56 protein-coding genes and 3 tRNA genes (1 of these 59 only partly in view) are annotated in these 57,132 nt (G+C 51.7%); 19 read left to right on the top strand and 40 right to left on the bottom strand.

What is annotated here, in order from left to right; translation table 11 throughout:
- Positions 1-92: 92 nt before the first annotated feature.
- The 10 genes from BUA40_RS11490 to BUA40_RS11535 all read right to left on the bottom strand — a co-directional run bounded on the left by BUA40_RS11490 (position 93) and on the right by BUA40_RS11535 (position 9,159).
- Positions 93-1,379, bottom strand: a complete 1,287-nt coding sequence (locus tag BUA40_RS11490) for a serine/threonine protein kinase (protein ID WP_072801004.1) — start codon at positions 1,377-1,379, stop codon at positions 93-95.
- Positions 1,380-1,477: 98 nt separating this feature from the next.
- Positions 1,478-2,149 carry a hypothetical protein gene (locus BUA40_RS11495; protein ID WP_072801005.1) on the bottom strand — a complete coding sequence of 224 codons (672 nt, stop codon included), beginning with the start codon at positions 2,147-2,149 and terminating at the stop codon, positions 1,478-1,480.
- On the bottom strand, positions 2,139-3,038 hold the full coding sequence (locus BUA40_RS11500) for a hypothetical protein (protein WP_143149791.1): 900 nt from the start codon (positions 3,036-3,038) through the stop codon (positions 2,139-2,141). Before BUA40_RS11500 ends, BUA40_RS11495 begins: the two co-directional genes overlap by 11 nt.
- 70 nt (positions 3,039-3,108) lie before the next feature.
- Positions 3,109-3,513: a 30S ribosomal protein S9 gene (gene rpsI, locus BUA40_RS11505; RefSeq protein WP_072801007.1), complete on the bottom strand. Its 405-nt coding sequence runs from the start codon at positions 3,511-3,513 to the stop codon at positions 3,109-3,111.
- Between the two features lie 17 nt (positions 3,514-3,530).
- Positions 3,531-3,959, bottom strand: coding sequence for a 50S ribosomal protein L13 (rplM, locus tag BUA40_RS11510; protein WP_072801008.1), 429 nt, complete (start codon positions 3,957-3,959; stop codon positions 3,531-3,533).
- A 192-nt stretch (positions 3,960-4,151) separates the two neighbouring features.
- Complete coding sequence (locus BUA40_RS11515) at positions 4,152-4,382, bottom strand: hypothetical protein (RefSeq protein ID WP_072801009.1); 231 nt, start codon at positions 4,380-4,382, stop codon at positions 4,152-4,154.
- On the bottom strand, positions 4,369-5,262 hold the full coding sequence (locus BUA40_RS11520) for a 4-hydroxybenzoate octaprenyltransferase (protein ID WP_072801010.1): 894 nt from the start codon (positions 5,260-5,262) through the stop codon (positions 4,369-4,371). Before BUA40_RS11520 ends, BUA40_RS11515 begins: the two co-directional genes overlap by 14 nt.
- Before the next feature lie 2 nt (positions 5,263-5,264).
- Positions 5,265-5,894, bottom strand: a complete 630-nt coding sequence (locus tag BUA40_RS11525) for a UbiX family flavin prenyltransferase (protein WP_072801011.1) — start codon at positions 5,892-5,894, stop codon at positions 5,265-5,267.
- Positions 5,891-6,571, bottom strand: a complete 681-nt coding sequence (locus BUA40_RS11530) for a ubiquinone/menaquinone biosynthesis methyltransferase (protein WP_072801012.1) — start codon at positions 6,569-6,571, stop codon at positions 5,891-5,893. Before BUA40_RS11530 ends, BUA40_RS11525 begins: the two co-directional genes overlap by 4 nt.
- Positions 6,572-6,642: 71 nt before the next feature.
- Positions 6,643-9,159 carry a CotH kinase family protein gene (locus tag BUA40_RS11535; protein WP_072801013.1) on the bottom strand — a complete coding sequence of 839 codons (2,517 nt, stop codon included), beginning with the start codon at positions 9,157-9,159 and terminating at the stop codon, positions 6,643-6,645.
- A 191-nt stretch (positions 9,160-9,350) separates the two neighbouring features.
- Between BUA40_RS11535 and BUA40_RS11540 the strand changes: the two genes are divergently transcribed.
- A tRNA-Phe gene (locus tag BUA40_RS11540) sits at positions 9,351-9,423 on the top strand.
- A gap of 81 nt (positions 9,424-9,504) precedes the next feature.
- Here BUA40_RS11540 and BUA40_RS11545 read toward each other — a convergent pair.
- Positions 9,505-10,632 (bottom strand): HD domain-containing phosphohydrolase, encoded by a 1,128-nt coding sequence (locus BUA40_RS11545; RefSeq protein ID WP_255369296.1) that lies wholly within the window; start codon positions 10,630-10,632, stop codon positions 9,505-9,507.
- A 94-nt stretch (positions 10,633-10,726) separates the two neighbouring features.
- Here BUA40_RS11545 and BUA40_RS11550 point away from each other — a divergent pair.
- Positions 10,727-10,807, top strand: a tRNA-Ser gene (locus BUA40_RS11550).
- 37 nt (positions 10,808-10,844) lie between these two features.
- Here the strand turns inward: BUA40_RS11550 and BUA40_RS11555 are convergent.
- The 20 genes from BUA40_RS11555 to tyrS form a co-directional block, all read right to left on the bottom strand.
- Positions 10,845-11,555, bottom strand: coding sequence for a ComF family protein (locus BUA40_RS11555; RefSeq protein WP_072801015.1), 711 nt, complete (start codon positions 11,553-11,555; stop codon positions 10,845-10,847).
- A gap of 87 nt (positions 11,556-11,642) precedes the next feature.
- Complete coding sequence (gene rodA, locus BUA40_RS11560; RefSeq protein ID WP_072801016.1) at positions 11,643-12,896, bottom strand: rod shape-determining protein RodA; 1,254 nt, start codon at positions 12,894-12,896, stop codon at positions 11,643-11,645.
- Entirely contained in the window at positions 12,874-14,748 is a 1,875-nt protein-coding gene (gene mrdA / locus BUA40_RS11565; RefSeq protein ID WP_072801017.1) for a penicillin-binding protein 2, read from the bottom strand. The genes rodA and mrdA overlap by 23 nt, the downstream gene beginning before the upstream one ends.
- Positions 14,741-15,232 carry a rod shape-determining protein MreD gene (gene mreD, locus BUA40_RS11570; protein ID WP_072801018.1) on the bottom strand — a complete coding sequence of 164 codons (492 nt, stop codon included), beginning with the start codon at positions 15,230-15,232 and terminating at the stop codon, positions 14,741-14,743. The genes mrdA and mreD overlap by 8 nt, the downstream gene beginning before the upstream one ends.
- Complete coding sequence (gene mreC / locus BUA40_RS11575) at positions 15,225-16,052, bottom strand: rod shape-determining protein MreC (RefSeq protein ID WP_072801019.1); 828 nt, start codon at positions 16,050-16,052, stop codon at positions 15,225-15,227. Before mreC ends, mreD begins: the two co-directional genes overlap by 8 nt.
- Before the next feature lie 14 nt (positions 16,053-16,066).
- Positions 16,067-17,089 (bottom strand): rod shape-determining protein, encoded by a 1,023-nt coding sequence (locus tag BUA40_RS11580; protein WP_072801020.1) that lies wholly within the window; start codon positions 17,087-17,089, stop codon positions 16,067-16,069.
- 51 nt (positions 17,090-17,140) lie between these two features.
- Entirely contained in the window at positions 17,141-17,512 is a 372-nt protein-coding gene (locus BUA40_RS11585; RefSeq protein WP_072801053.1) for a hypothetical protein, read from the bottom strand.
- 80 nt (positions 17,513-17,592) lie between these two features.
- Complete coding sequence (locus tag BUA40_RS11590; RefSeq protein WP_072801021.1) at positions 17,593-18,900, bottom strand: hypothetical protein; 1,308 nt, start codon at positions 18,898-18,900, stop codon at positions 17,593-17,595.
- 166 nt (positions 18,901-19,066) lie between these two features.
- Positions 19,067-20,005 carry an AgmX/PglI C-terminal domain-containing protein gene (locus BUA40_RS11595; RefSeq protein ID WP_072801022.1) on the bottom strand — a complete coding sequence of 313 codons (939 nt, stop codon included), beginning with the start codon at positions 20,003-20,005 and terminating at the stop codon, positions 19,067-19,069.
- A 2-nt stretch (positions 20,006-20,007) separates the two neighbouring features.
- Positions 20,008-20,502, bottom strand: a complete 495-nt coding sequence (locus BUA40_RS11600; RefSeq protein WP_072801023.1) for a biopolymer transporter ExbD — start codon at positions 20,500-20,502, stop codon at positions 20,008-20,010.
- A 2-nt stretch (positions 20,503-20,504) separates the two neighbouring features.
- Positions 20,505-21,392 carry an ExbD/TolR family protein gene (locus tag BUA40_RS11605; protein ID WP_072801024.1) on the bottom strand — a complete coding sequence of 296 codons (888 nt, stop codon included), beginning with the start codon at positions 21,390-21,392 and terminating at the stop codon, positions 20,505-20,507.
- A gap of 39 nt (positions 21,393-21,431) precedes the next feature.
- Positions 21,432-22,052, bottom strand: a complete 621-nt coding sequence (locus BUA40_RS11610) for a MotA/TolQ/ExbB proton channel family protein (protein WP_072801025.1) — start codon at positions 22,050-22,052, stop codon at positions 21,432-21,434.
- 187 nt (positions 22,053-22,239) lie between these two features.
- Entirely contained in the window at positions 22,240-26,133 is a 3,894-nt protein-coding gene (locus BUA40_RS11615; protein ID WP_072801026.1) for a tetratricopeptide repeat protein, read from the bottom strand.
- A 74-nt stretch (positions 26,134-26,207) separates the two neighbouring features.
- Positions 26,208-28,472 carry a tetratricopeptide repeat protein gene (locus BUA40_RS11620; protein WP_255369297.1) on the bottom strand — a complete coding sequence of 755 codons (2,265 nt, stop codon included), beginning with the start codon at positions 28,470-28,472 and terminating at the stop codon, positions 26,208-26,210.
- A gap of 11 nt (positions 28,473-28,483) precedes the next feature.
- Positions 28,484-30,001 (bottom strand): OmpA family protein, encoded by a 1,518-nt coding sequence (locus tag BUA40_RS11625; RefSeq protein WP_255369298.1) that lies wholly within the window; start codon positions 29,999-30,001, stop codon positions 28,484-28,486.
- 195 nt (positions 30,002-30,196) lie between these two features.
- Positions 30,197-30,397 (bottom strand): hypothetical protein, encoded by a 201-nt coding sequence (locus BUA40_RS11630; protein ID WP_072801029.1) that lies wholly within the window; start codon positions 30,395-30,397, stop codon positions 30,197-30,199.
- A 126-nt stretch (positions 30,398-30,523) separates the two neighbouring features.
- Positions 30,524-31,318, bottom strand: a complete 795-nt coding sequence (locus BUA40_RS11635) for a 1,4-dihydroxy-6-naphthoate synthase (protein ID WP_072801030.1) — start codon at positions 31,316-31,318, stop codon at positions 30,524-30,526.
- Between the two features lie 50 nt (positions 31,319-31,368).
- On the bottom strand, positions 31,369-32,055 hold the full coding sequence (locus BUA40_RS11640) for a phosphorylase family protein (protein WP_072801031.1): 687 nt from the start codon (positions 32,053-32,055) through the stop codon (positions 31,369-31,371).
- Positions 32,056-32,058: 3 nt separating this feature from the next.
- Complete coding sequence (locus tag BUA40_RS11645) at positions 32,059-33,015, bottom strand: 1-phosphofructokinase family hexose kinase (RefSeq protein WP_072801032.1); 957 nt, start codon at positions 33,013-33,015, stop codon at positions 32,059-32,061.
- Positions 33,016-33,019: 4 nt separating this feature from the next.
- A complete protein-coding gene (gene tyrS, locus BUA40_RS11650; RefSeq protein WP_072801033.1) occupies positions 33,020-34,237 on the bottom strand; it encodes a tyrosine--tRNA ligase in 1,218 nt (405 codons plus the stop codon).
- 164 nt (positions 34,238-34,401) lie between these two features.
- Between tyrS and BUA40_RS11655 the strand changes: the two genes are divergently transcribed.
- Positions 34,402-35,010 (top strand): outer membrane beta-barrel protein, encoded by a 609-nt coding sequence (locus tag BUA40_RS11655; RefSeq protein WP_072801034.1) that lies wholly within the window; start codon positions 34,402-34,404, stop codon positions 35,008-35,010.
- Between the two features lie 24 nt (positions 35,011-35,034).
- Here the strand turns inward: BUA40_RS11655 and BUA40_RS11660 are convergent, their stop codons facing one another.
- The 3 genes from BUA40_RS11660 to rpsU form a co-directional block, all read right to left on the bottom strand.
- On the bottom strand, positions 35,035-36,564 hold the full coding sequence (locus tag BUA40_RS11660; protein WP_072801054.1) for a sigma-54 interaction domain-containing protein: 1,530 nt from the start codon (positions 36,562-36,564) through the stop codon (positions 35,035-35,037).
- A 113-nt stretch (positions 36,565-36,677) separates the two neighbouring features.
- A complete protein-coding gene (locus BUA40_RS11665; protein WP_072801035.1) occupies positions 36,678-37,148 on the bottom strand; it encodes a GatB/YqeY domain-containing protein in 471 nt (156 codons plus the stop codon).
- Positions 37,149-37,288: 140 nt separating this feature from the next.
- On the bottom strand, positions 37,289-37,498 hold the full coding sequence (rpsU, locus tag BUA40_RS11670) for a 30S ribosomal protein S21 (protein ID WP_014546541.1): 210 nt from the start codon (positions 37,496-37,498) through the stop codon (positions 37,289-37,291).
- A gap of 211 nt (positions 37,499-37,709) precedes the next feature.
- Here rpsU and BUA40_RS14260 point away from each other — a divergent pair, with 211 nt between their 5' ends.
- Entirely contained in the window at positions 37,710-38,486 is a 777-nt protein-coding gene (locus tag BUA40_RS14260) for an SPOR domain-containing protein (protein ID WP_083585385.1), read from the top strand.
- 103 nt (positions 38,487-38,589) lie between these two features.
- Here BUA40_RS14260 and BUA40_RS11685 read toward each other — a convergent pair whose 3' ends face one another.
- On the bottom strand, positions 38,590-39,657 hold the full coding sequence (locus BUA40_RS11685) for a glucokinase (protein ID WP_072801036.1): 1,068 nt from the start codon (positions 39,655-39,657) through the stop codon (positions 38,590-38,592).
- Between the two features lie 2 nt (positions 39,658-39,659).
- Positions 39,660-41,078 carry an FKBP-type peptidyl-prolyl cis-trans isomerase gene (locus BUA40_RS11690; RefSeq protein WP_255369299.1) on the bottom strand — a complete coding sequence of 473 codons (1,419 nt, stop codon included), beginning with the start codon at positions 41,076-41,078 and terminating at the stop codon, positions 39,660-39,662.
- Between the two features lie 72 nt (positions 41,079-41,150).
- Between BUA40_RS11690 and BUA40_RS11695 the strand changes: the two genes are divergently transcribed.
- Both BUA40_RS11695 and BUA40_RS11700 read left to right on the top strand, forming a co-directional pair.
- The gene (locus tag BUA40_RS11695) at positions 41,151-41,714 is read left to right on the top strand and encodes a hypothetical protein (RefSeq protein WP_143149792.1); all 564 of its coding nucleotides are present in this window, start codon (positions 41,151-41,153) and stop codon (positions 41,712-41,714) included.
- On the top strand, positions 41,707-43,884 hold the full coding sequence (locus BUA40_RS11700; protein WP_072801055.1) for a PorV/PorQ family protein: 2,178 nt from the start codon (positions 41,707-41,709) through the stop codon (positions 43,882-43,884). Before BUA40_RS11695 ends, BUA40_RS11700 begins: the two co-directional genes overlap by 8 nt.
- Positions 43,885-43,950: 66 nt before the next feature.
- On the opposite strand, the gene BUA40_RS11705 is transcribed toward BUA40_RS11700, so the two are convergent.
- The 4 genes from BUA40_RS11705 to BUA40_RS11720 are packed head-to-tail and all read right to left on the bottom strand — an operon-like array spanning position 43,951 to position 47,851.
- Positions 43,951-44,841, bottom strand: coding sequence for a flavodoxin (locus BUA40_RS11705; protein ID WP_072801038.1), 891 nt, complete (start codon positions 44,839-44,841; stop codon positions 43,951-43,953).
- A gap of 13 nt (positions 44,842-44,854) precedes the next feature.
- Complete coding sequence (locus BUA40_RS11710) at positions 44,855-47,053, bottom strand: HD domain-containing phosphohydrolase (RefSeq protein ID WP_072801039.1); 2,199 nt, start codon at positions 47,051-47,053, stop codon at positions 44,855-44,857.
- Between the two features lie 60 nt (positions 47,054-47,113).
- Positions 47,114-47,335, bottom strand: coding sequence for a DUF167 domain-containing protein (locus BUA40_RS11715; protein WP_072801040.1), 222 nt, complete (start codon positions 47,333-47,335; stop codon positions 47,114-47,116).
- Between the two features lie 6 nt (positions 47,336-47,341).
- Complete coding sequence (locus BUA40_RS11720) at positions 47,342-47,851, bottom strand: DivIVA domain-containing protein (protein ID WP_072801041.1); 510 nt, start codon at positions 47,849-47,851, stop codon at positions 47,342-47,344.
- A gap of 216 nt (positions 47,852-48,067) precedes the next feature.
- Here BUA40_RS11720 and BUA40_RS11725 point away from each other — a divergent pair, with 216 nt between their 5' ends.
- From BUA40_RS11725 to BUA40_RS11785, 13 genes are all read left to right on the top strand, one after another.
- Positions 48,068-49,102, top strand: a complete 1,035-nt coding sequence (locus BUA40_RS11725) for a GGDEF domain-containing protein (RefSeq protein ID WP_072801042.1) — start codon at positions 48,068-48,070, stop codon at positions 49,100-49,102.
- A gap of 43 nt (positions 49,103-49,145) precedes the next feature.
- Positions 49,146-49,406, top strand: a complete 261-nt coding sequence (gene hisE / locus BUA40_RS11730) for a phosphoribosyl-ATP diphosphatase (protein ID WP_014545870.1) — start codon at positions 49,146-49,148, stop codon at positions 49,404-49,406.
- Positions 49,403-50,242: an ATP phosphoribosyltransferase gene (hisG, locus tag BUA40_RS11735; protein ID WP_072801043.1), complete on the top strand. Its 840-nt coding sequence runs from the start codon at positions 49,403-49,405 to the stop codon at positions 50,240-50,242. The genes hisE and hisG overlap by 4 nt, the downstream gene beginning before the upstream one ends.
- Positions 50,243-50,245: 3 nt before the next feature.
- The gene (locus BUA40_RS11740) at positions 50,246-51,481 is read left to right on the top strand and encodes an EAL and HDOD domain-containing protein (protein WP_072801044.1); all 1,236 of its coding nucleotides are present in this window, start codon (positions 50,246-50,248) and stop codon (positions 51,479-51,481) included.
- Entirely contained in the window at positions 51,471-52,067 is a 597-nt protein-coding gene (gene recR, locus BUA40_RS11745; RefSeq protein WP_072801045.1) for a recombination mediator RecR, read from the top strand. The genes BUA40_RS11740 and recR overlap by 11 nt, the downstream gene beginning before the upstream one ends.
- Positions 52,064-52,747 (top strand): ribosome biogenesis GTP-binding protein YihA/YsxC, encoded by a 684-nt coding sequence (yihA, locus tag BUA40_RS11750; RefSeq protein WP_255369300.1) that lies wholly within the window; start codon positions 52,064-52,066, stop codon positions 52,745-52,747. The genes recR and yihA overlap by 4 nt, the downstream gene beginning before the upstream one ends.
- Positions 52,728-53,606, top strand: coding sequence for an MlaE family ABC transporter permease (locus BUA40_RS11755; RefSeq protein ID WP_072801046.1), 879 nt, complete (start codon positions 52,728-52,730; stop codon positions 53,604-53,606). Before yihA ends, BUA40_RS11755 begins: the two co-directional genes overlap by 20 nt.
- A 20-nt stretch (positions 53,607-53,626) precedes the next feature.
- On the top strand, positions 53,627-54,421 hold the full coding sequence (locus tag BUA40_RS11760; protein WP_255369301.1) for an ABC transporter ATP-binding protein: 795 nt from the start codon (positions 53,627-53,629) through the stop codon (positions 54,419-54,421).
- A 19-nt stretch (positions 54,422-54,440) separates the two neighbouring features.
- Positions 54,441-55,442, top strand: a complete 1,002-nt coding sequence (pyrC, locus tag BUA40_RS11765; protein WP_072801047.1) for a dihydroorotase — start codon at positions 54,441-54,443, stop codon at positions 55,440-55,442.
- 16 nt (positions 55,443-55,458) lie between these two features.
- Positions 55,459-56,223 carry a type I 3-dehydroquinate dehydratase gene (locus BUA40_RS11770; RefSeq protein WP_072801048.1) on the top strand — a complete coding sequence of 255 codons (765 nt, stop codon included), beginning with the start codon at positions 55,459-55,461 and terminating at the stop codon, positions 56,221-56,223.
- Positions 56,224-56,322: 99 nt separating this feature from the next.
- Entirely contained in the window at positions 56,323-56,787 is a 465-nt protein-coding gene (locus tag BUA40_RS11775; protein WP_072801049.1) for a PTS sugar transporter subunit IIA, read from the top strand.
- Positions 56,788-56,833: 46 nt separating this feature from the next.
- Positions 56,834-56,908, top strand: a tRNA-Val gene (locus BUA40_RS11780).
- 105 nt (positions 56,909-57,013) lie between these two features.
- Positions 57,014-57,132, top strand: partial view of a TolC family protein gene (locus BUA40_RS11785; RefSeq protein ID WP_072801050.1) — the beginning only. The gene runs 1,186 nt beyond the window's last position; 119 of the gene's 1,305 nt are visible here — the first part of the coding sequence; the start codon lies at positions 57,014-57,016; the stop codon falls past the right edge of the window.

A 57,132-nucleotide genomic window follows, 5' to 3' on the forward strand; every position in this document is an offset into this window, starting at 1 on the left:
GTCATATTTTAGAAAACCTTGCAATATTTTCACAGGGTAGAAATCAGTTTTTCCCAATAGTTATGCGGGCTGGGCGGGATTTTAAGGGACGACTAATTAATTTCGGCGGTTTCGCCAAGGTTTCCAAACTTGATTTTAAAACCGGTTCGCGCAGGCATACTATCGCCATGGGCAACAGTACGCTGCGTGCCACTCGGAAGCGTTACCGTCCAGAGTTCATCCGAAGTATTCACGAGTCCCACTTCGCCTCCCTTGACAATGGTAGCCCCAACTTCTTTATCGTAATTTGTCGTCCCGATGACAATGCTTTCATAAATTTTTTTATTGGCTAGCAGCGGGACCATAAATTTCCCAGCGCGAAGCACCCTGTACCCCGAGAGCGGAGCATCGCAATAGACGCAACGACAATCCGAATTGTTCGGGTCGGCAAAAACCGTATGGCTGCACTTGGGGCAACGAACAAGATTCGCTTGAACCTGCAGCAAAATATCGCGCCATTCCTTGTCGGACACGCGCTTGGTCCCGTCGAGAATTGCCTCTTTGCTAAACGTCCTACAAAAGGCAGCGCGCAAAATCTTCGGATAAATATTCCAGCGGCGAATCACGTTCTTATGCAAAGCAGGGTCCGGAGCGTTACTGCGATCGACCGGATCCATAATGAATACGGCTTCGTAGCCAAACAGGTGCTTCGCCATTTCGGGGTCGTTGTCGCAAGGGCACGACAGATACCACTTGCCCTCGAACGGACGGTTCATATAAATCAAGATAAACAGGCAAACCGCCAGCGAATGGTAGTCGGTATACTTATTGGGCCTAGACACGCCCTGCACAATCTCGGGCGCCATATACCCCGCCTTGCCCAAAATACCCATTTCAGCCGCATTATTGGGCGCCACGTTATCATTGTCGCAAATCAACACGTCACCCGTCTTGGGGTTAATAAAGAAGTTACCGTCGTTCATATCCTGGTAACTCAGGCCCTCCCTATGCAAGTCCAGGAATGCACGCACCAGCTGCATACACGCATTCAGCTGTGCTTCTACATTGGCAAATTGCGCCGTCACCAAGATAAACTTGCTCATGTCCACGTAGTCCTTAGGGCGCAAGCGCATCAAGTAGCCAAAGCTCCCGTTCTGGAATTCGGTAACTGCCATCGGCCAAATAAAATGGTCATTGGGAGCACCCTTGGCGGCATTATCCGCCAAATTTTGACAAAAAGCCTCACTATTTTTGCAAGTGTACCACTTTAAGGCGTATTCACTGCCGTTATAGTCCACGGCATACACAATTCCCTGACCGCCGCGGCCAAGTTCACGCAAAACGCGGCAAGTTTCTCCGCCGCACAGACGAACGCGATCCCCTTTCTTCAATTCAGACATTCTCAAGCTCCTGAAAGTTCAACACTTTCTTATCGCTTTGAAGTTCAAGAATGTAAAGGAGATTTATAAAAAAAGCCCCTGTACAGGGCTTCTCATTTTTAATTGCGTTTCTGGCCGAACCAGTACGCTAGATAAAATCGGAACCGGAGTTCATTAATATTAGTGTGGTAATATTTCTTGGTTTCTTTATAGAACCCTAAAAATTCGTAACCACTCCTAACTCCAAATTCGATGCAGCCCATCTTAAAGCCCATTATCAACACAGCATCAAGCCATACGTCGTTGCCGTAATCGGGTTCACCCGAAAACACCTTTTCGTCTTCGATTTCAACCGTTTCTTCGAACCAGGGGAACCGAACAGAAGGACCGACACTGATAAAGAACGATTCCGAGAGGAACAAATTCAGGAGAACCGCTATTTCAAAAGCAGATGCCGAAACGGAATCCCTGACTTCGCGGTGCAGGTATTCGTACTCGGAGCCGAATTCAAACAATCCGTCAAAACCGATCTCGGCTCGCAGGGCCGCAAAGGCATCGTTTAGCGGGTACGCCATTTCAAACATCATGGTAAAACCCGTCGCATCTTCGTTGTCGTAGTACCTTTCGGCACCCTTCAAATACGACGGACCAAGCCCAGCCATGATTCCCATACTGAACTTGCGGAAGGCCTTATCCCAGTAAGAATCTGCAGTTCCCTGCACATTTTCACCAGCGAAAGAACAAACCGAAAGCAACAAGGCAAATATGACAGCAGTAAACTTATTTTGCATAATCTACCACCGTAATGCGGAACGAATCGTTGTTTGTTCCGCCATTCAGAACCAACGAATCAGTGCCAGATGAGAAAAATTGATGCGCGAATACAAGGCGCAGAAACGGCACCGTTGCCGTATCCGAATACGCTACACCAAAGGGGGCCGGCTTAGGCTTTAGCGGCTCAAAGTTAATGTCAAGCGCCTTAAACGCAACGAAACCGGAATCAGCCACCCAATAATCATAGGAATATTTAGAATCGGTATAAATTTCCTGGCCTATACCCGACTTGATCGTACTCGCATCATTATTCTCAAGCACCTTGCCAAGATCAACTTCCATCGAGGCCTTGTTCCCAGACCTGTCCTGCACCGTAAACTTGAGCAGACCGTCTTTGTCCGCAAACAGCGTATCGCCAATAGATACGGTCGTGTCGCGTTCAATCCATTCGTCGCCATCGTAATAACCCGACAGCGTATATTCCGTAGGTGCCGGAGCCGCATGCAATTCCATGACCGAGGGCACGTAGGTATTTCCCTTCATATACGGGATATCATTTGGCTTATACGACAACAGAGGCTTGACTTCACCGGAATTTTCATTCTTCACCTGAATCGAAAGAATCGATGCATTCTTAAATCCCGGAATAGAAATGTTCCAAGAGGGACCGTTTTGAGGATTCGTTGGAGGCGAGACAATTTCTTCAGCAATAAAATCACTGAATATGGCACCACACTTCTTTTCTTCGCCATTCACGCTACACACGGGCTTAAACTCTAGGCCGCGGAAATCGGTAAGCATGACTTCATCCGACTTTTCGACAAACCTATAATATGCACCGCCCGAGTAATCGCCACACGAGGCCAGGAGTGCCGCAGCAAGCAATAATAAGACTTTGTTTCTCATCCTGATAGAAATATATATAAAAAAGAAAAGCCCCCGCGAAGCGGGAGCTTTTCGTAAAAGCAATTGCAGATTAGCGCTTGCTGAACTGGAAGTGCTTACGAGCCTTCTTGCGGCCGAACTTCTTACGTTCAACGGCACGAGAGTCGCGAGTCATGAGGCCTTCCTTCTTGAGGGCGGGCTTGACTTCGGCGTCGTTAGCAACCAGGGCGCGGACAATGCCAAGACGGACAGCGCCCATCTGGCCAGCGATACCACCGCCACGAGCGGTGACTTCGACGTCCCATTCTTCCGCATTGCCGAGGATGGCGAACGGAAGGTTAGCAATCATGTTCTGCACTTCAGAATGGAAGTAATCCTTGAAATCACGACCATTGATAGTGCGCTTGCCGGAACCCGGCTTCAGGATCACAGCGGCGATGGCGTTCTTACGACGGCCAGTGCCACGGTAGATCTTCTTGTTCTTTGCGGTAGCGATAGAGGTATCCTCCGTTCTTAAAGTTCTACAACTTCAGGTTTCTGCGCGGCGTGCGGATGTTCAGCACCGGCATAGATTTTGAGCTTCTTGATCATCTTGTGACCGAGAGCGCTGTGCGGGAGCATGCCCCAGATGGCAGCTTCGAGCGGTGCAGTCGGGTGCTTTGCAGACAGGTCGGCAAAGTTGATCCAGCGTTCACCGGCAATGTGACCGGTGTGGTGGAAGTACTGCTTCTGCAGGTTCTTGTTGCCGGTAACAGCAACTTTTTCAGCGTTGATCACAACCACGAAATCGCCAGTGTCGACGTTCGGGGAGAAGATGGCCTTGTGCTTGCCCATCAGGAGTTTTGCAACTTCAGAGGCAACGCGACCCATAGGCTTATCGGCGGCGTCCACAAGCTTCCACTTGTGTTCGACGTTCTTCGGGTTTACCGTAATGGTCTTCATGTAAATCCTTTATTAGTTATTCCGGGGCCGAGTTGCCCCGTGAAATGCTGCGCTAAATTTAGAAGAATTATTCGAGCTTTGCAAGGGTAAAAAATACCGATTTTTCAAAAAACCCGCGTCATTTAGGCACTTTTCATTATATCAATTATAATAATTCTAGTAATTATTATAACAAATCGAAGAAAATTTCGACTATTTACGCTTCGTCTTGTAGAACAAACTGCCCACCAGCGAAACGGCAAGCACCACGATCATCGCGGTAAGACCCATGTCGGCGAGATTTTTGTATTCACCCACATGACCCGATTCGATAAGCATAATAATGATCAACGCAATCACGGCGGCAGTCGCACCCATGCGCTCAAACATCTTGATTTTGTCTTCGATAGAGAACGGCTTTTTAGGGTCATTAGTAAAGGGCATTGACGTCACCTCCCAGGCAAATCCACACGATAAGTCCAATCATCACAAGAACGCTAATGGCAACGTTAGCCAAAAAGAAGTCGCGGTTCATGGCATCCAGATCATCGGACTTGCGGAACAAATGAATGTAGAGGATCGCAGCGGTCATGAGTCCCGTTACTACCCACCAAGGCAGCCCCATTCCCCAGAACACGCCGAACGCCACACAGAGCGCAAGCATCGCCACATGGCTCCAGAAGGCAATCTGCAAAGCGCGCTTGCGGCCAAAGCGGGCCGGCACCGAATGGAGTCCCATGGCGCGGTCAATTTCTTCGTCCTGCGTTGCGTAAATGATATCGAAGCCGCCCATCCAAAGCATCAGAATCACGAGCAAGAAGATCGGGAACACCGCGAACTCGCCGCGGATTGCAATCCAGGCGCCCAAGGGGCTCATGCCAATCGCAAAGCCCAGGAACCAGTGGCAAAGCCAACTGAAGCGTTTCCAATAAGAATAAGAAAGCAGCAAGAGCCATACGGGCAAAGCGAGCAGGCCGGCGAGCGGTTGTAACAGCGCGGCAAACGTAACGAACAGCACCCCGTTAACGGCAAGGAACGCAATGACCGACGCCTTGCTCAGGCGCCCCGCGGGCAAGTGACGTTTCACGGTACGGGGATTCTTGGCATCGATATCGGCGTCGGCAATGCGGTTGAAGCTCATCGCGCTGTTACGGGCGGTGACCATACAGCCCACAATCAATGCAACCATCTTCACCGCCTCCGCGGCACCCATGCCGCGGAAACCGTTCGCCGCCACCCACATGGAACCGATCGCAAAAGGCATCGCGAAAAGCGAATGACTGAAGCGTACCATGTGTCCGAATTCAAGAATCTTTTTCAGCATAGCTATTTCTTTTTCGCTCTCACCTTAGCCAGGTGCTTCACCGAAGGCGTCTTGGACTTCGCCGCCGGAATGCGGATACCCTTCCACGGCTTCACGATATTATCGGCAGTCGTAAGCGCACCCAAGTGAACCAGGATTCTTGCGACCACGGTGTCGACCAATTCCTCAATCGTCTTCGGACGGTCATAAAAATGCGGCGCCGCCGGAATCACGATTCCGCCCATTCGCGTCAGCCGAGTCATATTGTCCAGGTGAATCAAGTTGTAGGGCATTTCGCGCGGCACCACAACTAACGGGCGGCGTTCCTTGAGGCAAACATCAGCCGTTCGAATCAACAAGTTGTCAGAAGTCCCGGCGGTAATGCGGCCAAGGGTTCCCATGGAGCAGGGCACCACCACCATTCCCGCATAATCAGCACTGCCGCTTGCGCATTCAGCAAAGAAGTTCTTCACGTCGGGCTGTTCATCCACGTACTTGAACAAGTCCTCTTGTCCTTCGTAAGCGACCACGCCCCTGCCCGGCGGAGTCACGAGCGCCGTCACATGGTGTCCCAGGCGTTTCAAATGCATGGCAGTGCGTGCGGCATAAATGGCGCCACTTGCACCGGTTACCCCCAAAATATATCGACTCATGTCCGTCTCCTCAGTAATACGCGGTAAGCCACCCCAAAAAAGCAAGGCTTCACATGCACCAGTTCAAAACCGTTTCGTTCCGCCAGAGCCACAAAGTCGGCAACCGGCAAAAAACGAAGCACCGAATTCACCAGGTACTCGTACGCCTCGCGCTTGCTAAAAAAGGCTCCCAGCACCGGAATAAACAGCGGCGCCAGTCTCTTGTAAAAGAACTTGTTGAACGCATTTCTCGGCGAAAAGAATTCGAGCACCTGCAAGTATCCCCCATCTGCAAGTACACGCGCCGATTCCTTCAGGCCACCTTCGGCATCAGGCAAATTGCGCATTCCAAAGCCGTTCAGAATCACGTCAAAAGACGCATCGCCAAACGGCATCTTCATGGCATCCAGCTGCACGGGCACCGCAGTCATCTTCTTACCTGCAGCCCCCTTCAGCATACCAAAAGAAAAATCGCCAAGCACAGCCACATCGGGCTTGCCGTTGAACTTTTCGTAAGTTACCGCAAAGTCGCCCGTTCCCCCGCACAAGTCAAGCAAACGCTTGCCGGGTTTCTGCTTCCTGATTTCGCGGCAGCAGTTGCGGCGCCATAAAATGTCCTGAAAGCAACTCAGCGTATGATTCAGAAAATCATAGCGGTTGGCAATTTCATCGAACATCTTGCGCACGGGGCTTTTCATGACGCCAAATATAAAAAAAAGGAGAGCGGCGACATGCCACTCTCTCCTTTCTAAAAGCCAGCTAGACTCGATTACTTGAATTTTGCCTGGAGCGTAAGGCCTTCTTCAACCGTCGCAACACGAGCCGGTTCAAGCACGCCATCGGACCAGCCATCAAACACTGCTCCCGCTTCGGGGACAGCTGTCAATACGACCACGTTTCCAGCAAAGAGCTTGCCCTTGTAGCTTCCGCCCGGGAGGCTCATACCGTCCATGAGGACAGAGCCCTTGCCTTCCGTAGCAGTAATCGAAACAGAGACTAAGCTACCCACGCCAAATTCTTCCTGAATTTCAGCCAGGAATTTGGGATCGCGTTCTTCAGCCCAGGTGGTAAGTCTTGTACCCTTGACATCAAAACTATGCGGATAGCTGCCTCTTCTTTCCTTATAGGCATCCACATCCATATCCCTAGCGACATCAGAATCGTCAAGCATGCTGGCAAGGAACGCTCTGTTCTTCTCAATGTTCTTTGCATTCAAGTAAGAATTAAGCATGATTGCAGCATGGTTGAGGAACAGTCCCTTGAACGTGGGGTTCTTAATTAATTTCGTGTAAAGCACATGGAAGCAATGAGCCTTGTCTCCGGTGAACTTGTCAATGCTACTGGTGTAGCAAGAGCCGTTAGAACGTCCGCCCTGCTTGACCCAATCAAACATGTTTTCGTGACTGCCAAAGCCTTCGACGCCCCATTCCCAATCAAAGCCATGGTCAAGGTCATAGATCATGAACTTCCAAAGCGGGGATTCCGGAGACTTCCAGACACGCACGTTGTTGTTCGGCCAGTCACCGTTATGGATATACATCTCGGCAAGCATGTAGTTTGCAAAGTTGCCCATATCCATCTGACCCGCCATATACACGTAGGCATCGTTATCGGTGGCAAAATCATGTGCAGCGGCATATTCCAGCATGGCGATATATTCATCAGGAGTACCGTTACTTGCTTCGACCTTCACACCCAAATGCTTGAGGAACGTTACCGACGAGGCATCAATTCCGTAATTCGTTTCTACATAATTCTTGTTGAAACGTTCGCGCATGTCATGAATGCCGTAGTACTTACCGTTGTAGAACACCACCACCTGGTTACTACGCTGGTAATCGACACCGCTACCTTCGAGAATAGCGCCACCCACGGCATCAGCAAAGTAGTCGCTCACAAAGCGGTTACCGTTGTTACGCAAGTTAAAGCCCTTGTACTTGTCGTTCACGCCCTTGCGGGTTTCGAACAAAGGATACTTCAGCCAGGTTCCGCCATACTCTTCACGCATCACGACGGCGACCGACTTCTTGCGTTCCATACGGCTCCAGCCGCCCATCAAGGAAATTCCAGCCTCGGCATCCCAAGCCTTTTCCTTACCGACTTTATTGCCCCTTTCAAAATATTCCACATGGGCAGGGAGTTCGCCGGAATCGTTCGGATGGCATTCGTTAGGTGCATACATCTGGTCGCAATCCATATCCGGTTTGCCACCATTCGTCTTCTTGTAGTACTTTTCAAAGAAGCTCGGATCCACGCTCACGGCCACCACCGGCATATTCACCGATTCACCGACAAAGTAGGTGTTCGTCACGATTTCTGTAGTCAAGAGGCCTTCTTGGAAGGCGGCGCAGCGAAGCACAGTCGTCGATTCAATCTTCATATCCGATTTGAATTCCGAAGAGTTCTTCGTCGGAGCAGAGCCATCCTTCGTGCAGCGAACAGTCATTCCTTCCGGAAGATTCTTCGGAGCATTCAAAGTTACAGGTTCGGTATAGAAACCGCCCTTAGAGCCGGTAAAGGTAAACTTGGGAGCGACACCGTCGTAGGCAGTAGACTTGATGTTCGCTTCTTCGGGAGTCGGCTTGTCAAAGAACTTCCAGGCGCCACCGTCCACAATACCGTAGCTAAGGCCAGTACCGATTGTCGGATACTTGACCGAATCGCGGATTCCGTAATACTGGTCAACCAAGTAAACCGTTCCGCTGTCCTTGTTCAGCTTCCAGTTGGTATGGGTACGCGGATGCAGGTTAGTGCCAGCATCGGGCGGCGCCGCATTCACATCGTTCTTGTCGCAGAACACGATACGGAAAGACTTGGCAGCAATCAGTTCATCGCCAAAAACCCACTTCTTCGGCTTGTCCAGACTTTCGACAAGCGAATAACCCTTGAGGTTTGCAGAAACATCGCCTGCATTGTAAATTTCAATCCAACCCGGATCGTCGCCATTTTCATCGAGCCAATCCAAGTTCACCGGGGAAATTTCGGTAATGATCAGGGCAGAGTTACCGACCCAATGGGGAGTCGTATCGGCAGGGACATACGTGGTGTCATAAACCGTAACCGTATCGCCAGAGATCGGGTCAATCTGTCTTACGGGTTCCAATGTCTGGGGAATCGTGTCGATCTTCAGAACCGTATCGCCATCCGGGGTTACGACCTTCGTCGATTCAACCTTTGCCGGCAACGGAGTAGTATGTTCTCTCGTCGATGTCGTATCCTCGGAAGAACAGGCCATAATGCCTGTGAAAACCAAACCTAGTCCGCTCAACAAAGCAAGGCTATTCATTTTTCTGAATATATGCACGCTGCCACCTGTGAAAAACGTTTTCCGGAAACTCCCGATTTCCAGAGCCCTAATCTTTTTACACCCAGGTACTAAATTTAGAAGATTATTCCAAAAAAAGGGAAAAATATCGGTAATATTCTATTTACCCTTGACAAGCATCACAAAGTGTTCTATATTTGGCCTACCAAGTCGGCGCTGTAGCTCAGTTGGTAGAGCAGCGGACTGAAAATCCGCGTGTCGTCAGTTCAACTCTGACCGGTGCCACGAAAAAAGACCTCGAGTTTCGAGGTCTTTTTCTTTTTGTTTTCAATTCCGTCTAAAAAGGCGCGAAGTGTTTAGAAAAGTTTAATCGGAATTACGGCGGTACAGGCTGTAGATCTCGTCCCAATGTGCCATCAGGACATCTACAAGTTCCGGCTGGAACTGGGCGCCACGCTGCTTCTGGAATTCTTCCTTCACCTTTTCTTCGGGCCAGGGCTGCTTGTAGCAACGCGGGCTAGAAAGGGCGTCCAGCACATCGGCAACAGCGCAGATACGGCCTGCCAGCGGAATCTCTTCGCCGGCAAGACCCTTGGGGTAACCGCGGCCGTCCCAGCGTTCATGGTGGGAGCGGGCAATATCAGCGGCAAAGCGGAGCAGCTTGCGCTTGGAATTGTGGAGCATGTTGTAGCCGATTTCGGAATGCGTCTTCATGATGGTGTATTCGTCGTCGGTAAAGCGACCGGGCTTGTTCAAAATGGCATCGGGAATGCCGACCTTGCCCAGGTCATGCATCGGGGCTGCAAGGCGAATGCGTTCCACCTCGTTTTCGGGGAGGCCAAGGAACTGCGCCAGCATGTAAGAGATTTCGGCGACGCGCTGAATGTGGTCGCCAGTCTCCTGACTGCGGTATTCAGAAACTTCACCTAGAATATGGATGATTTCGCGCTGGGTCGCTTCCAATTCCATGTTCAACATGGCGGATTCAACGGTCTTTGCAGAATAAACTGCAGTAAGACTCAGGCGTTCCAAGTCCTGGATCGAGAACACACCGGATTCGCCCAGTTCGTTTTCGCCCTGCTTGTTGATTGCCTGGTACACACCCATCACGCGACCCGCCGAATTCATCAGCGGAACCGTCAAAACAGAAGTTGTACGGTAATGCGTCTTTTCGTCAGATCGACGGTCGAACCTGGGGTCTTGGTAGGCATCCTTAATCAGGAGCGGTTCGCCAGTCCTCACGGAATAGCCGACAAAGCCGGCATTGTAAGGAATGCGAAGCTCGCTTACGCCATGAGCCACCTTGGTCCACAATTCGCCGCTATCTTCATCGACAAGCCACAGGGAGCAACGGTCCGCCGCCACAATGGAGCGTCCCAAATCAGCCATCAGAACGAGCAAGCTATCCATTTTACGTTCTGCCGCAATCTTCGGCATATACGTAAACAAGAGCTCCAGTATCCTTTGGGATTCTACTGCCTGTTTCTCATCCATATCCGTCATACAATGTAAAATTTAGATAAACTTCGCTTTATTTACAACTCTGCTTGACAGAAAAGGGCGAATTTTTCTATCCTTGGGAAACCCTGGAGGAATAGGCTAATTGGTAAGTCAGCGGTCTTGAAAACCGCCGCCGTAAGGCTTGGGGGTTCGAGTCCCTCTTCCTCCGCTAAAAGCTCCCCCAACTCCCCAAAAGGGAGTTTTTTTTAAACATCCCATTCAATGCGGTTGTCCGCCGCATAGTCCGCCGCCGCCGAAGCAGGTTCATCATAAAGCAAGGTGCAGACCTTGAGCGGGAGCGGAAAGTCCCGCCCGAAAGCCGCAAGGCAAGCCGAAGTCGTCGCCCCCGTGGTAAACACGTCATCCACTACCACCACAGTCCCCAAAGCGGGAACCTCCTTCAGTACGCGTTCAAAAGCATAGGCGACATTCCGTTCGCGCTGCTCCTTGGACAGCTTGGTCTGCGACACCACAAAAGTCCGGCGCCTAAGCCACCGGCACACCTTGCCGCCGAAAACAACCGCAAGGGCCGCCGCAATCTTTTCGGCTTGGTTGTACCCACGTTCCCTATACCTCGCCCGATGGAGCGGAACAGGAACAAAGTAGAGCGGCTTCGGGAACAGGGAAAGCTCTTCTCGCACGACCCCGCAACGAACCGATGACGAATGCTTGACCAAATAAGTCGCCACGCCCGAAATGCCCTTGTACTTTAACGCATGTACCAACTTTCGGGTCAAGGGGCGCATAGGGAACAGGCTATAGGTATCCGGCCCCGGGCTCAACTCTACGGTAGACTCCCGCTCCAGTTCCGCAACACATTCCGGACAAAGCCACGGATCCAAATTTCTGGAAGGCTTTCCACAGCCAAGGCATTCCGCCCCGAAAACAAATCGACCCACATTTTCAATCCAGCGCATACAAACTCCTAGGGGCAAGCAAAGCCCCTTTTATATATACGCCAGATTCGTAAAAAGTGGTGAAATTTGGCTAAAGGCCTAGCCGCCTTATCTGCGACGGGCCTGGAATCGCAAGCAGAGCAAGAACCCCACCAACACCATACAGGTCAAGGCGAAGGATCCGCCGTAAGAAAGGAACGGCAAGGGAAGTCCCGTCACCGGCATAAGCCCGATGGTCATGGCAATGTTCACCATGATGTGGAACAAGAATATCGTAGACGCCCCCATGACCATGAGTGTCACAAAGGGGTCCGAAGACAGCTTGCTAATGGAGGTGGCGCGCCACAGGAACAAGGCATAAAGGACAAGCACAAAGGCGCAGCCCAAAAAGCCGAATTGTTCCCCCAGAACGCTAAAGATAAAGTCCGTATGTTCTTCGGGCAAAAAAGCCAAGTTGGTCTGAGAACCGTTTCCAAAACCCTTGCCGGTAAGGCCACCCGAACCGATAGCCGTCAAGGACTGCAACACCTGATAGCCATCGCCCAGCGGGTCGCTCATGGGGTCAAGGAAGGTGTTCACACGTTTCTGCTGGTGTGGTTCCAACATGTTCCACGCCATGGTGCTGGCATAACCCGCAAAAATATTCGCCATCAGAATCAATGCCGTCAACACCTTCGGAAGTCTTCTGCGGAACAAAGCAAATACCACCACGCAAATCAAAAGACCCCAAAGGATTTCAAACACAAGCGCCTGCGAATGGGAGAAAAACACCGAAAACACCGGGCTTACAATCAGGAACATATCCGTCAGGGTAAGGCCCGCAAAAAAGAATCCCACCATAGTCACGGCAATAAACACGAGAGCCGTACTCAAGTCAGGCTGCTTAAGCACCAAGGCGAAAGGCACAATGAACAAGAAGAAAGGCACCACGAAAGTCTTCATCTTATACAAGCTAACCGGATGCTTCGAAAGCCAGTACGAAAAAATAAGCAGATAAGCAATCTTCGCAAATTCCGATGGTTGCAGTTTAAAAATGCCAAGGTCAATCCAGCGGCCCGCACCTTTCACCACATCGCCAGCAAAGAACAACACCACCACAAGCAACACAAGCGCAAGCGCATACAGCGGAATTGCCGCTCGCTTCAACCAGTCGACACGCACAAAAATCAAAGCCACGGCAAAGACGCTGCCGAAAACAAAGTAGACAATCTGCTTGAACCAGAACAATTCCACCACAGAAGCGTCTTCAGCAATGGTCGCAGAATACACAAGGGCAACGCCCACGCTCATCAAGGCAAGCGTAAGCGCAATAAACATCCAGTCAAACTTGATCGAATGGTTAAGGAGCCGATTGGGTTTCATTTTTTCTCGCCTCGCTCAACTTGTTTTCAAAATAAGCTTCCATTACTTTCTTGGCAATCGGGCCGGACACGGCGCCACCGCCACCAGCCGCTTCCATAATCACAGCCACGGCAATTTCCGGGTCATACAAGGGGGCTACCGCCGCATACCAAGCGTGGGTCTTTTCTCCCTTCTTCCATTCACCGGAACCGGTCTTTGCGCCCACGCGCACATTCGGAAGTGCGCCACGCTTACCCGTACCGCCCGGATGGTTCACCACGGAATCCATGGCGGCAAGCAAAATACGGTGAGTATACGGCTTCATGTTGCCGGGTCGAATGATTTCGGGTTCGTAACGGCGCACCACATTCCCCTGGCTATCACGCAGTTCCTTCATAAAGTGGGGCCTATACACGCCTTTGCCAGTCGCCAAGGACCCAATCAGGGTTGCCTGCTGCAAGGGCGTCACAATCTGTCCCTGACCAATAGAAAGGTTCAAAATCAAGCCGCGAGCCCAGCGCCAACCCAGGCGCTTGTTTCTCTGGTTAAACGACGCCGAATCCGGAAGCCAGCCCGCCTTTTCACCAGGGATATCGACTCCGAGGGGTTTTTCGCCCAAACCGAAGCGCCTGCCGAATTCATTGATACGGTTCATGTCGATATCAAGGCCGGCCTGGTAAAAGAACACGTCACAGCTCAAGCGGATGGCATTCACCACATTCAAGCTGCCATGAGTTCCCCAGCACTTCTGGTAACGTGCACCGTACTGGTAGCCGCCCGTACAGGGTTTCGAGTAATACTTGTTCTCGGTCAGGATTCCATTTTCAAGGCCTGCGCCCGCCGTCACCAATTTAAAAATAGATGCCGGCGGATACGTACCCGAAATAGCGCGGTTCGTAAGTGGCCTCATGGTGTCAAGAGCCACATGCGCCCAGCCCTTGTTGCGCTCTCTCTTCTTGAGCGAGAAAATATTCGGATCGAGCCTTGGCGACGATACCATCGCCAAGATTTCCCCGTTTCGCGGGTCAATCGCAACAAGCGCACCCTTCGCCGTGTCGGGAATCGCTTCTTCGGCCACCTTCTGCAAACGCAAATCGATTGTAGAAACAAGGCGCAGCCCCGGAATCGGTTCGGTCCCCTCGACTCCGTCAACGGTACCCACCTCACGACCAGAAGCGTTCACTTCCACAAGCTTCATGCCGTTTACGCCGCGGAACTCCTTGTCGTAAAACTGCTCCAGTCCCTTTTGACCGATGCGGTCACCTTGCGTGTAGCCTTCGTACTCCGGCAACTTGAGCTGTTCTTCGGAAATTTCGCTCGTGTAACCCAATGCGTGAGAAGCCATCGTTCCATAAGGGTATTCGCGGCGGGATTCAATCACCGTCATCACGCCGGGCAATTCTTCGGAACGTTCTTCGATAATCGCCACCTGCTCCGCAGTCGCATCTTCCAGCAAGCGAATGGGCCTCGTCTTGATCCAGCGGGAACGCTGGAATGCCGTATCCAGCGAAAGGGAATCGAACAGACGTTCGCCAGCGGCGTCCTTAATGCCAAGCAGCTTCATGAACAAGGAGTCGCGTTCCGATTTCTTGCGAGGCATGTTTATCGAAGAAAGGGCGATCTGGTAAGAAGGACGATTACGCACCAGGACTTCGCCATTGCGGTCATAAATGTAGCCGCGTTCAGCTACCAACACCACCTTACGAATGCGGTTGTTTTCGGAACGTTGAAGGTTCTCGTCGTAATGGGTAAACTGCAGCGAAAAAAGACGCATTAAAAGAATAAAAAACAAGATCACAACACCGGTCATGTAAATCAATACATTCCAGTTCCTGTTTTGCAGGGTCTCGTTTTCAGACATTCCCTTAAGCATGCTTCTTCTTTTTACTGCCTAGATCCAGGTAGAAGAATATTCCGCCAATCAACATCGTATAAATGCATTCCGGCAACGATTTCGTCAGGAACAAGTTCGTCACCACATCCTTCGAAAGTCCGGTAATGCCATAGTAAATCATGTCGCAAACAAAAAAGCCTAAGCCAAGCACGCCCACTTTGGCGGGCAAGTTCAAAGACAGGAATCGTTCTTCAAGCTGTCCCACCGCATAGCCCACCACGGTCATCGATATCGTATTGGCACCGAGCCATTCTATCGGCGCATACACGTCTTGAGTAAAGCCCGCCACAAAGCCCCAGAAACATCCTGCTGCAGGGCCCCTTCTTATGGCCACCGCCACGATAAAGATCATCACGAAATCAGGGGCCACGTCAAAGAAGCTCAGCCAATCGGCAACCGTCATTTGCAAAGCAAACACGATTACAAACAAAATAAAAGTCTTTAGCCACCCAAAGCTATTCATCGAGCAGCTCCTTGATAATCCAATCCGTTTCCTTTTCCATCACGAACACTTCTTCAAGAATCGAGAAATCCTGGAAAGGACTTACTTCCATCTGGCGCATCACATCAAGATCAGACTTGCGAACTTCTTTCACCGTTCCGACGGGAATACCCTTAGGGAAAATGCCACCCAGTCCCGAAGTCACCAAGGTATCGCCGGCATGAACTCCCGCATGAGTCGGAACAAGGGCCGTCAAGCGAACGCCATCCATGGATTCCAAGAAGCCCACCACGCGGGTACGGCGGTCCATTACAGACAACTTAAGGTTCGGATCCACAAGCAGCTGCACACGGGAATGGCTAATCGTTGCCTTCGAAATTTTTCCGACCAGACCATTCATCGAAAACACGGGCATGTTTTCTTTGACGCCATGTTCGGTACCGCGGTTAATCACCATGGTCGTCAGGAACCTTCCAGGATTATGGCCAATCACGCGGGCGGTCACAATCGGGAAATCCCATTTGTCGTCAAATCGGACTAGCGTGTGCAGTCGGGCCAGTTCCTGCAAGCCTTCGCGGGCATGGTAAGTTTCCTGCCGCAAACGTGCGTTTTCTTCTTTCAGCAGTTCATTTTCCTGGGCCACCGCCTTGTAATGCCCCACCGCAGAAACAAGGCGCTGCGCCGGGAAATAAAGCGTCGAAACCGCCGTCGAAACAATGCTTTCGCGGATCGGCGTCGGAGACTGACGCATCAGCAAGCCGAGAGCCAAGAAAAAGACAAAGGCAACGATACCGTGCCTTTGCGTAAACAAGTCGACAATAAAGCGAATCGCCCTAAGCATCGAACCCTGTCAAGTTAGTTCGAGGAAGCAATCAAAACCGGGCGGTATTTATCCAAGTCTTCAAGAATGCGGGCAGCACCCTTGCAAACACAAGTCAGGGCTTCATCAATCACATTCACCGAAAGACCCGTTTCCTTACGGATACGTTCGTCAAAGCCGCGCAGCTGAGAGCCACCGCCTGTCATGATGATACCCTTGTCGTAAATATCGGCAGAGAGTTCCGGCGGAGTAATGCTCAAGGCCTGCTTTACCGCTTCGATAATGGCGGTCACAGGTTCATTCAGAGCTTCGCGAATTTCAGCGCTGTTGATCGTCGTGGTACGCGGCATGCCAGCCAAGAAGTCATGACCCTTCACTTCCATGGTCAATTCTTCTTCCAGCGGGCTTGCAGAACCGATCTGGATCTTGATCTGTTCAGCAGTGCTATCGCCCACGCAAAGGTTGTACATCGTGCGCAGATAGCGGACAATGGCTTCGTCCATTTCATCACCGCCCACACGCACAGAAGCGTTACAGACAGTACCGTTCAAGGCGATTACGGCGATATCGGAGGTACCACCGCCAATATCCACAATCATGTTACCTACAGGGTCTTCCACGGGGATACCCATACCGATAGCGGCAGCCATAGGTTCGTGCACCAAGTGAACTTCCTTGGCACCGGCCTGCTTGGCAGCATCGATCACGGCGCGCTTTTCCACTTCGGTAATACCGGAAGGCACACCGACCACCACGCGAGGTTTCACCATCCACAGCGGGTACTTCTGCACACGCTTAATAAAAGTTTGCAAAAGGGTTTCGACCAGTTCAAAATCGGCAATCACGCCATCACGCATCGGGCGCACCGCACGGCTTTCGCCAGGCGTACGGCCAAGCATCTTCTTCGCTTCGAAACCGATGGCAGAAACACGGTTGTTCTTGCTGTCCACAGCAATAACCGTAGGTTCATTGATGACAATTCCCTGACCTCCTACATGAACAAGCGTATTCGCCGTACCGAGGTCAATACCGATATCGCAAGAAAAAAGGCCGAACAAAATCCAATCCTTGTTTAAGATTTAACTTCCATAAAAAAATATAGGAAATTTCTAATTCTTCAGCGTGTCCGCACCGAACTTCCATTCCTTCTTGTAACGGTCCCATCCGCGGGTGCTGACGTCATAACGATACTTGCGCTTTTCATGCATGGCGATGTCTTTGTAGATAAAGAAATCCACCTCCGCATAGGCTGCATAGATTCGAGCCTCGGCGCCATCGAACAACCTAAAATCCTTCACGCGGTAATAAGGCGTATCCAGCAAACCGTCGCGGCCCTTGGACGCCTTCATGGTCTCGGCCACCATGAACTTCAAGTCGTCCTGCAGGTAGTCCGTTAATTTATTTTCAATGCGTTCCGTCGGTTCGGAACAGCCCATCAGGAACATCGTAAGAGCGAGTACAATTAAGGAGAAAAATTTCATAGCAATAATGTAGAAAGAATGCATAAGCAAAAGACGCTCCCTTTGGGGAGCGTCTTCGCATTTAAGTCCAATGTTCCAAATTAGAACGAGTAGGTGGCATCGACTCTGGAGAAGATGCGGCCTTCACCCTGGAACGGGTTGCGGAACAGCACGTCTTCAGCAACAGTCACGTCGATCTTCAGGCGTTCTTCGATGTTGATACCGAAACCGAAACCAACGTGGTCGTCAGCAGAGCCGTCAGCCAGCGGGTTGGTAGAGAAGAACGTACCGTCGTCCTTGCAGATGCCGTAACGGTCGGCAGTGTATTCGTTCTTGGAATTCACGTCGCAATCGGTGTAGAGAATGGACTTCTGGCCACCCACGCGGATCACGAACCAATCCCACCAGATATTACGTTCGATACCGAAGCTGATCTTGCCACCGACATCGGAACGCTTGTCCCAGTTCGGATCGTCTTCGTTACGGGAGTCATAAACCCATGCGCCGCCATTCAGAGACTTGTCATAGACCCAGTCGTGAGCCTTCATCTGGTTCCAAATGAAGTCCAGACCCATCCAGAAGAAGCCGCGATCCATAGCCACATTGAGGCCGAGACCGGCCTGAGTGCGCTTGTCATCGATACCAGGAGCCTGAGCGAGCTTCATAGAAACTGCCGGCACGAGTTCACCATCGATAGCTTCCATGGTGAAGAAGGCACGGGCCTTGGCGAGAATGGAGAAATCGCCGTCGTCAAAGAAGTCGTGGCGATCCGGGCCGTACTGGATACGGGCAATGCCACCGGACAATTCGTAAGAGGTGCCGCTGCCCATCTGGAAGTTCAAACCACCGTCCAACTGGACGAGGGAAGCGTAAGCCTTGCTATCCGGCTGGTAAACGCCGCTTTCATCGAGGTCGCCACCATCCTGGTGAGCGATATAAACGTGCAAACCCCAAGCGTCGCCGCTAGAGAAGGTGCCGCCCAAGAAACCATCGAAGTTGGTCACAGTTTCAGGAACAACCACGTAGCCTCTCTTACCAGTCTGCACATAGTCCGGCAGATACATGGCGAGGTCCTGGTTGATACGGCCAAACAAGCCACCGATCGTGAACTTCGGATCGGGATTGTTGTCATCGCCGAAAGAAATGGCGAAAATACCACCGAAGGTCGGATGCTGCGGATCAACATTGCCACCAGCAGTCATGTCGTTGTCGGTGTATGCGCCAAAGCCACCGATCAAGTAGTTGGAGTAGAGGTTTGCATTGGCAGGGTTGTCGAAAATGCTCACATCATCCATAATGTAAGTCGTGTTCTTGCCCATGGATTCCACACGTGCAAAGGTTGCGAATGCAGAACCGACGCCAAGAATACCGAATGCGGCACCAACCGCGGCAGCTGTTCTTAAGTTCATTGAAAAACTCCTATTGAAATTTCTGTTTTAAAGTTAGTTTAATTAAACGAAAAACGCAACAAAATTTTAAACAAAATCAACTTTTTTTCATACAAAAAAGCCATGCCGCAACAATAAAAAAAAGGCCGGACTTGGTAGTCCGGTCTTTTTTCAAGTTTTCGCCGAATTATTCGGAGAAGGTGAACGGGATCGTAACAGTGGTGTTACCAGACTTCACCTTGCTGAACTTCCAGCGGCTCACAGCGGTCTTGACTTCGCCGTCAAATTCGCCGTAACCGGTCGTAGAAGAAGCAATGGAGATGCTGATGATTTCGCCACCCGGAGCGATCGTGAACTTCAAGGTAACCTTACCCTGGAAGCCCGGTTTCTTCTTCAGGAACTTGTTGTAGATGTGGCGCAGGCCAGGAGTACGCTGACGCACAACCTTCATGATGTCTGCAGCGGAACGAGATCCACCACCGGCACCCATGTCGATATCGCGTTCAGACGGAGTTCTGATGGAGCCCTTAGCCTTGGTAGCGATACCACCGCCACCGCCGCCGAGAAGACCTGCCAGGCCGTCACCGATACCACCGGAACCACCTTCGGCATAACCTTCGTTAAAACCACCGTCAGCCTTACCGCGACGACCACCGAGAACGGTCTTACCCGTCGTCTGGAGGCCAGCCACGTCCTTCAGCACCTTGTCGATGTCCTTAGAGAACTTCTGGTTCTTCATGAGGTCATATGCACCGGCAGATGCGTTCTTGGTCTGAGCAGTCAAGAGCTTAAGCACACCACGAGTCTGGGGAGCGTTGGGCTGACCCTTACCACGCGGCTTGCCGCCACCACCAGCCTTCTTACGAGGCTTCTTGGGTTCTTCCTTCTTCTTCTCTTCCTTCTTCTCTTCCTTCTTTTCATCGATGGTCATAGAAGCAGTAAGATCAGCAGCGGCAGAGTCGTCGAACACGACTTCGTCCACCACCTGTTCGTACATGGAAGCCCAAAGGCAGATAGCCAAAGCTACGACTAAAGAGATACCGGCAATAGCACCCATCTTCTTGTCGGATTCCGGCATCAGGGACGCTACTAACGGATCCATTTCGGGAGTATTCTTTTTAGCCATAATTATTCCTCCCCTCCGTTCTTCTGCATAACGGCGAATGCAATGTGCGTGTAGCCAGAGAAGCCGCAGGTGGCCATGACCTTATACATTGCATCGTAAGGGATGTTCTTGTCGATCTGCACAATGATGTTACCGGCTTCGTCAGCAGGAAGGCCCATCTTAAGAGCGTGTTCCTGTTCCGTTGCGCGGCGTTCCTTAAGAACGGAGTCCACCTTGGTCACAAGAAGATCTTCTTGCTTCAAGACATCTTCGGTAGGAACGATCTTTGCGTTATCGACCACAACGTAGTTGTTATCGACCACGACCGTCAGAGCCACTTCCTTCGGCTGAACCTTAGAGGTAGACACCGGAAGGATGAGGTTTTCGGCCTGGGTCAAAAGCTGACCTTCAGCGTCCAAGTTCTTGATCATGAACACCAGAATGATGGTCATCATGTCCATCATGGACGTCAAAGAGAAAGGTACGTCTTCGCTAAATTTACGAGTCTTTCTAGCCATGATTAACCTCCCAGCTTAGCAAGGTTGATCTTGCTGAAACCGGCTTCTTTAGCACGGTCCATAAGTTGAATGATCTTGTCGAACTGGGTGTCGTCGTTAGCAACGATAATGATGTTATCGACGTCTTCGAGGTCAATGAACTGCGTATGGATCTGAATCAGGTCCTTAGCGATCAAATCGTAGGCGGAAAGCGGGTAGATGATGTTCTTTGCAGCCACATCCGGTTTCAGGTTACGAGCCGAGTTCGGAGTGAGGGTTGCGAGAACAGCACCAGCGCTCGGCTTCTTGAGCATCGGCGGCGGGGTAAGACCCATGGCGCCTTCGCCAGGAGCTGCGAGGAAGGCGTTGTTGCCGTCCACGTATGCGCTATCCGGTACATTTTCAGACTGAGAAGAATACACGGCCCAAATTACGCGGCCCGGGTCTTCTTCGGATTCCTTGTTGATGGCCCAGAGTTCGATGGTTTCGATTTCGTAGAGATACTTCTCTTTATCCATTTCGGATCCATCTTTGCACTTGGGACCATGACCGCTTTCCACGGCTGCTTTAACATCTTCCGGCGCATACGTAATGAGCTGCGCATCGGACTTGCAACGGAACGTCCACATTTCCTTGAAGTAAACGTTCGGCTGGAAACCACCGCGGGCACCAATCACCAGGTATTCCGGCGTGATTGCGAGCGAGAGGTTCAGAGCCTGCTGGTCCGGTTCCGGAGGAGGATCGTCAGTCATATTCATCATGCTACGTTCGGGCATGTTGATTTCGACAATGGCGAGCTTGGAGAAAGCAGTCATAGACAACAGCATAGGAATCAGGATGGTAAACAAGCCCATCGCCGGCAACAGGTCCGGTTCTTCAGGCTTGGCTGGTTTCTTAAGTTGTCTTGCCATTTTTTTATAACTCCGTTAAAATTATCTCTCTGTTTTCGATTAAGCGAGGGAGTTGATAATCTTGAGGCCCTTTTCTTCCATTTCCTGGATGAGGCGTTCGGAGTTCATGTTGAGGAGGCCCACGATGACCAGAAGAGGCACAGCGGAGAGAAGGCCGAGGAGCGTGGTACCCATAGCGATAGCAATACCGTCGGAAAGAGCCTTAGCACGTTCAGCAGCCGGCTTGTTAGCCACAGCGTCGAAGGTGTAGATCAGACCGTAAATGGTGCCCATAAGTCCAAGCAACGTGGAGATGGAAGCCATAACCTGGATGATGCTAATGTAACGAGTCAGACGGGGAGCTTCAGTCAGGAACACTGCGTCGCAAGCAGCAGACATGGTTTCGCGACCACCGTTACGGGCAGCAACGATTGCAGCCATCACGCGAGCGATCGGGAGCTTGGTTGCGTTGGCATAGCTGAGAGCTTCGTCATAGCGCTGAGCAGAAATGTGAGTGCCGAACTTGGCCAAGAAATCCTTACGGCCCTTAGCGCTCTTCACCATGATGTAAAGGCAGCGTTCAACAGAGAAGCCGAGGCCAATCATGAACACCACGAGGATGATCCACATGAACTGGTAACCATCAGATTCAGGGCTGAAGGATTGAAGCATTTTAGACATTAGAGTACTCCTTGATTGAGTGTTTTGGTTTATTTTGAAAAATCTTTGTTCATATTTAATCTTTTTTAGGGCAAAATTGTGTAGTCGAGCCGGTAAAATCTTGTTTACTACTCAAAAAACGCCATTTTTACCCTTATAGAATAGGGGAACCCTATGAACTAGGTTCCCCGTAAAATTGTTTTTACCGCTACTTTTTCTTGCCCTTCTTCTTAGCGGCCTTCTTCTTGGCCTTCGGAGCAGGGGCAGGAGCAGCTTCCGGTTCAGCAGCAGCTTCCGGTTCATCGTCCATGGAGTTCATGGAAGAGGACGTGGTAGAAGCAGAGCCACCAGCGAGCTGTTTCTGGAGGTCAGCAAGTTCAGCCTTCAGCTTTTCGTTTTCAGCCTTGGCGTCCTTGATGATTTCGCGGTAGGTCGTGATCTGTTCTTCCGGAGTCATGACTTCGGACTTAGCAATCTGTTCCAAGCGAGCCTTGGTCTTGAAGTAAGCCGGGTCAGAGAACAAGGTGGACGGGTCGAACTTTTCGATCTTGGTGTTCAAGGTCTCGTTGTTTTCATCGAGGCTCTTGAGGAGTTCGAAGAGCTTTTCGGTCCACTGGTTTTCGATACCGTAGTGAGCAGCAGCCTTGATACCGGTTGCGCACTGCGGGATAGCGAGTTCCTTAGCGCCGTTAGAACGGTTGGTCAATTCTTCGCGGTAAGCTTCCAAGTCTTCGTGGACAGCTTCAACTGCGTCTTCCTTGGCCATGCCTTCGTATTCAACGTATTCCTTCACGATGGAAGCGGAGTCCGGCAGCGGAGAGTTAGCGAATGCGTCAGCCACTTCGACGAACACAGCGCAACCCTGGTAGTACATTTCAATGTAGCCTTCTTCAGCTTCGATCACGTCCTGGTTGTAGAAGCCCTGGTCGCGAGCGAGGTCAATGTTCTTCTGGAAGATCGGACGAGCCTGTTCATAGTAGCTTGGGAGCTGCTGCACGATACCGATACGTTCAGCAAACTTTTCTTCTTCCTTCTTGCCGTTGAGTTCCTGTTCGCGGATCTTGGCGGCCATGGTCACGAAGAGCATACCCATCTTGTTGGTGGCCTTGAAGGTCCAACGTTCAGATGCGTAGGTAGCAGACTTGGAGTACTGGCTCATAGCCTTCTGGAGGATGTCAACCAAGGTCTTGATGGTCTTGGCCTTTTCCTTTTCCTTGCCCTTCAGAACATACGGATCCATCTTGTGGTATTCGTATTCACCGAGGTAGAAGGCAGCTTCAGCCGGAACACCCGGGTCAGCATTCTTGATCTGAAGACCGTACTTGTCGTAGGCTTCGAGAGTCTTGCGGTAGTCTTCGACAGCCTTGTCTTCTTCCTTAAGTTCCATGTAGGCACGGGCAGCACCGATGTAGGCAGCAATCAGCTTTTCCTTGTCATCGTTACCGTAAGCCTTGATGAAGTTGTGGTATTCCGTAGCAGCGATATCCCACTTCTTAGCGTTACCGTAAGCCATCGGGATAGAGAATGCAGCGTCGAGAGCGTAGGAGCTCTTCGGGTAGTCGCGGACGAGGTCCTTGTTACAACGGATTGCTTCGTCAGTCATCTTGGCTTCGTCGTAGCTCAAGCAGGCGCTATAGAGGTAGCCCGGAGTACGTTCATCCTTCGGATAACGCTTGTAAGCAAGTTCGTAAGTCACAGCGGCAGACTTCTTGTCGGCGATGGTGTCGTAGACCTGAGCTGCAGAACCGATAGCCATGAAGGCCATGGAATCCTGCGGGAAGTTGTTCGTGATGAACAAGTAGGTCTGAGCAGCTTCGCGGTATTCCTGTTCGTAGTAGTTCTTGTCGTTCTTCTTCAGGTTAGCAGCCTTCTTGTGAGCGTCACCAGCACGGACGATACCCTTGATGGTGAGCGGAGACTTAGCATACTGCTTCGGGAGAATCATGAAGGTTTCTGCAGCCTTGATGTACTGCTGATCCTTTTCATAAGCGGCACCGGCTTCGAACACAGCCTTGTCAGCAATGTCGATGAGCGGGTAGCGCTTCACGAGAGCGAGGTAAGCTTCTGCACCCTTCTGGTACTGACCCTGCTTAACGGACTGTTCAGCCATCTGGAAGAGAACGTAAGCGATAGCCTTTTCGATTTCCTTGGCCATGGAGTCGTTGCGAGTTTCCTTGACCTGGGTATACTGCTTGTACAGCCATTCGAATTCGGTAAGGGATTCGTCATACTGACCAGATTCCAAGAGAGACTGGGCAAGCATACGGCTGATGAGCAAAATGTACTGATGCTTCGGGAAGTCCTGCTTCAGCTTGCGGAGCACGCCCACAGCCACCTTGAACTGCTTGGCATCGTAATGAACGATAGCGGCGTTGTATGCAAGTTCTGCAGCTTCCTTGTTCTGGCCGAACTTGGCCATGTACTTGTTAACCTGATCGAAGTAAGCCTTGGTTTCTTCAGACTTGTAAGCCTTCACAGCATCGTCGCCATACTTTTTCTTCTTGGCGTTTTCACGAGACTGGTCCATCATGAGCACGGCGTTATATGCAGCTTCTTCCTTCTTCAGGAGAGCTTCGGAGCCCATCGGGCGACGGCCGTAGCGAGTGGTATCAGTATCGACGATCCAGTTGAACATCTTGGCAGCGTTAGCAAACTGGCCCATTTCCTGGTACACGAGAGCGAGGTTGATGTGAACCTTGTATTCGTCCCAGGTCGGTTCCTTGGCGTAGCGCTTCAGGAATGCTTCGTAAGCCTTGATAGCTTCTGCATACTGCTTCTTACCGGCTTCAAGGTCACCTTCCTTGGTGAGCTTAGCAGCGCGAGCGTGGTGGTACTGCGGAATGTCGAGCATAGCGCCACGGATAGCAGTTTCAGCGTTCTTCACAGATTCCGGATACTTCTGGTTCTTCTTGTACCAAGAAGAGCTACGGTCATAGCGCTTCACCACGGTGTAGCGGTGTTGCTGAGCTTCTTCAAACTTCTGCTGGATGATGAGGATTTCAATCATCGCAATATCAGCAAGCGGAGCATCGATGTAGTCCGGGTTGATGGACATCAAGCGCTTGAAGGACTGCACGGCTTCTTCGTTACGGTCGTGGTCCTTGTTCTTCATACCGATACGGTAGTAGACAGAGTCCTTGAACGGAACCTTCTTGTCCTTCAAGAAAGCTTCAGCTTCCTGCACGCCACCACCTTCAAGGTCAGAGAAGGATGCAGCCATGAAGTCCATAGCTTCTGCGCGCAAGTCTGCAGGGTATTTACCCTTGTCAGCACCGATGATATATTCGTAGTACTTGATTGCAGCGGTTTCGTATTCTGCAATGTTGTAGTAAGATTCTGCCAAGTGGTACATGGCAAGTGCGGCTTCCTTACCCGTGAGGGATTCGAAACCGGTCACCTTCTTGTACGCCTTGATAGCGTCGCGGAACTTACGGTTCATGAAGTGGTATTCCGCAATACGGAGCCAAGCCTTCGGAACGAGACCGTTGTTCGGGAAGTCATTGACGAGCTGCATACGGAGCTTGTATGCCTTGTCGTCTTCGCCACTAGCTTCCTGCACGGCGGCAGCCTGGTAAATCACCGTCGGGGTCTTGTCTTCCTTCGGATACTTGTCGATGTATTCGAGGAAGTAGCCCAAAGACTTCTGGTGGTCAGCCTTCGGAAGCTGGTCGATGTTGGCGCACTTTGCCGGCTTGTTATCGCGGTCGGCGCACCATGCTACATCTTCTTCGTACTGGGCGTTCTTATCGAGGAAGTGCTTTTCTTCGAGCTGGAACTGGTAATGACCCAACTGCTGGAGAGCAGAGGCGCAACGCTTGTTCTGCTTGCCCTTACAGTTGTTAACCTGCTTTTCCCACTGACGAATGGCATCTTCCATGCCCTTTTCATCGAGGCCGCCGGAACGGCAAGCCTGTTCGGCCTGGTGCTTCAACACCTTGTAAGAGTTAGCGCACTGGGTCTTTTCAGAGCCCTTCGGCATAGCCTTACACTTGGCCGCCAATTTCTTGGCTTCATTGACTTTGTCTTTACAAGGATCTGACGCTGCAAAGGAGGAGCCTACAAGCGAGCAGACGATTGCACCAACAAGCAAAAATTTTTTCATTTTTCTCTTTCCACCTATTAAGATAAAAAAGGGGAAGACCTGGTTGTTTCAAGCCAGGTCTAACGTCTTCTTTGTTATTCCAATCCGCCGTCGTCGTCGCCGAGATCTAAGTCATCATCCAAGCTTTCGAGTTCCTGAGCAGCTTCGGAGTTGGCAGCACCCTGACCCATCTTGGTCTTAACAGTTGCGAGGGTGAAGCCTGCGTCATCCAAGATGCGCTTACGGTTGGATTCGAAACGGTCACTCTGAATAGCCTTCTGAGTGAATGCGGCGTAGTCTTCGATAGCGGCGTTAGCCTTGTCGAAGCTCGGCTGCAAGGCTTCGCGCTTGCTCTGCACACGGGGCGTGGGGAGCTGACGAGCGAGGTCAAGAGCCTTCACCTGAACAGAGTCAAATTCGTCCTGCATGGCGTCGAAGGCCTGACGGGCGCTGTCGCGAGCGGCAACGGTCACGACCGGCTGTTCGGTACGCTTTTCAGCCTGTTCCAAGGACTTCACTGCATTGTTGTAGTCCTTCTTGATGAAGAAGCAGTAACCCTGAACGAGGTAAGCTTCAGACACGAGGAAGGATTCAGGCATATTCTTGATAATCCACTGAGCCGGCTTGATGGCTTCATCAGGCTTGTTCACCTTGAGGAAGGACCATGCGATACCGAGCATAGCTTCGTCGTACACCGGAGAACCGGGCTGGACCTGGCCATACATCTGGGCGGCAGCCGGAATGTCGGCCTTTTCGCCAGAGAAGTAAATGTGGCCGAGCTTCACCTTGGCAGCGTCCTGCAAGTCGCGTTCAGACTGGTTGGACACCGGCTGTTCGGTAATGTCGCGGAAGCAGTTTTCAGCTTCGTCGAACTTGCCGAGACGGCTGTAAGCAATACCCATGGTATAGCGGGCGTAGAAGTAGTTGGCGTTACCCGGAAGAATGGCGGCGAGCAGGTCGACAGATTCCTGATAGAGGCCCTGTTCAAACTTGATCTGGCCGGCAACGTAGTCAGCGTCAGCCTTCACGTCGCTTTCACCGAACTTCTGAGCAATATTCTGGTACTTGGCCATAGCGTCAATGTACTTGCCTTCCTTATAGTCGATGTTCATCAACTGGAAGTGATACTTGGCGCGTTGGTCACTCTGCGGATAGCGCTTGATAGCGTCTTCGTACACAGACTTTGCAGCCTTGTGCATGCGGAGGTTTTCGAAAGACTTTGCCTTATAGAATGCGGCCTGGTCCACAAGGTGGAATGCCGGGTACTTGGTCTGAACCTTACCGAAGGCATAAGCAGCCTGGAGGAATTCACGATTCAAGTAGAGGCGCATTGCAGCACGGTAATCGTTTTCCGGTTCGATCTTCAAACGACGATAACGTTCTTCACCGATCTTTTCTTCACGAGTGTCACCGAAGCGGCTGGTGAGCTTGACAGCCCAGATGAAGCCACGGTTCTTCTTGGCGTAAAGGTCATCGTGAGACATTTCGAGGTCGAGAGCGAGGTAACGGAAGATGCTCACGTCCTTGACGTTAACCGTAGCGCCGGCAACCGGGTAACCTTCCTTCGTGAAGCGGAGGCGGACACCAAGGTGCGGAGAGAGGTAGTAGGTCAAAGTGAAGCTCATTTCCGGATTCAGACCGTCGCCACCTTCGGAGTCGGAATGGAACACGTCGATGAGAGAAAGTTCTGCCTTAGCTTCGATTACGCGGTTGAAACCACGCCAGAAGAGGGAGAAGTTCAGGTTAGACGGAATGTTGTAAGCATCGTCGCGGTCGCCACCGAAGAAGCCCGGAGCAACGAAGCCACCATCATCTTCCATGCTGACGCCCGGCTGGGCGATGTTCTGGAGGGCAACGCCCACCAAGAGGTAACCGAACTTAGAAGAGTTGAGCGGGTTCCAGCTCAAGCCCACGTCGGAACCGACAGTCACCTGCTTCACATCATCGAACTGGTTGATGTAGAGCACGGACACGTCAATACCCAAGGCGATGCAGTGCATGAGCCTGTAGGCATAACCGAGCAAGAAGGCGTATTCGCCGTAGGACTTGCCGCCGTCAATGGAAGCACCGTTTTCGAAGAACGAGAAACCGAGAGTGTGCTTGTAATCCATCGGGAAGGTCAAGCTAACGTATTCCTGGCTAGCTTCACCGCTAATAGAGCTAAAGAACGCAGCGCTGAATTCCAACTGGTCAGTTTCGGAAATTCCTGCGGGGTTCACATACATGGCAGTATTGCCACCAAATTCTGCAAACCAGTCATTCTGCTGATACTTGTGCGGAGAATAAGTGGCTTCTGCAAACAAGGAAGTGCTGGCTACCGTGAGTCCAAGGACTGCTGTTTTAATAACACTAGTACGCATCACTTACTCCTTTACTTGATATCCGTACGGATAAACTCAATACGACGGTTCTGGGCACGGCCTTCAGGGGTCTTGTTCGTGGCAACCGGTTCGGTGTCACCCTTACCGCTCGTAACGATACGGCTTTCGTTGATGCCCTTTTCCACGAGGAAGTTCTTCACGGAAGCGGCGCGGTCTGCAGAAAGCTGCATGTTCGATTCCTTTCTACCGACGTTGTCAGTGTGACCGACAATTTCGAAGGTTGCTTCGGTGAAGGTTTCCATAATGTCCACAACCTTCATGAGGGAAACGTAGGAATCCTGAGTAATCGTAGCCTTACCGGATTCGAAGTTCACGCCTTCCAACACGAAGACTTTCTTAGGCGGCTGCGGGACTTCGTCCGGGCAACCATCTTCATCCTTATAGCTGTTGAGAGTTTCTGCCTGTTCCGGGCAGAGGTCAACGCCCTTACAAATGTGAGCGAAGGTAGCAAGCATACCCTTAGCTTCAACCCACGGGTCGCAGAGACCGTCGCGGTCGTTGTCAGCATCCGGGCAGCCATCGTCGTCCTGGTAGCCGTCGAAGTCTTCAGCTTCTTCGGGGCAGTTGTCGAGGCCGGTGCAAACGCTTGCATACTTGTCGGAAACACCTTCTTCAGAAACCCACGGATCGCAGAGGCCATCGCCATCGGTATCCGGATTGCGAGTTTCTTCAACGGCTTCTTCTTCCTTCACCAGTTCAGCGGCGGTCAGACCGATGTCTGCCTTGCCCTTACCGCGCTTGAGCATCGGCGAGGTGGACTGGCAGTAGAAGTTCGGCTGAGAAAGAGAGTGGTTGATGAACTTCGGATCCAAAGAAACGTTCGTGCGGTTCACCTTGATGAACTGGTTGAACGGATAGTAGTTCTTGTAGATGTTGTTGTATTCCACCTTGGTCTGGCCGGCAGCGGGGTCGGCGAACACACCGTAGTAGTGGTTTTCCATGAAGATGTTGTTACGGGCGGTCACGTTGGTCGGGCCCTTCAAGGCGAGGCCAGAGTAACCGTTACGGAGCACGACGTTGTGTTCGATGAAGGCATCGAGGGACTTAGCACCCCAAGCGAGGATGCCGGACCAGCGGTTGCCGTACACCACGTTGTTGCGGAGATGCGGGAGCGAGATGAACGCACCGATACCCGTGGCATGGTTGTCGAGCACATAGCAGTGGTGAATGTAAGGGGCAGCGTTTTCGCAAAGGATACCTTCAAGACCGTTCTTCACAGTGAAGTGCGACATTTCGGCGCCCGAAGTACCCATGACGGTCGGACCTCTACGGCCACCATCGATGATGGTCGTGTGGGGATCCTCGCCCTTAAGTACAACACCCATGATCAGGGTGATGTTTTCGTTATAAGTTCCGCGTTTGACAAGGATGGTATCCCCGGCGTCCGCATTACCGAGAGCATCTGCAATCTTCTGATAGTCGCCAGGAACATTGATATTCTTTGCCATGGCGGTTCCAGAAAGAAGCATCGCCCCGGCCGTGATTAAGACCAGTTTCTTTAGGGTCATACTGCTACGTTTCTCCAATCATAGAACACTTTGAAATTAAAACCTATACACCCGCCAAAACGGCGAATGCAAAATTCAAGTGGGAATATACCTCTAAAAACGGCATTAGTCAAACGCTTTTCGCAAAAAATGCCTAAATAATTGAGAAAATGTCGATAAAATCGTTTCATCGAGGTATATCTAACCCGTTCAAGGTCAATCGGCGGATGCCGGTTCGGCCTTTTCCTCTTCCTTTTTCGCGCCTTGAATAGACACGCGAATCTCTTGGCAGGTCTTCTTGATGTCCTGCAAAACCTTACGGGCACGGGTTCCCGCAGACTTGTTACCGCGCTCGAACTTTTCGTACTCGCGCTTGAAGTTCTCGACTTCCAGTTCAAGATCGTTCACTAAGCTCATAAGCAAACTCCATATAAAGATATGCAGTATGGAAAATAAATTAAAGTTATTCCTAAAATTTAGCCGATTTGTAAAAAATTGTTCAAAAAACGTCAAAAAACGCATTTTTTTTCATTTTTTAACATTCTATTCACCACGAACTAACGCCCAGAGGGACTCCAAGGAGGCTTTTCCCCTGTTTCCGATATCTTCGGAGAAGTCATTTACGAACATTCGAATGTGCGCTTCCATGACATTCGGGTCATCAATTTGAGCCAATTTGTCGATAAAAGGCGTCACCAAAGTTTCGCGTTTTCGGGCAATTTCCAAACTTTTCCGAATTTCTGCCTCGACCTTGCAAATCACATTTTCGCCGAGGGAACGCTTCGCCACAGCAATACCTAATGGTATGGGAGTTCCCGTATTTTCTTCCCAGAAAGCGCCCAGATCTTGCAGCAAATAAAGGCCATCGCGTTTCCAGGTAAAGCGGTGTTCGTGTATTACAACGCCTTGTACAGCCTCCTTGGAACGCAGGGAACGGTACACCTGATCGAACAGGGCGTATTCGATTTTCTGCTCGGATTGACCCGTTTTTTTATGCCAGAACTTGAATAAAAGGGCCGCAGTCGTGTCCGCGCCGGGCAAAACGACCGGTTTTTCGGGGCAAAAAGCGCTGCCTACAGACGAAAGCAATAACGGACCGCAACCATACCCGATAGCGCCACCACAGCCAAGGCAGGCGTATTCTGCCTCGATTTTGGGGTACACCTGGGCGCTCACCTTGGCTACATCGAGTTCGCCACGACGCACCATTTCGTTGAGGGTCTGCACATCTGCAAAATGGACATCCCATTCAAAAGGTGATTTTTCGAGGCCCTGAACGAGGGCTTCATAAATATAGGTGTCGTTAGGACAGGTGGAAATTCCGAGGGAAAGGTGCATAAAGGTATGAGGTCGGGCCTATGGCCCTTTGAGGTTTGAGGTGTCAAAACTTAGATTACTTCGAGAAAAACGGCTTGGCGGAGGGCGGCGAGTGCTTCGTTAAATTTCCAAGAAGCACGATCGCGAGTGGAGGCAATATTGCTTACAGCTCGAATTTCAAAGACTGGCGTATTGTGGGCAATACAGGCCGAAATTCCTGCAGCACCTTCCATGTTTTCGATATCGGCATCGAACATTTTGGATCTCGCGTACCCCATTTCTTCGGTACCCGTACAGCAATTGACCGTGAGGCCTACGGCAGATTTCAGCTTCTGCAAATGCAACGGAGCGTGTTCAACAGCCGTTGCGCGCACAGAACTGGGGAACGGAGAAAAAGAGCCGTCTTTTTCCTGATAGCCCATATCCCCCACGCATTCCGAATCGATGCGCACGACATCAAGTACATTGATTCCACGACCGGGATAGGCTCCACAGACGCCGAGAATGAACACCGCAGAAATACGGATTCCTTGTTGTTTTGCAGAAGAAATCAGATAGGTTAAATTCGTCGCAAAGCTTACGATTCCAAGCCCCAGAACGCAAGCGTAGCCGCGGTTTCCCGAGAGTTCAATTAATTTATCTGAAGTAACATCATCGGCAGAACCGGCGTATTCCGGAAATATCGAGGCGAATTCAGCAGGGGTTGCAAACGCAAACAAATGATTCTTATTCGGGAAGTTTTTGTCTGCATCAGCCATCGCTTACTCCAGTTTTTCTACTGCATCGGCTATAGCCGTTTCAAGTTCTGCAACGCGTTCCACCTTGATATTGCAGGGGCGTTCCACCTCGCAGCGGGCAGAAGCGACAGCCGTTGCCTTCACGAGGCATTGTTCAAAATCGAGGCCCATAGTATCGGCGTATAACCAACCCGCAAAGAAGGAATCGCCAGCACCGATGCGGTTATTGACTTGGACCGTAGGCGGCAAGAGCTGCACGCCCTGGAATTTCTTTTCGACCAGGCGGAAGGCCCTGACCGGAGATTCTTCGTCGGTAACCACCAGGTTCTTGATAGGCAGCCTTTCCAGCACAGCCGTCGCCGTCATTTTCCAGAACTGCGGACTCGACATGACCTGGGGAATTCCAAGTCGAGAAAGAAGCTTGCAGTATTCCTTGAGGTTGATCTTCAGGAGTTCCACACCCTTTTCAAGCCAGGTATCCACATCTTCGATGGCATCCACGTAGATTTTCTTGCCAGCAAAGTCCAGCGCATTCAGCTGTTCGACATTGAAACCCTGCGGGAAGGTTCCACACAAGGCGACCCGTTGCGTCGAGCTCCAGTAGTCGTTAATTGTCTGAAGAAAATCTTCGTTTTCGTATTCCGTAAGGTCCGGCGAGGGCTCGATGAGTTCCGTAGATTCGCCTTCGCTTACGATAGTCGTACAAATGCGGGTAGGTTCCTTAATCCATACGGGCGCCTGCTGTATTCCGTAGCCGGAAATTTCATCGAAGATGTTTGTGCCGTGTTCCGAGCCCAAGAAATGCATCATCAGCGGCGTACCACCCAAAAGGTGCAGTACGAGACCGCAGTTGATGCCCTTGCCCGAGGCATATTCTTCGATCTTTCCGATACGGTGAACCTCGCCAGGCGTAAACTTGTCCACGTAGAACAAGCGTTGCCAAGCGGGATTGAGCCCGAGAATTAGGATTTCCTGCGACATGATCCTAGAAATTCACCTTGAAGAACTTACGCTTACCAACTTGAACAACCAGCTGGTCTGCGCCCTTGATTTCGATCTGGGACTGCGGATCGGCAAGTTTTTCGCCGGCAATCTTCACGCCGCCGTTCTGGACCATGCGACGAGCTTCGCCCTTGGAGGCGAAGGCCTTGATTTCAACGAGCAGGTCCAGGGCACCATAGGTGCCGGCCGCCACGCTGCATTCGGCAGCATCGCTCGGAATAGCATTACCGCTGTGAATTTCACGTTCCTTGGCAGCGGCGGCCTCGGCGGCTTCTGCGCCGTAGTACTGCGTCACGATATCGATAGCGAGGCGGTGCTTGGCATCGTTGGGGTTCATCTTGCCTGCGGCAATGTCGGCCATCATCTGCTTGATTTCTGCAAGCGGAATGTTGGTCAGAAGTTCGAACCAGTTTTCAACGATGCTGTCGGCGAGGCTGTAAATCTTGTGGTACATCACGTCGGCCGGTTCATTGAGGCCCACGTAGTTACCGATGGACTTGGACATCTTGACCTTGCCGTCGGTACCGAGGAGAATCGGCATGAAGAGACCGATCTGCGGTTCCATGCCTTCGAAAAGCTGCAAGTCGCGACCGCGAAGCACGTTGAACTTCTGGTCGGTGCCGCCGAGTTCCACGTCGCTGTTGATGGCGACGGAATCGTAGCCTTGCATCATGGGATACATGAATTCGTGCAAGCTGATCGGCGTATTGGCTGCATAACGGTTGTGGAAGTCTTCGCGTTCAAGCATCTGGGCCACGGTAAACTGACCCATGAGTTCGGTCACCTTGCTGAACGGGAGCTTAGAGAACCATTCGCCATTGTAATGGATTTCCACCTGGTCGCGGCGAACGACCTTGAAGAACTGTTCCTGGTATTCCTTTGCGTTTTCGAGAACCTGTTCATGGCTGAGACGCGGACGAGCCTTGTTACGGCCGCTCGGGTCACCAATCTGAGCCGTGTAGTCACCCACAATGAGCACGACGGTATGACCCAGGTCCTGAAACTGGCGGAGCTTACGCATCACCACCGTATGGCCAAAGTGCACGTCCGGAGCAGTCGGGTCCACACCCATCTTCACGCGGAGAGGAACACCGGTATCGTAAGACTTCTGAAGTTTCTTTTCAAGTTCATCTTGCGGCACAACATCGATAACGCCGCGCATCAAAATATCAAGCTGTTCTTTAACAGGACGGAATTGCATTTTATTTCCTTTTGTTTTTTCCAGATAGGAAATATAGAAAGAGATTGACGTCTTTCAGTTTTAGGAGGACGTGGAAACAGTGAAAAAAAGACCCCAAATATTGACATAAGGGGCAATTAATTTATATTTGCACAACTTAATTTCCTAAAAGGAGGAATTCTACAATGAGAAAAATATTCATCGCCGTACTTGCGGTCGCTGCAATGGCTATGGCCGAATCCCATACCCACGACGGCTTTTTCTTGAACTTGGCACTGGGCTTTGGCTATCAGGGTTTTACTTACGACGCCAACAAAGCTATATTCGACATGGAAGCTAACGGCATGTCATCTGAATTTGACATCAAATTGGGTGGATGCATTGCACCTAACACCCTTTTGCACGCTACAATTCTTGGTGTCGCCAATGGTAGCGAAATCGAAGCAAAGAGAGACGGTAAAAAAATTGGCTCCACCTCGGATAGAAGCGAAAGCATGTCTATGTTTGGCATTGGCGTCACCTACTACCTGCCGCAAAACGTCTTTTTCAGCGGTTCAATCGGTTTGGCAGCATTTAACCTTCAGGACAACACGGACAGCGACAACGAAATTACAGGACAAACCGATAGCGGTCTCGGCGTCCAGCTTGCCGTCGGTAAAGAATGGTGGGTCAGCGATAACTGGGGCTTAGGCGTATCCGCCGCATTTACTTACGGAGCCGCCGAAGACAAAGATGATATGGGCGATGCAAATGCCTTCGGTGTCAACGTGATGTTCTCGGCAACGTTCAACTAAAAGATGGGGCTTAGCCCCACAAAACTATTTTCCAAAACCAGCGAGGTCTATACCGAGCTGGTTTATTTTATATGTAAGAATACGCGGGGTCGTGGAAAGACTCCGCGCCGCAGCGGCAATTTTGCCCTTGCTACTCTTGAGAGCGTCGCAGATAATGTCTTTCTCGTATGCTTCAACCATTCGCTTCAAGTTACCGGACACGGGCGTACCGCTGGTTTCGGCAGTCTGCAGCGTGGTCGGGAAATGGTGCGGATAGATGACGTCTTCATCGGTCACGAGAACAGCACGTTCAATACCGTTTTCCAGTTCACGGACATTTCCGGGCCACGGGTAACTCATGAGCATGTTGATGGTCGTACGTGCGAGACGGCGAACGTTCTTGCCCACGATACGGCAATAGTGTTCCACAAAATGGTCCGCCAAAAGTACAATGTCGGTCTTGCGGTTGCGAAGGGGCGGAACATAAATCGGGAAAATGTGCAGCTGGTAATAGAGGTCTTCGCGGAAGGTTCCCTCTTCCACCATCTGCTGCAAGCTCTTGGTGGTGGCCGCGATCACGCGAACGTTCACCTTCTTTGCAATGCGGGCGCCAATGCGTTCCACTTCGCCATGCTGCATCAACCGCAAAAGTTTCACCTGAAGGTTTGGCGAAAGTTCGCCCACTTCGTCTAGGAAGAGCGTACCGCCGTCGGCCTGTTCTACGCGGCCCGGCGTTTCTGCAATGACACCCACCAACGCGCCGCGCTCGCTACCGAAAAGTTCACGGTCCAAAACCGATTCCGGCATCGAGGCGCAATGGACGCGGACGAACGGGCCCATGTTGCGGTCGGAGCGGTAATGGATAGCTTCGGCCACAAGCCCCTTGCCCGTGCCGACTTCACCCACAATGAGTGCCGGCAGGGGGCTGCGAGAAACCTGGTCAATCTGCGCATACACGCGCTGCATTTCGCTAGAGCGCCCGATGATATTGTCCGGGTGAAAACGATCCTTGAGTTCCAAGGTCAAGCGTTCGTTTTCAGCCTTTAAAAGTTCATTTTCTTCGCGGGCTTCGCGACGGAGCTTCACGGCTGCGGCAAGCATCTGCGCGATGATTTCAAGCAGACGCAACTTTTCAGGAAGTTCATCTTCGACCGGATTCTGGACGTCAGCACTGAAAGCGCCAATCACCTGGTGTTCCATAATCACGGGCACGCAGAGGAACGCCTTGTCCTCCGTCTTGCCGCGGCCCGTACGGTCGAGGAAGTCCGGGTCCTTCGCGACCGAGGGAATGATAATCGGCTTGCCCGTTTCCACGACGCGGCCGGTAATACCCTCGCCCACCTTGTAACGGCCCTTGCGCGCCTGGCGGCTGCTCAAGCCCTCGGCAATTTCAATGGAGATTTCGCCCGTGTGGCGGTTGTACAGCGTAAGCGTCGCATGCTCCACGCCCATCGTCGATTCCACCACTTCAAGAATCGGATGTGCGACACTCTCGAAATCAAGTGTCTGATTCAGAATGGAACTGATCTTGTAGAGCAGTTCCAGTTCCTGGATTTTGGATTGCGAAGTGGGCATTATAGCGAAAAGATATGAAAAAAAAAGATGCCCGGTCGAGCCGGGCATGACAATGCGGGTCTAGATCCTTCGACTTCGAGGCTACGCCTCTCCGCTCAGGATGACGCGTTATATTACTTCAACGCTTCCTGAACCAGGGCAGAGGCGCGCTTGGCGTCGAAACGGCCCTTGACCTTCGGGGAAAGTTCCTTCATGATCTTGCCCATGTCTTTCGGGCTAGAGGCACCCGTCGCGTCCTTGATTTCTGCAATGAGGGCCTTGACTTCGTCTTCGGTCATTTCGGCAGGCATGTACTTGCGGTACAGGGCAATGATTGCTTCTTCAGCCGGAATCTTGTCCATGAAGCCACCCTTCGTGAGGATGTCGATGGCTTCCTGCTTCTGCTTGACACTGCGGGCAAGAACGTCGACGCACATTTCGTCGGTGATCGTTTCTTCGATCTGTGCCGGAGTGGCACCGCTCTTCATGGCTTCGTTCTTGATGTCGGAATGGAGGGTACGGAGCGTTCCGAGAGTTTCGGAATCGTGCGCCTTCATGGCGGCCTTGATATCATCCTTAATCTTAGTCAGCAATGCACTGCTCATGGTTTTACCCTTTGCGGACTCATCCGCGGTTATAATTCTCTAGAAACACGCAACGAGCCACCGGTCATGGACCGACGACTCATTACAAAAATCGATGCCTTGATGGCGACTGCCAATTTGACCCGGAAACCGGGAGCAAATTAGTAGAGGCGCTTACGGTTCTGGTCAGCGATTTCCTTCAAGCGCTTGCGACGAGCAGCAGTTTCGATGCGCTTCTTTTCTTCAGAAGGCTTTTCGAAGCGCTGACGCTTCTTGACATCAGAAATGATGCCATTCTTTTCGCAGGACTTGGTGAAACGCTTGAGAGCGCGTTCAAAAGGTTCGTTGGACTTAACAATTACGCCGATCACGATTATCCTTTGGTTAAATTAGAAATTCGTTTTTGGATAGCCAAATATATTTAATTGACGGAAATTCGTCAAGGGTATAATAAAAAGCCCGTTTTGCCGCCATTTTTGAATAAATTTTACAATTTAACTTGCGGATTATCATAGACTTATGTATATTTTTGTTATAAAAGACCGTCTATGTTGTCTTATTTTCTAAAAATTGGAGAATTGGATGAAAAAGTCAATCTTGTCTCTGAGTGCCATTGCCCTTGCAAGCTCCATGCTTGTGGCTTGCAATGATGAAGAAGAACTCGTCCCGAAGATGGATCCGGCAAAGCCCCCCGCAGAACAGCCGGCTGCACAGGCCGCCGAACAGCCCAAGGCCGACGAACCGGAACTCGTACCCATCCAGTCCCTTTCTGGAAACGCCGAATCCAAGGATGCGGCCGTTGAAGAACCAGCCAAGAATGCAGTTCCCGCTGCCGCAGGCAGTGTCCAGCCCCTTTCCAAGGGCGAATACGTCATTCAGGTGAGCATCCAGTCTTCCAAGAGAGCCGCCGACGGTATCGTGAAAAAGCTCGCCGAAAGCGGAATCAAGGCCTATGTCGCCGAAGTGGAAAACCCGGGTGAACTGGAAGGCACCTACTACCGCATCCGCGTCGGCTATTTCGAATCTAGCGCCAACGCCCAGGAATACGGCAAGCAAGTTCTCTCTCCGCTGAACTATGCCTGGTGGGTCGACAAGAGCAAGAACGACGACGTCGGCAACCCCGGTGGCGACGAATACTACTCCAACAACTCTTACTCTAATTCTAATACTTATAATGAACCGGCTGCAGCACCCGAGCCTGAACCGGCTCCTGCCCCGGCACCCGAACCGGCTCCCGCTCCCGCACCTGAGCCTGAACCCGCACCGGCACCCGAACCGGCTCCTGCTCCTGCACCCGCTCCGGAACCGGCACCTGCACCCGCAGCTCCGGCCGCAGACAACTTCGACGACTGGGAATAAGTCTCGAAAATACGAATATCAAAAAAAAACTCCGCTTTTGGGCGGAGTTTTTTCGTTTAGCTCAAGATGACGCAATGCCAGCCCTGAGCTTGTCGAACGGGCGTTACTTCTGCAAGTTCAGGCTTGCGTTAGCAGCGCCATAAAGGCTGATGCTGTAATCCTTGATGACGTACACCGGAATCTTGTTCAGGAGCGGACGGATGTTCGGATTGTAGTTCTTTTCGAAATACTTCATGAACAGGTTGTCGCGTTCGAGCCAGCGAAGGTCCTTCTGCACGGTACCGCCAGCCAGGTAGAAACCACCCAGCGGGAGGAACAGCGTAGCGGCGTCACTTGCAAAGCGGGCAAGCATCTTCACAAACAGGCGCATCATTTCGGCAGCGACCGGATCGGTATCGCTGGCGCGGCTGATGTACTTCGGACGATCATTCGGTTCGGTTTCTTCAATCTTCTTGAAGGCTTCGTTATCGGGAACACCGCGGGTTTCCTTCCACCATTCATACATGTTGCGAAGGCCCATGCCGGAAACGAGCGGTTCGACGCCAGGAACCATGCCGATCTTCTTTTCCATGTAATCGTGGAATTCCTGGGAATCCTTGTCGAACGGGGCAAACGTAGAGTGGCCACCTTCGGAGCAAGCCGGAATATACTTCTGACCGTCAAAGGCGAGGAAGCCGACACCCATGCCGGTACCCGGACCAATCACGGCCTTGGTGGTCTTCTGCGGAGCAGGCGTGCTACCGTCGGTATGTACGAGTTTGTGAATCTGGGCGGGATCATCCACATCGAGTGTCGGGATGCCGTAGCTAATGGCCATGAAGTCGTTGATCACGAGCGTCGGGATTCCCGTCGCAGCGCTAAGGGCATCGCCATCGACACTCCACGGAAGGTTGGTCATGACGCACTTGTTGTTTGCCACGGGGCCGGCGGCACTAATGCAAATGTGGGACGGCTTCAAGTCTGCGCGACTTTCGACTGCAATCTTGAGCGTTTCACGAATCGGGGCATCCAAGCCATCGATATCCTTGGACGGGCAATCCGTTTCAAGGATCAGTGTGAACTTGCCGTCCTTGTAGCCCACCAAGCCAAGGTTCGTGTTAGTGCCACCAATATCGCCCGCCAAAACAAGACGGTCAAATTTTGCATCAGGATTAAGCCATTTGATTTCCATAATTATTCTCCAAGATATTCAACTGCAAAGATCAGTGTAGAGCCACCAGGAATCGGGCCTGCACCGCGGGCACCGTAACCGAGTCCGGGCGGCACCACCAAGATTCTCTTTTCGCCAGGGAGCATGCCCTGCACACCCAGTTCCCAACCGCGAATCACGCGGCCGGCACCCAGCGTAAATCCAAAGACCTGTCCACGATCGCGAGAACTGTCAAACTTGTAACCGTTGGTAAGCCAACCGGTGTAATGCACCTTGGCCACATTGCCCTTCTGAGCGGGATCGCCTTCGCCCTGCTTGATAATTGCATAGCGGAGACCTTCGGGGCCGTTTTCAAATGTAAGCGTCGTGGTGTCGGGGAAGAAATCCATATTCGCGACAACGGCATCGTCCACTTCGGAAGAAATCAATTCTACTCGGAAAATCAACGTGGAATTAGAAGGAATCATGGAATAGGCGGTAGCGCCGTAACCCATGGCCGGAGACACGCGGAACCAACGCACGCCACCTTCGCGCATTCCTTCGAGACCGACTTCCCAGCCCTTGATCATCTTGCCGGCACCCATCACCACCTGAAGAGGCTTGCCGATATCCTTAGAAGAACCGAACTTGCGGCCCGAAAGGAGCCAGCCGGTGTAATGCGTCTTGAGCACGGAACCTACTACGGCAGGCTTTCCGTTACCAATTTTTTCGTCATAAACCTTGAGTCCCTTTGCCGCTTCACGCCACTTGAGTCCTTCCACACTCTTGGGGAACACATCGGGTTCCATGGGAGGATCTGCACTGACGAGTTCTACAATAAAGAACAGGTCGGAATATTCAGGAACGCCTTCGAGAGAGTTTTCACCATAGCCCATCTGGTAAGGCACATAAAGTTTGCGGACTTCACCCGGCTTCATTTCCAGCAGGCCCTTTTCCCAACCGGGAATCACAAGACCCATACCCAGCGTGAATTCAAGCGGTTCGCCGCCGGCATAAGATTCCGAGAACATTCTGAAACGGGTATCGGTCGGAAGAGGTGCGATAGAATCCACAAAGGTTTTGGGAACTGCCGAAGAATCGACTACTGCGGCAACCGTATCTACTGCAGCCGGAGTTTCTTTTTTGCTCTTGGATTTTTTCTTCTTGGACTTGTCGTTCACCAATTTCGTCGTGTCAACTTTTGTCATTCCAGCAATCTGATCGGAATTAAAGTCATTTGCAAGACGAAGAGAATCTGCAATGCGCAGGGAATCGGCGAGACGGGCTTTTTCAGCCAAGATTTTTACGCTGTCTAAATACACGTAGCTTTTGTAATGCACCCTGATAAGCTGACCTGCCCGAATTGGGTCTCCGGAGCCTTCCCTAACCGTTTCAACCTTGAAGGGAATGGCAAAACAGGCGCTACACATCAGCAATACAAGAAAAATCTTCAATTTCGACATAAAATCTCCTGTCCCACAATTTAGAAAATGCTAGTTTTTGAGAGTAACGAATAATTCCAAATGGAATAAAATATGCTATCAGTCATTATTGTCATAGCGATTATAGTCTTGTCCGTGATACTCGCCGCCATCGGTGCGTACGTGATAATCCATAGTTCCGACGAAAAGGACGAGCCGAAGCGCGTCATCGATGTCTCGGGCCAATACGCCGTTGTGGTTCGCCCCGCCCGAGAATCCCTCACCGCCGTGAAGCCTTCCGAGGCGTCCCTCCGGTCTTGGCTAGACACGCAGAATTTGCCGCCCGAAAAGAAAGAAGAACTGATTGCTCAATGGAACGCCACCATGGAAGCCACCATCCGCACCATTGACGAAGGTGACAAGAACGGCACGGCCACCTACCGCATTGAACTTGGCCCCAAGGGCAAGCAATACGTGAAATTCGTGAGCGACGAAAACTTTATTACCCGAGAACAAATCCGCAACCATGCGGAAATTCTCCCGCCTTACGTTTTAGGCTGCGACTGCAGGCTTTTGCCCAAGCAACCTTGGGAAAACCCCAGCAAGTCCGGCTGGAAAGCAGTCGTGCCTGCGCACGGCAACCACTACGATGTCCCCGACTGGAGGCAACTTGCGTAAATCTCTACTTACAGCACTTCTTTTTGCGCCCGCATTGTCTTTTGCGGCCGGTTCTGCCATTATCACGCTTGAAATGCCCGTAGGCGCACGCCAGCTGGGTATGGGCGAAGCCGGAGCAGCCCTTGCCGACGACCCGACTGCCATGTACTACAACCCGGCAGGTCTCGCCTTCGGCCCTTTGGCCGACGAATGGCGCATGAGCTATCCCGCCGATTCCAAGAACGCCCCCTTCTTCACGAGCATGGCCTCCCGTTCCAAGGATGGCTTCTTCAGCAAGAGTGAACTCTGGGCAGGAACCGCACAGGGCATTTTGAAATTTGACGGCGAACAGTGGGTCAACTACCACTCCATTACCCTGCAAGGTAACGCCAAGGTCCGCGACGCCGTAAAAGTCTATGTAGGCTCCGAACGCGGCCTGGACGAATATGTGCGCCAGGTGAAAAAGTTCAACGACATCAAGAATGCCGACGACGAAAAGCACGTGGTCGAAGTCAAGATGCCCTGGAACCTGGTGGTCAAAGACACCATCACGGCAGTCCTTTACAACAAGGGCACCGAAAAGCTCTGGGTAGGCACCCCCAAGTCCCTTTACCGTTTCGACGGTAAGGCCTGGAAGAGCTACGATGACGAACTGGGCAATCACCGCATTACCGCTCTCGAAAGCCAGGGCGCATCTGTCTGGATCGGTACCGAAGACGGTCTGTTCGTTTACCGCAACGGCCAATTCGAACAGAAAGGCAAGGTGCTCCCCAGCCAAAAGATCCGTTCCTTGGTGTGGTCCGAAAACCGCAAGGAACTTTACGTGGCAGTCGAAGGCGCCGGTATCGCCAGACTCATTCCTAAAAAGAGTGTCAACGACAAAGACCGCTGGAGCCTGTTCACCGAAGAAGACGGCATTATGGACCTGAGCCCCACATCTCTTGCCGTGGATAGTTCGGGCCACATTTGGGCAGCCCATAACGGAGGTCTTTCCCACTTCACGCTGCGCAAGTGGGAACAGGTGCAGTTTGCAGACAACAAGGTGAACGACATTTCCGTGGACCAACGTGGTGGCATCTGGATTGCAACCGACAAGGGCGTATGGCGCCACCTGCCGGACTACGCCACCGCAAGCGGCCGCAAGGCAGAACTTGAACGCGGCGCCGCCGAAGAAGAAGGTTCCACCAAGAGCGAAGACGAATGGGTCCACTACCATAGCGGCAACGGCCTCAGCACCAACAAGGTGTGGGCAGTCCTCCCCCAGGGTGGCGACGTATGGTTCAGCACCGCCAACGGCATGGAGCAGTTCAAGGACGCCGACTACCAGATTACCGCCTTCTACGAAAAGCTCTTGCCGATTTTGAATATCCCCGACCTGTATCACCTCTATGCAGGCATGACAATTCCGCTGAACGACTGGGGCACACTCGGCTTCTTCGTGAACTTCGTGAGCTTCGGCTCTACGGTCGCCTCGGGTGACGTGGACGCCGACGATCTCGTCGCCTATAACAGCTCCGAAATCGTGGGCGGATTCAGCTACGGTACGCGATTCCCCAACGACTGGGGCCTGGGCCTTTCCATCAAGTTCTTCTATTCCGACCTGAGTTCCGGCGCGGCCGCAGGCGAAGAAGAAGCAACCACCTTCGGTTACGCATTCGATATCGGCGTTCTGAAGAAGAACTTGTTTATAGACAAATTAAATTTCGCCTTGGTACTCGCCAACATCGGTCCGAGCGTCTACTATGTGGACAAGACCATCGAAGACCCGATTCCGCTGACCTGGCGTCTGGGACTTTCTTATGAAATCTTGAGCCTCGCCGATTACAAGTGGACCGTGGTCGCCGACTACAACCGCGAAGTCGTCTATGACGACGCCAAGGGCAATCCGGAACCGTTCTACATTTCGAGCTGGAAGTCCCTGATCCACCCCGAAAAGGACGGCAACAAGGTCAAGGAATCCATTATGCAGGGCGTGTTCAACCTGGGTACCGAATTCGTGTACGCCAACACTATCGCACTGCGCGCCGGTTACCTGTACGACGAAACCGGAAAGCGTAACGAAGTGGACTTGGGCTTCGGCTTCATGCTCTCCGACGTGTTGCAGTTCGACTTCGCCACCATCAAGGACGTAGGCGACAACGACGGCGTGCGCGACGGTCAGATGCGTTTCGGCATGCTGTTCAAGTTCTAAGAAACAGCTAAAGAGACAAAAGAAAAAGCCGCACACTTGTGCGGCCTTTTTTTGATTTGACTTGATTTATTTTTCAACAACAATCAATTCAGCAGCGCCACGATCCGGAAGCGGCTTGAAGATTTTCACATTAGTCTGAACCGCCGGTCCACCGAAGGCGTTCATTTCGCACACGAACAAGTAATTCGTGCCCGCAACAATCTGCGTCGAAACGGAAAGCGGTTTGAGTCCCAAATAGGCATAGTCCTTGGTCGCCTCGGCAAATACGGCAGAATCTTCTGCAGCAAGCGGACGCTGTTCCGAGAAACCGCCCATCAGCATTTCATCGGTCTTGCCCGTTTCCAAATCGGCAAAGAATCCTTCGACTTCTTTGGCGGCGACTTCGGCGCCATTCTCCGCCGTCATGCGCTTATTAGAAATACCGTAGGCAAGCGTCACGTTCGCGTTAGGTTCAAGAGTCTTGAGTTCTGCGGCAGACGCCTTGCGGCCACCGCTGCCATAAGTGCAGAAGGGCACCACCACCTTGCCACTCAAATCGTTCGAATCGAGGAAGGTGTAAATGGGCGGAGCAAAACTGCCGAACATAATCGGATAACCCAAGTACACCGTATCGTACTTGTCCAGTTCCACCTTGGCGTTTTCAAGGACCGGCCACTGCTTGGCATCGCGTTGGGCTTTCACCGCCGCAATCGTGCTATCGTAAGTTGAAGGATAAGCCGTCACAAGCTTTAATTCCACAGCATCGGCGCTCTTCGCCTTCTGGAAAATTTCGGCGAGTTTCTTGGTCGCCCCGTTCTGCGAGAAGTACACCACCACAGACTTCGAGGGAGCGGGTGCAGCAACTTCGGCCACTTCCTTTTTCACCTCGGTAGTTTCCTGCTCGTTGCAGGCAGTAAATACAAACGACGCCGCAAATGCAGACATTGCAGCCGCCGTCAACTTTAAATTGCGGAACATAGAGTTCTCCTATTTAACTTTTGGACTGTTCCGGAGCAGCCTCTTCCGGCTGCGGCGGCAACTTGGTCCTAGCACCATAAAGTCTTTCAGAAATATGCGTAAAGGCTTCCACGATATCCGGGTCAAAGTGCTTGCCCGAACCTTCGGTAATAATCGCCATCGCCTTTTCATAAGTGAAGGGCTTCTTGTAAACGCGTTCTGCAACCAGGGCATCGAACACGTCAGCCACAGCCATGATTCTTGCGGACAACGGAATCTCTTCGCCCTTGATATGCGTCGGATAGCCCGAGCCGTCCCACTTTTCGTGGTGGTAATGAGCCATATCGATCGATTCGACCATGTAGTCGGCATCAATCGTATCGCCGGCATCTTCCACCATCTTGGTCAGGATCTTCCAACCTTCGGTGGTATGACTCTTCATGATGGTAAATTCTTCATCAGTGAGCTTGCCCGGTTTGTTCAAGATCAAGTCAGACACTGCAATCTTACCGATATCATGCAACGGAGCGGCGCGTTTCAGCTTTTCAATGTAAGCATCCGTGAGCACGTCCTTGAACTTGCCTTCGGCCTTGAGCTGCAGGGCAATCGCTTCCACATATTCGGCGGTTTTCTTAATGTGGTTACCCGTGCTCTTGTCGCGGGCTTCAACCACTTCAGCGAATTCCATAATAATGATTTCCTGCATGCGTCTGATACGTTCGTTCTGTTCCTGCACACGCTGGATAAAGTTATAGGTATCGCTCGCCATCGTGTAGATAGCTTCATAAAGATGTTCGATTTCGTCTCTTGTCTGCACCCCGACTTTACCGAGGCGTTCCACGCTATCCCTGATGCTTTCGAGGTCCACCTTTTCGGTATCGAGCATGCTGGCACGAGTCGTGTTGGCGGCAATCTTCATTGCAGCAAGGGACATCTGGTTCATGGGAATCACTACACCGCGCTTCACAAGTTCAAGCACAATGCTCATGATGATAATGGACAGCCCGAAGAACAGGGAAAGCATCTTGATAAAGAAGATCGCTTCGTCGCGGATAATATTTTCCATCGAGATATCAGCCGCAATATAGGCAACCGTCTTGTTCGACGAATTGCGGATCGGTCGATATACGGTCAACAACCATCCGTACTTGTCATCCGAGATAATCGGTTCAATCTCGCCGCCGGCCAAAAGAGTCGACAAATACGGTTCAAAACTAGGATCGAATTCCACAACGTCACCCGGAGAGCCTCCCGGTTCTCCATCGGTATCCAAGTCGAACACCACATGGCAACCATCCTTACGGATCTGGTACACATACAGGTACTTGGTCTGCGGGAAACTTTCCCTAATGGAACCCAAGACCTTCCTTACGAACTCGTAGTCGTCAACTTCAAAGCCTTTGTTGATGTAATCATCAACCTTGTCGGGATTGATTGCCGTAGAGGCAGCCTTGGTCACACCATTTGCAATGCTGATGAAGTTATTGACGGAATTTTCTCGATACAGGAAGAAGCCGATCGTACAAGCGAGACCGCCCAGAAGGACTTCAGCCGCAATCACCATGTACACCACCTTGCGGAGCAAGGAGTAGCGCACCATCTTTTTCATGACATCTTGGTGATTGACTCGCAGGACCACCTTGTTCAAATGGTTCTTGATGGCACGCGGAATGAAGCGGAAAACAAACACCGCCGCGATGACGACGACGCCCTTGTCGAAGAAGTCAATAACGATATCGGCCCAAAGCTGCGAGGTAAACTTGTTCCAACCAAGGACTTCGTGGAACGCTACGGCAAACGGGGCCGAAATACCTTCGCCGAAATTGAACCCGTACAGGAAATAGGTAAAGACAGACCCGATACCGCCGCCAATCAAGGCAAACGAAAGAATTACGACAAACAGGCGCGGGATATTCTTGAAAAAGCGCTGGTGGTAAAAGAAGGTCGCAAGGGCAGCAATAAAAATACTGATTACCCCGTAGAACATGGTCACGGGGTCCGAAATACCGTTAATCGCATTCGAGGCAAAACCGACTATGACTGCGGGCAGGTTTCCGCCAAGCATTGCGGTAAGAATCGTTCCCAAGCAGTCCAAAAAAAGCGGGAGGTGCAACGCCAGCGCAATCTTTGCCGGAATGATATTCAATAACAAGCCTGCGACAATAAGCAGCAGAACGCTTTTTAAGCTGGACCCGTTTTCGAAATCAAATATTTTTTTAAGAGCCGCTTTCATTTGCCCAATACATCCTTCTTAATACTCTTAAAATAAATAAAAAAAGGACTCGTTAGAGTCCTACTTGATAATTTCCACTATCTTTTTGTTATTCGTGGCCCCTGAAACCACCGAAACATCGCGTTTATGCACATGAAAGTGCTCCGCTAGCAGTTCACAGATGGCTTCGTTAGCCGCCCCATCCACAGGAGGGGCCTTGACCTCGACTTTATAGCTCCCGTCAGGGAGCTCTGTCACGCTTTCGCGCTTGCTCCGGGCATGGACCTTGATGCTTATTCTCATAAGGAACTAGGCGAGCACATTTCCCGGGGCTGCCGGACGAGCCTTCAGTTCTTCCTGCATACGCTGGTCGTTTTCCATAGCGGTAAGCAAGTCTTCCTGGCCCTTGATGAGGGCGCGGCAACGGATAAAATAATTTGTACGCAATTGCTTGAGCTGTTCGATCTCCATGCGGAGTTCTTCGGCTTCTTTCTTGGTGGACTCCACCTCGCGGACCGCTCTGGCCTTGGCTTCGGCAACGATAATTTCAGCTTCCTTTTCGGCGGTGGCCTTGACTTCGTCAACCGTCTTCTGCATGGTGACTACGGCGTCCTGAATCGTCTTTTCGATCTGGCGGTAGTAATTCACGCGTTCTTCGGCAACCTTCAAGCGTTCGGTAAGGTCGGTCTTGTCCCTGGACATCTGTTCGAAGGCATTGGCTGCGGTATCCAGAAAAGCCTTGACTTCTTCAGGATCGATTCCACCGAAATTTTTCTTGTGGAAGTTCTGGTTTCGGATATCCAACGGTGTAAGTTCCATACTAAAACCTGCAAAAAAATTGATATTTGCCGTTTTTGGCGTCAACTGAAATATAACAACTTGCAATCAAAGACGTCAAAGTCACAAAAAAATAAGATATAAAAAGTTCAATTTGCCTTTCTAGTTTGCTCAAAATCATGTTATATTTAATTAACAGCGTTTATGATTAAGTTTCTAAAAAACTTTTGGGGGGCGCAAGGCACACTGGAACGTAAAATGTTCTGGTCGATCTTGGTGGTTGTTACCGTAGTGGCAACCTGCTCCGCTATCTTTACCATTTACGAGGGACTGAACTTCTCGGCGTCCCTCGCCAGTCTCAGTTGCGCCGTCCTCTGTTTCGTAATCGCCTTTGTCGCCGTAAAGACATCACTCTATAACCAGTGCTACCTGGTCATGTGCTGTGCGCTCAGCTGTTTTTTGATGCCCATGCTGTTCCTGTTCTGCGGCGGCATCACCAGCGGTATGCCTCTTTACTGTATTACCTCGCTTGCGCTGATCGCCTTTGCAGTCCGCGGGCGCGCGAAGAACATTTCCTTTACTATTTCCCTGTTAATCCAGGCAGCCACGATCTATATGTCCTGGAAGAATCCGGACATTCTCTATACCACCCTTGACCGCGACGGAGCTTTTCTCGACATCCTGGTCACGCACATTCTGACGGGCATCACGCTCTTTGCCGTAGGCTCCTTCTCGCTGATGGCTTATGTACAGGAACGCGAAAAAAGCGAAAGGCTGGTGGCACGACTGGACTACCTGGCCGTCAGGGATTCCCTTACGGGCCTGTACAATCGCAGGTATTTGCTCAAATTCCTCGATGAACGCGTCTGGAAGCACCGCAACGACTACTTTATCGCCATGTTTGACTTGGATAATTTTAAACAAGTTAACACCAAGTACGACCATAAGTTTGGCGACAAGGTCATTTGCGCCGTAGGCGAACTGATTCAAAAGGTCGGTGACGAAACCGCCGGCGAATGCGTCGCCCGTTACGGCTGCGAAAAATTCATCTACCTGATCAACGCCGGTTCCGAAGTAGAGGCTTACTCCAAGGTGGAATCGATTCGCAAGTCCGTTCGTCAGATTTCTCTCGACGAGCATCCGGAACTGCAGCTTACAATAAGCGGCGGATTGCTCCCTTGCAGCGCCAAGTCTGTAGCCGATATCAATCAGCTTCTTTTCCGAGTCGACGAACTCGTGGTTTCCGCCAAAAATCAAGGCAAGAACCAGATTCGCAACATGGTGGAAAACTAAGTTTTTCTATCTTTACCTCTGAAAAAAATTAAAGAGGTCCATTATGACATTCGAAGAAATGTACGCACTGGCCTGCCAGCGCAAGAAAGATATGCCCGAAGGTAAGGGTACCACGGAACTTTTCAAGAAGGGTCCGCACGGCATTGGCAAGAAGCTCGTCGAAGAAGCCGCCGAAAGCTGGATGGCCGCTCGCTTTGAAAGCCGCGACGCCCAGTGCTTGGAACTTTCCCAGGTTCTTTACTATGTGGCCGTTATGATGGCCGAAAAAGGTCTCACCCTCGAAGAAGTGTACGCTAAACTATGATTAAGGTAGCTCTCCCGAATAAGGGCATGCTCTTTGAGCCCACCCAGGAACTTTTGAAGGCTTGCGGTTACAAGGCCTCCAAGCCCTACAAGACTTTGACCCAGCTCGACACCAAGAACGGAATCGAATTCTTCTTCCTCCGTCCGAGCGACATTCCGATGTACGTGGGCCGCGGCATTATCGATGCCGGCATCACGGGTATCGACTTTAACGCCGAAGCCAAGAGCCCGGCCGTCAAGGTTCTCGACTTGCCTTATGGCGCCTCCAAGATGTGCGCCGCCGTGCCGAACGAAAGCCCGGTGCAGTCCCTTGACGAACTCAAGAATTCTACAATCGCCACCAGCTTCCCGAACATCGTGGAAGGCTTCTACAAGAAGCCGATGGACTTCGTGGTGCTCGAAGGCGCCGTCGAAATCTCGGTGAGCCTCGGTGTGGCTGACGCTATTGTTGACGTGGTCGAAACCGGTACCACGCTCAAGCAGGCAGGACTTCGCATTGTGGGCGAACCGCTCTTCCGTAGCAACGCCGCCCTCTTCTGCAACCCTCAGAAGACCGAACTCGAAGAAGTCAACACGCTCATCCGCCGTATCGAAGGCAAGCTCGTCGCCCAGTCTTACATGATGATCGAGTACGACTGCCCGGCCGAACTTCTCCAGAAGGCATGCGAACTCACGCCGGGCCTCGACGCCCCGACGGTGACTAAGCTCCACGGCCGCGAATGGTATTCCGTGAAGGCCATGGTCCCGCAAGAAGAAGCAAACTCCATCATGGACAAGCTTTGGGACGCCGGAGCACGCAGCATTCTCCTGTTCGGGATCAAGAGCGCTCGTATTTAAGACATGCAAACACTTGCCTATCTAGCACGCCAGCCTATCCTCGACCGCGAGGGTAAGATTTATGCGTATGAGCTCTTGTTCCGCGATTCGCCCGAAAGCGACATCGCGATCATTGCAAGCGACGTACTTGCCACTGCGCAAGTGCTCGAGAATGTGCTGAACAACATCGGCATCGAACGCCTGATCGGGAACAACAAGGCGTTCGTGAACTGCAGCCGCAACATGCTGCTCGACAACTTGTTCGGGCTTCTGAACCCCAAGTACTTTGTACTCGAGGTTCTCGAAGACGTCGAAGTCGACGACGCAATCGTCAAGGCCGTCCAGCGCTACAGGGCCCTGGGCTTTGAACTCGCGCTCGACGATTTCATTTTCAACGACGAATTCATCACGCGCTTCAAGCCGCTGTTTCCGTACATCAGCTACGTCAAGATGGACGTGGTCGACAACTCGCAAGAGTCCATGAACGCAGCGGCAGTCTTCTTCAAGACCATGGGCATCAAGCTTCTGGCCGAAAAGGTGGAAGACGAGGCGACCTTTAAGCGCTGCGAAGAAGCCGGCTACGACTACTTCCAAGGATTCTTCTTTGCAAAGCCCGAACTGGTGACCGGCCGTAAAATTGACGCGACCTCGGCAACACTCTTACAGTTGCTGCTCCGCATCAAGTCCCGCCCGAGCCTCGAAGACATGTGCGACAGCCTTTCCAAGCACGAAGACATCGCCCAGAACCTGCTCCGATTTGTGAACTCCGACTCGCAGACCAGGCACAGCCGCATCGATACGGTCAAGGACGCCATCGTGTGGGTGGGCATGCGCCGCATTCAGGAATGGCTTATGCTCATGCTGTACGCCCGCCCTGAGCTCGGCATGACTCCGCAAGCCTCGCCCCTGTTCCAGAACGCAAGCCACCGCGCGAAATTCATGGAAAGCCTCGCCCGCACCATCGACGAAAACAATGACGACTTCTGCGCGAAGGCCTTCATGGTCGGGCTCATCAGCCGTATGGACGCTTTGGTGCGCGCACCGCTCGAAACGATTTTGCCCGACGCGCCCACCGACGACGAGATGCAAGACGCTCTCCTCAACCGCACGGGCCGCCTCGGAACACTGCTCCGCCTCGCCGACGCCGTGGAACTGGATGACCGCGATTCCATCCAGGCCTGCCTCAAGGAAGAAGGCATCCATTTCGCCCAACTGAAACTCTGCATCAACGAATCCTACAGTTTCGCCAATGAACATTGAGCCGCAAAGTCTTGAAGCGTTAATCGGGGAATTTTCATCGCTCCCCGGAATCGGACAGAAAACTGCCCGAAGACTTGCGTATCATATTCTTTCTAAAAACGAAGGTGACGTAGAACGTTTCTCGGCGAACTTGCTGAACGCCAAGAAGAACGTCCATCCCTGCCCGCGATGCTATGCTTTTACCGACGAGGACCTGTGCCCCGTATGCAAGGCAAGGCCCGACTCCAAGTGCATTTGCGTGGTCGAAAAAAGCTCCGACATCGTTCCCTTTGAACGCTCAGGCATCTACAAGGGCACTTACTTTGTTCTGGGAGGCGTGATTTCGCCCCTGGACGGCATCGGCCCCGAACACCTGCATTTGCCTGAACTCGTGAAGCGCATCAAGGACGAAGGCATCGAAGAACTTATATTTGCATTAGGTTCTAGCCCCGAAGCCGACAGCACAGCGCTCATGCTCGACCACATGCTTGCAGGCGTAAACGTCAAGCGCACTCGCCTTGCCCGCGGCATCCCGATGGGTTCGGACCTTGAATTTGTCGACGAAGTCACCATGCTCCGCGCATTCGAAGGGAGAGTCAGCTTATGATGGAAAAAGCACCGAAAGGGACAAAGGCGAATCTTCCGCCCAAGACTGTCCACCACGGCCCTGTCGTGGTAGGCGACTACAAGATTGTATCTGCGGAATTCGTCAAGGGATCCACCAGCATCAAGCACCTTCCCGAAGAACGCTTACCGCAAATTGCCTTCCTCGGACGCTCCAACGTGGGCAAATCTTCGCTCATGAACGCCCTGATGGGTCGAAAAGACCTTGTAAAAGTGGGCAGAACCCCCGGAAAAACCCGCGAATTGAATTTTTTCAAAGTCAACGGGAAGTTTTTTCTAGTAGATTTACCTGGTGTAGGCTTTGCAAAAGTCAGCAACAGCAAACGTGACCAGATGGCAGACTTTATCCGCGAATACGTGGAAAAGTGCCAAGACCTGAAAGGACTCGTGTATTTGGTAGATGTGCGCCACGGCGGCCACGCCATCGATATCGAGACGGTCGAAGCCATTCGGGCGAGCGGTTGCCCCGTACTGATTGTTGCAAGCAAACGCGACAAGGCGAACCAGTCGGAACTTGCAAAAGGACTCCGCAGCATCAAGGAAAAATTCGGGCTTGACCAGAATCCTTTGAGCGTAAGTTCTTTGAAGAAATTTGGGCTGGGCGACTTGTGGCACCAAATTTTGGAAGCAATAGAACAAGCCGATGGGAACACAGATCGCTAGAAACAAGCAACGCTTTATTCTCTTAGCAAGGCCTTTCCACATGTTGGGCCTGTTTGTGTTGCACCGCCCTTTCGGCCAGCAAATCGCCTTGTTCTGCAGAGCAATTGCAAGTCTGTTCTCTAAAAACCGCAGCTTCAAGACAGATTCCCGCAACATCATTCTGCAAGCGTTCTTTACGGGCATTGAAATTTTCCCGACTCTTTTCGTGGTCGCCACCTTGTTTGGTACGATTACCATTGTCGAAGTGATTTCGATGATGGGCAAGATGGGCTTTGCCGACTTTGTGGGAAGCATGATTGTAGCAGTCATCATCCGTGATTTGGGGCCCATTCTTACCGCGTTCTTGATTGCAGGCCGAAGCGGATCTTCACTAACCACCTATATTGGCAGCATGGTCATTAACGACGAAGTCGACGCGCTTGCCACCATGGGTGTAAATCCGGTCCGTTTCCTGGTCATGCCGAGCTTGATTGGCGGTTGCGTCGCCATGCTCATCATGAACATATTCTTTAGCCTAAGCGCCATTTGCGGAGGCTACCTTTTAACCAAGGGCGCCATCGTTTTCGCAGGTAATATGATGAACATTCAACTTACCTGGGACTACCTCTCTACAGAAATCCTGAAAGCCCTTCAGATCTTTGACTTCACCTATATTATCATTAAACCCATTGTATCTGGAGCTATCATTACCACCAACGCCTGCTACCAGGCATTGAACATTCCCCGAGATGTTCGCCAGGTACCCAAAGCGGTGTCGCGTTCCGTGATCAAGTCCTTCCTGTACGTTGTTATTGCCGACGGCATTCTTTCGTTGTACTATTTCGTAGATTACGTGAATAACCTCAACCAGTTGATCTAATGTTTGACGAAGCCTTAAAAATGGAAGATGTCCACCTTGCCTACAGGGATCTCGCAGGAGCGATGTTCTCTAAGCCGAGGATTTTAGGGTATTTCAGACGCATTGAAACAGACCCGCAAAAAGAACTGTTCTCGAACGTGAACCTTACGGTAAAACGCGGCGAAACCATTTGCATTGGCGGACCTTCCGGTCAAGGAAAAAGTGCCCTTCTCAGAGTCATTGCAGGGCTTACACGCCCCACCCGCGGAAACATTTACTACTTCGGCGAATTCATTCCGCCCGAAAAGCTGACGGCTTTGGAAGTCGCCAAGCGCAAAGTGGGAATGGTTTTCCAAAACGGAGCCTTGATTTCTAACTTGCGCGTCCGCGACAACATCGCCTTGCCGCAGCGTTACCACAAGATGGGAACGCCCGCCGAAATCGAAGAAAAAGTCAACATGGCCATGGACTTGATGCGTGTGCGCGACGAAGCCGACTTGTTCCCCCACATGCTCAGTATGGGCATGCAGAAGCGCGTCGCCATCGCCCGAAGCTGGGCCATGGACCCGAAGCTTTTGCTGATGGACGAACCCACCGCAGGTCTTGACAACTACAACCGCCGTAACTTGCTGCCGTTGATTGACAACATGCGTACGCTGTTTAAAACGACAATCATTATCGTGACCCACGACTTGATGATTTCTAAAGAACTCGGCTGCAACATTTGCTTCTTGCATCGCAAGACCTTGACGGAGCCCAAGCCTTTCGATTACTGGCTCAACTCCGATAGCGAAATTTCTAGAGAACTGTTCCGCGACCTCCGCAACAGCGGCTAACCTTTTAAACGAGATATAGATGTTCCTTCCTTTACCTGACGACTTTCATGCCCATTTGCGCCAGGGCGATTTGATGCCCGGCTACGTCCGTGACTTGGTTCAACAATTTGGCCGCGCCATCATTATGCCGAACACCGTGCCCGCGATGACAAGCGCGAAGGCGATTGCCGATTACAAGGCGCAGATCTTGGAAGCGGCAAAGGCCGTGCGCGCGGACTTCGTTCCTCTCATGACGTTCAAGCTGAATCCGAATTATACGGAACAGGATTTGAAGGACATGATGGCCGTGGGCGTCGTAGCAGGTAAGTATTACCCCGCCGGCGTCACCACCAACAGCGCCGACGGCATCAGCGATTTCGAAGGAATCTTCCCCGTTGTCGCCATGATGGAAAAGTTAGGATTGGTACTTTGCGTACACGGCGAGGAACCGGGCGAATTCTGCCTGGACCGCGAACCCGCCTTTATCAAGCGTGTAGAAACTTTGTCTGCAAAGTTCCCAAAACTGAAAATCGTCTTTGAACACTTGAGCTCGGCGAAGTCGGTCGAGGCAGTGAAGCGACTCCCTGCAAACGTGGCCGCCACCTTTACGGTACACCACCTGATGATGACTCTCGACGATATCGTCGGGGACGCCTTACGGCCGCACCACTTTTGCAAGCCGCTGCCGAAGCGGCCTGAAGACCGTGCCGCCATCCGCGAAGCCGCCTTCAGCGGCAATCCCAAGTTCTTCCTCGGCACGGACTCTGCCCCGCACCAGCTGGGCAAAAAGGAATGTCCGTGCGGGGCAGCGGGCGTCTACAGCGCACCGGTCGCCATCCCCCTCCTGGTTCAAGAATTCGAAAGGGCTGGCCACCTCGACAAGCTCCCGAATTTTATAGCCGGCTTCGGCGCCGACTTTTACGGCCTTCCGCGCACGACAAAGCAGATTGAAGTCGTCCGCGAAAAATGGACCGTACCCGCCATCGTGAATGGCGTGGTCCCGCTCGCCGCCGGTCAGGAACTCGACTGGAAGCTCGCATAATTTTTATATTTGCGCCATGATTTCCGATTCTCGCAAATACCTGGTTGGACTTATAAGCCCGAACGTCCTGGAAGCCGCTGAAAAAGACTTGTTCCAGCCGGTGCGCCTCGACTTGGATAATTGCGACGCCATTGAAATCCGCTACGATTTCTTTGACGAATCGGAATGGGAAACCCTTTCCGAAAGGGTCCGAAACATCGTGGCAAACAAAATACAGATCGGCACCATCCGTTTAAAACGCGACGGTGGCAAGTTCCCCGACGCCCGCGCCGTAGAACGCATGGATCTGTGGAAGAAGATTCTTTCGGCAAAACAGGTTCCCGAATGGCTCGATCTGGAACGGGACTGTCTGAGTGACTTTAAGGCTTTGAACGACATGGCTTATCCCATTGGCGTGGGCCTGATTATCTCGGAGCACAACTTTGAGCGTATCCCCAGCGATATCGAACTGGAAACCTTCGCAGCCGATGTTAAGCGGGTTGGCGCTCAAGGCCTGAAAATTGCAGCCATGAGCAATTCCGACAGCGACTGCGACCGCCTCTACAAGTTCGCAAAAAAATACGGCAAGAAATTCCAGATGTTTGCCGCCTTCGGCATGGGCGAAACGGGCAGGGTCAGCCGCCTTTGGTCATTAAACGAAGGCGCCAACCTCACCTACGGTTCCATCGGCCATTCCGAGGCTCCCGGGCAAATCGAAGTCTCCATTATGCGCCGCGCCCTGGAACAAAGCGAAATTTTGCATTCCCAAATGGAAATTCTGGCCTTTTTGAACCAGTTTTAGCCTTTTTTGATATTTTTTCGTTCCAATAAGGCTTTTTTTGTCCAAACGGCGCTGATTTTTGCTAAATATCTATACTGAAAAACACAAAAGGAATTCATTATGCGTCTTTCCGAAAGGTTTGTCGACAATTGCATTCTGATCAATTCCAAGAGCACGACCAAGGAAGAAGTCCTCAACGAGCTCGTGGATACGCTCTGCAGTGCCTACAAATTGGAACATCGCAACGAAATTTTCGATGCCGTCTGGACCCGCGAACAAAGCCGTTCCACCGGTATCGGTTGCGGACTCGCTGTCCCCCACGCCAAGATTGACTGCGTGGACCGTATGTGCATGGCCGCCGCCACGATTGAAGGCGGATTGGACTTTGCTTCCTTCGACGGCGAACCGGTTTACCTGATCATCTTGATCGTAAGCCCCGGCAACACTGTCGGCCCGCACCTCAAGGCCCTCTCCTCTGTCAGCCGCCTCTTGGCCGACGGCGGTGTCCGCAAGGACCTGATCGCCTCCAAGGATCCGGCCGAATTTTTGACCATTCTGCGCGCTGCCGAGGACAAATACCTGTAATCCCCTTGACAGGAGCAAATATCTTTACTACATTTGCTCGCACCTCGGACGGTTAGCTCAGTTGGTTTAGAGCGCTGCTTTCACACGGCAGAGGTCACTGGTTCAAATCCAGTACCGTCCACTAGAAAGGCTTCCTACCTCGGAAGTCTTTTTTGTTTAGGGCCATTTTTTGTTATCTTGTCACCATTCAACGCAACTTTTTAATTCGCACGAGCATCTAAAAGGCATGATTAATACGAAGGTCCTCATTTCAGCATTCCTCACAACGGCCGCCCTTACGACGACGGCTTTTGCCGAAAGTACCTGGACGCTAGAGGACTGCCTTAAGCAAGCCAAGAAGGCTAG

It is taken from the genome of Fibrobacter sp. UWT2, assembly GCF_900142545.1.
Lineage (GTDB): Bacteria > Fibrobacterota > Fibrobacteria > Fibrobacterales > Fibrobacteraceae > Fibrobacter.

Excerpts from the sequence above, each read along its gene's own strand:
- BUA40_RS11740 (WP_072801044.1), top strand. The coding sequence starts at position 50,246 with ATGCAAACACTTGCCTATCTAGCACGCCAGCCTATCCTCGACCGCGAG.
- BUA40_RS11525 (WP_072801011.1), bottom strand. The coding sequence starts at position 5,894 with ATGAGTCGATATATTTTGGGGGTAACCGGTGCAAGTGGCGCCATTTAT.
- BUA40_RS11535 (WP_072801013.1), bottom strand. The coding sequence starts at position 9,159 with ATGAATAGCCTTGCTTTGTTGAGCGGACTAGGTTTGGTTTTCACAGGC.
- recR (WP_072801045.1), top strand. The coding sequence starts at position 51,471 with ATGAACATTGAGCCGCAAAGTCTTGAAGCGTTAATCGGGGAATTTTCA.
- BUA40_RS11590 (WP_072801021.1), bottom strand. The coding sequence starts at position 18,900 with ATGAACTTAAGAACAGCTGCCGCGGTTGGTGCCGCATTCGGTATTCTT.
- BUA40_RS11640 (WP_072801031.1), bottom strand. The coding sequence starts at position 32,055 with ATGGCTGATGCAGACAAAAACTTCCCGAATAAGAATCATTTGTTTGCG.
- BUA40_RS11520 (WP_072801010.1), bottom strand. The coding sequence starts at position 5,262 with ATGCTGAAAAAGATTCTTGAATTCGGACACATGGTACGCTTCAGTCAT.
- BUA40_RS11775 (WP_072801049.1), top strand. The coding sequence starts at position 56,323 with ATGCGTCTTTCCGAAAGGTTTGTCGACAATTGCATTCTGATCAATTCC.
- BUA40_RS11495 (WP_072801005.1), bottom strand. The coding sequence starts at position 2,149 with ATGCAAAATAAGTTTACTGCTGTCATATTTGCCTTGTTGCTTTCGGTT.
- BUA40_RS11760 (WP_255369301.1), top strand. The coding sequence starts at position 53,627 with ATGGAAGATGTCCACCTTGCCTACAGGGATCTCGCAGGAGCGATGTTC.
- BUA40_RS14260 (WP_083585385.1), top strand. The coding sequence starts at position 37,710 with ATGAAAAAGTCAATCTTGTCTCTGAGTGCCATTGCCCTTGCAAGCTCC.
- pyrC (WP_072801047.1), top strand. The coding sequence starts at position 54,441 with ATGTTCCTTCCTTTACCTGACGACTTTCATGCCCATTTGCGCCAGGGC.
- BUA40_RS11660 (WP_072801054.1), bottom strand. The coding sequence starts at position 36,564 with ATGCCCACTTCGCAATCCAAAATCCAGGAACTGGAACTGCTCTACAAG.
- BUA40_RS11725 (WP_072801042.1), top strand. The coding sequence starts at position 48,068 with ATGTTCTGGTCGATCTTGGTGGTTGTTACCGTAGTGGCAACCTGCTCC.
- BUA40_RS11720 (WP_072801041.1), bottom strand. The coding sequence starts at position 47,851 with ATGGAACTTACACCGTTGGATATCCGAAACCAGAACTTCCACAAGAAA.
- BUA40_RS11645 (WP_072801032.1), bottom strand. The coding sequence starts at position 33,015 with ATGTCGCAGGAAATCCTAATTCTCGGGCTCAATCCCGCTTGGCAACGC.
- BUA40_RS11655 (WP_072801034.1), top strand. The coding sequence starts at position 34,402 with ATGAGAAAAATATTCATCGCCGTACTTGCGGTCGCTGCAATGGCTATG.
- yihA (WP_255369300.1), top strand. The coding sequence starts at position 52,064 with ATGATGGAAAAAGCACCGAAAGGGACAAAGGCGAATCTTCCGCCCAAG.
- BUA40_RS11695 (WP_143149792.1), top strand. The coding sequence starts at position 41,151 with ATGCTATCAGTCATTATTGTCATAGCGATTATAGTCTTGTCCGTGATA.
- rodA (WP_072801016.1), bottom strand. The coding sequence starts at position 12,896 with ATGAAACCCAATCGGCTCCTTAACCATTCGATCAAGTTTGACTGGATG.
- BUA40_RS11530 (WP_072801012.1), bottom strand. The coding sequence starts at position 6,571 with ATGAAAAGCCCCGTGCGCAAGATGTTCGATGAAATTGCCAACCGCTAT.
- BUA40_RS11545 (WP_255369296.1), bottom strand. The coding sequence starts at position 10,632 with ATGGATGAGAAACAGGCAGTAGAATCCCAAAGGATACTGGAGCTCTTG.
- hisE (WP_014545870.1), top strand. The coding sequence starts at position 49,146 with ATGACATTCGAAGAAATGTACGCACTGGCCTGCCAGCGCAAGAAAGAT.
- BUA40_RS11595 (WP_072801022.1), bottom strand. The coding sequence starts at position 20,005 with ATGGCTAAAAAGAATACTCCCGAAATGGATCCGTTAGTAGCGTCCCTG.
- BUA40_RS11500 (WP_143149791.1), bottom strand. The coding sequence starts at position 3,038 with ATGAGAAACAAAGTCTTATTATTGCTTGCTGCGGCACTCCTGGCCTCG.
- tyrS (WP_072801033.1), bottom strand. The coding sequence starts at position 34,237 with ATGCAATTCCGTCCTGTTAAAGAACAGCTTGATATTTTGATGCGCGGC.
- BUA40_RS11690 (WP_255369299.1), bottom strand. The coding sequence starts at position 41,078 with ATGTCGAAATTGAAGATTTTTCTTGTATTGCTGATGTGTAGCGCCTGT.
- BUA40_RS11715 (WP_072801040.1), bottom strand. The coding sequence starts at position 47,335 with ATGAGAATAAGCATCAAGGTCCATGCCCGGAGCAAGCGCGAAAGCGTG.
- mreD (WP_072801018.1), bottom strand. The coding sequence starts at position 15,232 with ATGAATAGCTTTGGGTGGCTAAAGACTTTTATTTTGTTTGTAATCGTG.
- BUA40_RS11770 (WP_072801048.1), top strand. The coding sequence starts at position 55,459 with ATGATTTCCGATTCTCGCAAATACCTGGTTGGACTTATAAGCCCGAAC.
- BUA40_RS11515 (WP_072801009.1), bottom strand. The coding sequence starts at position 4,382 with ATGCCCTTTACTAATGACCCTAAAAAGCCGTTCTCTATCGAAGACAAA.
- mreC (WP_072801019.1), bottom strand. The coding sequence starts at position 16,052 with ATGCTTAGGGCGATTCGCTTTATTGTCGACTTGTTTACGCAAAGGCAC.
- BUA40_RS11620 (WP_255369297.1), bottom strand. The coding sequence starts at position 28,472 with ATGCGTACTAGTGTTATTAAAACAGCAGTCCTTGGACTCACGGTAGCC.
- BUA40_RS11685 (WP_072801036.1), bottom strand. The coding sequence starts at position 39,657 with ATGGAAATCAAATGGCTTAATCCTGATGCAAAATTTGACCGTCTTGTT.
- BUA40_RS11625 (WP_255369298.1), bottom strand. The coding sequence starts at position 30,001 with ATGACCCTAAAGAAACTGGTCTTAATCACGGCCGGGGCGATGCTTCTT.
- mrdA (WP_072801017.1), bottom strand. The coding sequence starts at position 14,748 with ATGCTTAAGGGAATGTCTGAAAACGAGACCCTGCAAAACAGGAACTGG.
- BUA40_RS11665 (WP_072801035.1), bottom strand. The coding sequence starts at position 37,148 with ATGAGCAGTGCATTGCTGACTAAGATTAAGGATGATATCAAGGCCGCC.
- hisG (WP_072801043.1), top strand. The coding sequence starts at position 49,403 with ATGATTAAGGTAGCTCTCCCGAATAAGGGCATGCTCTTTGAGCCCACC.
- BUA40_RS11635 (WP_072801030.1), bottom strand. The coding sequence starts at position 31,318 with ATGCACCTTTCCCTCGGAATTTCCACCTGTCCTAACGACACCTATATT.
- BUA40_RS11585 (WP_072801053.1), bottom strand. The coding sequence starts at position 17,512 with ATGAAATTTTTCTCCTTAATTGTACTCGCTCTTACGATGTTCCTGATG.
- BUA40_RS11610 (WP_072801025.1), bottom strand. The coding sequence starts at position 22,052 with ATGTCTAAAATGCTTCAATCCTTCAGCCCTGAATCTGATGGTTACCAG.
- BUA40_RS11490 (WP_072801004.1), bottom strand. The coding sequence starts at position 1,379 with ATGTCTGAATTGAAGAAAGGGGATCGCGTTCGTCTGTGCGGCGGAGAA.
- BUA40_RS11710 (WP_072801039.1), bottom strand. The coding sequence starts at position 47,053 with ATGAAAGCGGCTCTTAAAAAAATATTTGATTTCGAAAACGGGTCCAGC.
- BUA40_RS11615 (WP_072801026.1), bottom strand. The coding sequence starts at position 26,133 with ATGAAAAAATTTTTGCTTGTTGGTGCAATCGTCTGCTCGCTTGTAGGC.
- BUA40_RS11605 (WP_072801024.1), bottom strand. The coding sequence starts at position 21,392 with ATGGCAAGACAACTTAAGAAACCAGCCAAGCCTGAAGAACCGGACCTG.
- rplM (WP_072801008.1), bottom strand. The coding sequence starts at position 3,959 with ATGAAGACCATTACGGTAAACCCGAAGAACGTCGAACACAAGTGGAAG.
- BUA40_RS11555 (WP_072801015.1), bottom strand. The coding sequence starts at position 11,555 with ATGCGCTGGATTGAAAATGTGGGTCGATTTGTTTTCGGGGCGGAATGC.
- BUA40_RS11600 (WP_072801023.1), bottom strand. The coding sequence starts at position 20,502 with ATGGCTAGAAAGACTCGTAAATTTAGCGAAGACGTACCTTTCTCTTTG.
- BUA40_RS11630 (WP_072801029.1), bottom strand. The coding sequence starts at position 30,397 with ATGAGCTTAGTGAACGATCTTGAACTGGAAGTCGAGAACTTCAAGCGC.
- BUA40_RS11755 (WP_072801046.1), top strand. The coding sequence starts at position 52,728 with ATGGGAACACAGATCGCTAGAAACAAGCAACGCTTTATTCTCTTAGCA.
- BUA40_RS11705 (WP_072801038.1), bottom strand. The coding sequence starts at position 44,841 with ATGTTCCGCAATTTAAAGTTGACGGCGGCTGCAATGTCTGCATTTGCG.